48 protein-coding genes and 1 pseudogene (2 of these 49 running past the window's edge) are annotated in these 57,671 nt (G+C 65.1%); 18 read left to right on the top strand and 31 right to left on the bottom strand.

All coding sequences use genetic code 11. The annotated features are described in order from the left end of the window. The 6 genes from cbiQ to OSH12_RS06175 form a co-directional block, all read right to left on the bottom strand. Positions 1 to 723 carry the 5' portion of a cobalt ECF transporter T component CbiQ gene (cbiQ, locus tag OSH12_RS06200; protein WP_266342655.1) on the bottom strand. The gene continues 48 nt to the left of window position 1, outside the view, so only the first 723 of its 771 coding nucleotides appear in the window; the start codon lies at positions 721 to 723; its stop codon lies off the left edge, out of view. After that, complete coding sequence (locus OSH12_RS06195) at positions 720 to 1,343, bottom strand: hypothetical protein (RefSeq protein WP_266342654.1); 624 nt, start codon at positions 1,341 to 1,343, stop codon at positions 720 to 722. The genes cbiQ and OSH12_RS06195 overlap by 4 nt, the downstream gene beginning before the upstream one ends. Continuing rightward, positions 1,330 to 1,968, bottom strand: a complete 639-nt coding sequence (gene cbiM / locus OSH12_RS06190; protein ID WP_266342653.1) for a cobalt transporter CbiM — start codon at positions 1,966 to 1,968, stop codon at positions 1,330 to 1,332. The genes OSH12_RS06195 and cbiM overlap by 14 nt, the downstream gene beginning before the upstream one ends. Positions 1,969 to 2,141: 173 nt before the next feature. Further along, on the bottom strand, positions 2,142 to 2,915 hold the full coding sequence (locus tag OSH12_RS06185; RefSeq protein WP_266342652.1) for a DUF4198 domain-containing protein: 774 nt from the start codon (positions 2,913 to 2,915) through the stop codon (positions 2,142 to 2,144). A gap of 85 nt (positions 2,916 to 3,000) precedes the next feature. Further along, positions 3,001 to 6,315: an autotransporter outer membrane beta-barrel domain-containing protein gene (locus OSH12_RS06180; protein WP_266342651.1), complete on the bottom strand. Its 3,315-nt coding sequence runs from the start codon at positions 6,313 to 6,315 to the stop codon at positions 3,001 to 3,003. Positions 6,316 to 6,491: 176 nt separating this feature from the next. Further along, positions 6,492 to 6,737, bottom strand: a complete 246-nt coding sequence (locus OSH12_RS06175; protein ID WP_266342650.1) for a hypothetical protein — start codon at positions 6,735 to 6,737, stop codon at positions 6,492 to 6,494. Positions 6,738 to 7,007: 270 nt separating this feature from the next. Here OSH12_RS06175 and OSH12_RS06170 point away from each other — a divergent pair, with 270 nt between their 5' ends. Continuing rightward, positions 7,008 to 7,382, top strand: coding sequence for a response regulator (locus OSH12_RS06170; protein WP_380223161.1), 375 nt, complete (start codon positions 7,008 to 7,010; stop codon positions 7,380 to 7,382). 34 nt (positions 7,383 to 7,416) lie between these two features. On the opposite strand, the gene OSH12_RS06165 is transcribed toward OSH12_RS06170, so the two are convergent. Both OSH12_RS06165 and OSH12_RS06160 read right to left on the bottom strand, forming a co-directional pair. After that, entirely contained in the window at positions 7,417 to 8,862 is a 1,446-nt protein-coding gene (locus OSH12_RS06165; RefSeq protein WP_266342649.1) for a PAS domain S-box protein, read from the bottom strand. 210 nt (positions 8,863 to 9,072) lie between these two features. Then, positions 9,073 to 9,483: a PRC-barrel domain-containing protein gene (locus OSH12_RS06160; RefSeq protein ID WP_266342648.1), complete on the bottom strand. Its 411-nt coding sequence runs from the start codon at positions 9,481 to 9,483 to the stop codon at positions 9,073 to 9,075. Between the two features lie 287 nt (positions 9,484 to 9,770). Between OSH12_RS06160 and OSH12_RS06155 the strand changes: the two genes are divergently transcribed. From OSH12_RS06155 to OSH12_RS06135, 5 genes are all read left to right on the top strand, one after another. Continuing rightward, positions 9,771 to 10,676 carry a hypothetical protein gene (locus OSH12_RS06155; RefSeq protein ID WP_266342647.1) on the top strand — a complete coding sequence of 302 codons (906 nt, stop codon included), beginning with the start codon at positions 9,771 to 9,773 and terminating at the stop codon, positions 10,674 to 10,676. A gap of 283 nt (positions 10,677 to 10,959) precedes the next feature. Next, complete coding sequence (locus OSH12_RS06150) at positions 10,960 to 11,898, top strand: 4-hydroxy-tetrahydrodipicolinate synthase family protein (protein ID WP_266342646.1); 939 nt, start codon at positions 10,960 to 10,962, stop codon at positions 11,896 to 11,898. Positions 11,899 to 12,091: 193 nt separating this feature from the next. Beyond that, positions 12,092 to 13,198, top strand: a complete 1,107-nt coding sequence (locus tag OSH12_RS06145; protein ID WP_266342645.1) for an NAD(P)/FAD-dependent oxidoreductase — start codon at positions 12,092 to 12,094, stop codon at positions 13,196 to 13,198. Further along, on the top strand, positions 13,179 to 13,457 hold the full coding sequence (locus OSH12_RS06140; protein ID WP_266342644.1) for a (2Fe-2S)-binding protein: 279 nt from the start codon (positions 13,179 to 13,181) through the stop codon (positions 13,455 to 13,457). The genes OSH12_RS06145 and OSH12_RS06140 overlap by 20 nt, the downstream gene beginning before the upstream one ends. Next, on the top strand, positions 13,436 to 14,839 hold the full coding sequence (locus tag OSH12_RS06135) for an FAD/NAD(P)-dependent oxidoreductase (protein ID WP_266342643.1): 1,404 nt from the start codon (positions 13,436 to 13,438) through the stop codon (positions 14,837 to 14,839). Before OSH12_RS06140 ends, OSH12_RS06135 begins: the two co-directional genes overlap by 22 nt. 298 nt (positions 14,840 to 15,137) lie before the next feature. Here the strand turns inward: OSH12_RS06135 and OSH12_RS06130 are convergent, their stop codons facing one another. The 10 genes from OSH12_RS06130 to OSH12_RS06085 form a co-directional block, all read right to left on the bottom strand. Continuing rightward, on the bottom strand, positions 15,138 to 17,468 hold the full coding sequence (locus OSH12_RS06130; protein WP_266342642.1) for a molybdopterin-dependent oxidoreductase: 2,331 nt from the start codon (positions 17,466 to 17,468) through the stop codon (positions 15,138 to 15,140). A gap of 61 nt (positions 17,469 to 17,529) precedes the next feature. After that, a complete protein-coding gene (locus OSH12_RS06125) occupies positions 17,530 to 18,501 on the bottom strand; it encodes an ABC transporter ATP-binding protein (RefSeq protein ID WP_266342641.1) in 972 nt (323 codons plus the stop codon). After that, complete coding sequence (locus OSH12_RS06120; RefSeq protein WP_266342640.1) at positions 18,498 to 19,511, bottom strand: ABC transporter ATP-binding protein; 1,014 nt, start codon at positions 19,509 to 19,511, stop codon at positions 18,498 to 18,500. Before OSH12_RS06120 ends, OSH12_RS06125 begins: the two co-directional genes overlap by 4 nt. Then, positions 19,512 to 20,336, bottom strand: coding sequence for an ABC transporter permease (locus OSH12_RS06115; RefSeq protein WP_380223155.1), 825 nt, complete (start codon positions 20,334 to 20,336; stop codon positions 19,512 to 19,514). It lies immediately after the preceding gene. Between the two features lie 17 nt (positions 20,337 to 20,353). Beyond that, entirely contained in the window at positions 20,354 to 21,337 is a 984-nt protein-coding gene (locus tag OSH12_RS06110; protein WP_266342639.1) for an ABC transporter permease, read from the bottom strand. Positions 21,338 to 21,416: 79 nt separating this feature from the next. Continuing rightward, positions 21,417 to 23,009 (bottom strand): ABC transporter substrate-binding protein, encoded by a 1,593-nt coding sequence (locus tag OSH12_RS06105; RefSeq protein ID WP_266342638.1) that lies wholly within the window; start codon positions 23,007 to 23,009, stop codon positions 21,417 to 21,419. 498 nt (positions 23,010 to 23,507) lie between these two features. Beyond that, positions 23,508 to 24,173, bottom strand: coding sequence for a TetR/AcrR family transcriptional regulator (locus OSH12_RS06100; RefSeq protein WP_266342637.1), 666 nt, complete (start codon positions 24,171 to 24,173; stop codon positions 23,508 to 23,510). 411 nt (positions 24,174 to 24,584) lie between these two features. Next, the gene (locus OSH12_RS06095) at positions 24,585 to 26,357 is read right to left on the bottom strand and encodes a SulP family inorganic anion transporter (protein ID WP_266342636.1); all 1,773 of its coding nucleotides are present in this window, start codon (positions 26,355 to 26,357) and stop codon (positions 24,585 to 24,587) included. A 37-nt stretch (positions 26,358 to 26,394) separates the two neighbouring features. Beyond that, complete coding sequence (locus OSH12_RS06090; protein ID WP_266342635.1) at positions 26,395 to 27,276, bottom strand: MBL fold metallo-hydrolase; 882 nt, start codon at positions 27,274 to 27,276, stop codon at positions 26,395 to 26,397. Between the two features lie 51 nt (positions 27,277 to 27,327). Next, positions 27,328 to 28,806 carry an aminotransferase class V-fold PLP-dependent enzyme gene (locus OSH12_RS06085; RefSeq protein ID WP_266342634.1) on the bottom strand — a complete coding sequence of 493 codons (1,479 nt, stop codon included), beginning with the start codon at positions 28,804 to 28,806 and terminating at the stop codon, positions 27,328 to 27,330. A 143-nt stretch (positions 28,807 to 28,949) separates the two neighbouring features. Between OSH12_RS06085 and OSH12_RS06080 the strand changes: the two genes are divergently transcribed. The 3 genes from OSH12_RS06080 to OSH12_RS06070 all read left to right on the top strand — a co-directional run bounded on the left by OSH12_RS06080 (position 28,950) and on the right by OSH12_RS06070 (position 31,922). Further along, positions 28,950 to 29,426, top strand: coding sequence for an Lrp/AsnC family transcriptional regulator (locus OSH12_RS06080; RefSeq protein WP_266342633.1), 477 nt, complete (start codon positions 28,950 to 28,952; stop codon positions 29,424 to 29,426). Between the two features lie 99 nt (positions 29,427 to 29,525). Beyond that, the gene (locus tag OSH12_RS06075; RefSeq protein WP_266342632.1) at positions 29,526 to 31,235 is read left to right on the top strand and encodes a GMC family oxidoreductase; all 1,710 of its coding nucleotides are present in this window, start codon (positions 29,526 to 29,528) and stop codon (positions 31,233 to 31,235) included. A 72-nt stretch (positions 31,236 to 31,307) separates the two neighbouring features. Continuing rightward, positions 31,308 to 31,922, top strand: a complete 615-nt coding sequence (locus OSH12_RS06070) for a helix-turn-helix domain-containing protein (RefSeq protein ID WP_266342631.1) — start codon at positions 31,308 to 31,310, stop codon at positions 31,920 to 31,922. Between the two features lie 157 nt (positions 31,923 to 32,079). Here OSH12_RS06070 and OSH12_RS06065 read toward each other — a convergent pair whose 3' ends face one another. Further along, on the bottom strand, positions 32,080 to 33,516 hold the full coding sequence (locus OSH12_RS06065; protein WP_266342630.1) for an NAD-dependent succinate-semialdehyde dehydrogenase: 1,437 nt from the start codon (positions 33,514 to 33,516) through the stop codon (positions 32,080 to 32,082). Positions 33,517 to 33,640: 124 nt separating this feature from the next. Between OSH12_RS06065 and OSH12_RS06060 the strand changes: the two genes are divergently transcribed. The 3 genes and pseudogenes from OSH12_RS06060 to OSH12_RS06050 form a co-directional block, all read left to right on the top strand. After that, a complete protein-coding gene (locus tag OSH12_RS06060; protein ID WP_266342629.1) occupies positions 33,641 to 34,378 on the top strand; it encodes an aspartate/glutamate racemase family protein in 738 nt (245 codons plus the stop codon). 4 nt (positions 34,379 to 34,382) lie between these two features. Beyond that, a complete protein-coding gene (locus OSH12_RS06055; RefSeq protein ID WP_266342628.1) occupies positions 34,383 to 34,877 on the top strand; it encodes an Lrp/AsnC family transcriptional regulator in 495 nt (164 codons plus the stop codon). A gap of 143 nt (positions 34,878 to 35,020) precedes the next feature. Beyond that, positions 35,021 to 36,088: pseudogene (locus tag OSH12_RS06050) on the top strand (saccharopine dehydrogenase C-terminal domain-containing protein); the annotation flags it as partial. 385 nt (positions 36,089 to 36,473) lie between these two features. Here the strand turns inward: OSH12_RS06050 and OSH12_RS06045 are convergent. The 10 genes from OSH12_RS06045 to OSH12_RS06000 form a co-directional block, all read right to left on the bottom strand. Next, a complete protein-coding gene (locus tag OSH12_RS06045) occupies positions 36,474 to 37,199 on the bottom strand; it encodes an iron-sulfur cluster assembly protein (protein WP_266342626.1) in 726 nt (241 codons plus the stop codon). Beyond that, positions 37,186 to 38,223: an amidohydrolase family protein gene (locus tag OSH12_RS06040; RefSeq protein WP_266342625.1), complete on the bottom strand. Its 1,038-nt coding sequence runs from the start codon at positions 38,221 to 38,223 to the stop codon at positions 37,186 to 37,188. The genes OSH12_RS06045 and OSH12_RS06040 overlap by 14 nt, the downstream gene beginning before the upstream one ends. Before the next feature lie 199 nt (positions 38,224 to 38,422). Next, positions 38,423 to 39,436, bottom strand: a complete 1,014-nt coding sequence (locus tag OSH12_RS06035) for an ABC transporter permease (RefSeq protein WP_266342624.1) — start codon at positions 39,434 to 39,436, stop codon at positions 38,423 to 38,425. Positions 39,437 to 39,496: 60 nt separating this feature from the next. After that, positions 39,497 to 41,023 (bottom strand): sugar ABC transporter ATP-binding protein, encoded by a 1,527-nt coding sequence (locus tag OSH12_RS06030; RefSeq protein WP_266342623.1) that lies wholly within the window; start codon positions 41,021 to 41,023, stop codon positions 39,497 to 39,499. Positions 41,024 to 41,117: 94 nt separating this feature from the next. Then, the gene (locus OSH12_RS06025) at positions 41,118 to 42,206 is read right to left on the bottom strand and encodes a substrate-binding domain-containing protein (RefSeq protein ID WP_266342622.1); all 1,089 of its coding nucleotides are present in this window, start codon (positions 42,204 to 42,206) and stop codon (positions 41,118 to 41,120) included. A 262-nt stretch (positions 42,207 to 42,468) separates the two neighbouring features. Beyond that, positions 42,469 to 43,194: a ribose 5-phosphate isomerase A gene (gene rpiA, locus OSH12_RS06020; protein ID WP_266342621.1), complete on the bottom strand. Its 726-nt coding sequence runs from the start codon at positions 43,192 to 43,194 to the stop codon at positions 42,469 to 42,471. A gap of 37 nt (positions 43,195 to 43,231) precedes the next feature. Then, on the bottom strand, positions 43,232 to 44,074 hold the full coding sequence (locus OSH12_RS06015; RefSeq protein WP_266342620.1) for a MurR/RpiR family transcriptional regulator: 843 nt from the start codon (positions 44,072 to 44,074) through the stop codon (positions 43,232 to 43,234). Between the two features lie 10 nt (positions 44,075 to 44,084). After that, the gene (locus OSH12_RS06010) at positions 44,085 to 44,804 is read right to left on the bottom strand and encodes an HAD-IA family hydrolase (RefSeq protein ID WP_266342619.1); all 720 of its coding nucleotides are present in this window, start codon (positions 44,802 to 44,804) and stop codon (positions 44,085 to 44,087) included. Continuing rightward, entirely contained in the window at positions 44,797 to 46,320 is a 1,524-nt protein-coding gene (gene xylB / locus OSH12_RS06005; protein WP_266342618.1) for a xylulokinase, read from the bottom strand. Before xylB ends, OSH12_RS06010 begins: the two co-directional genes overlap by 8 nt. 3 nt (positions 46,321 to 46,323) lie before the next feature. Next, positions 46,324 to 47,775, bottom strand: a complete 1,452-nt coding sequence (locus tag OSH12_RS06000) for an aldehyde dehydrogenase family protein (protein ID WP_266342617.1) — start codon at positions 47,773 to 47,775, stop codon at positions 46,324 to 46,326. A 680-nt stretch (positions 47,776 to 48,455) separates the two neighbouring features. On the opposite strand from OSH12_RS06000, the gene OSH12_RS05995 reads away from it, so the two are divergent. The 6 genes from OSH12_RS05995 to OSH12_RS05970 all read left to right on the top strand — a co-directional run bounded on the left by OSH12_RS05995 (position 48,456) and on the right by OSH12_RS05970 (position 55,165). After that, the gene (locus tag OSH12_RS05995) at positions 48,456 to 49,556 is read left to right on the top strand and encodes a sugar ABC transporter substrate-binding protein (RefSeq protein WP_266342616.1); all 1,101 of its coding nucleotides are present in this window, start codon (positions 48,456 to 48,458) and stop codon (positions 49,554 to 49,556) included. Between the two features lie 149 nt (positions 49,557 to 49,705). Continuing rightward, positions 49,706 to 50,707: an ABC transporter permease gene (locus tag OSH12_RS05990; RefSeq protein WP_266342615.1), complete on the top strand. Its 1,002-nt coding sequence runs from the start codon at positions 49,706 to 49,708 to the stop codon at positions 50,705 to 50,707. Positions 50,708 to 50,709: 2 nt separating this feature from the next. Continuing rightward, positions 50,710 to 52,266, top strand: coding sequence for a sugar ABC transporter ATP-binding protein (locus OSH12_RS05985; RefSeq protein WP_266343333.1), 1,557 nt, complete (start codon positions 50,710 to 50,712; stop codon positions 52,264 to 52,266). Positions 52,267 to 52,272: 6 nt separating this feature from the next. After that, positions 52,273 to 53,232, top strand: a complete 960-nt coding sequence (locus tag OSH12_RS05980) for an ABC transporter permease (RefSeq protein WP_266342614.1) — start codon at positions 52,273 to 52,275, stop codon at positions 53,230 to 53,232. A 37-nt stretch (positions 53,233 to 53,269) separates the two neighbouring features. Further along, positions 53,270 to 54,061, top strand: coding sequence for an SDR family NAD(P)-dependent oxidoreductase (locus tag OSH12_RS05975; protein ID WP_266342613.1), 792 nt, complete (start codon positions 53,270 to 53,272; stop codon positions 54,059 to 54,061). Between the two features lie 78 nt (positions 54,062 to 54,139). Continuing rightward, a complete protein-coding gene (locus OSH12_RS05970; protein ID WP_323180606.1) occupies positions 54,140 to 55,165 on the top strand; it encodes a LacI family DNA-binding transcriptional regulator in 1,026 nt (341 codons plus the stop codon). Positions 55,166 to 55,361: 196 nt separating this feature from the next. On the opposite strand, the gene OSH12_RS05965 is transcribed toward OSH12_RS05970, so the two are convergent. Then, positions 55,362 to 56,984: a GMC family oxidoreductase gene (locus tag OSH12_RS05965; RefSeq protein WP_266342611.1), complete on the bottom strand. Its 1,623-nt coding sequence runs from the start codon at positions 56,982 to 56,984 to the stop codon at positions 55,362 to 55,364. 179 nt (positions 56,985 to 57,163) lie between these two features. After that, positions 57,164 to 57,671, bottom strand: the 3' portion of a protein-coding gene (locus OSH12_RS05960) for an HAD-IA family hydrolase (RefSeq protein WP_266342610.1). 167 nt of this gene lie beyond the right edge of the window; only the last 508 of its 675 coding nucleotides appear in the window; the start codon falls outside the window, past its right edge; its stop codon occupies positions 57,164 to 57,166.

Genomic DNA, 57,671 nt, shown 5'->3' with positions numbered 1-57,671 from the left:
CAGCAGGAGAAGATAGTCGGGACGTTCGAGACGGCGTTGCGAAAAGGCAGGAAAGCTGCCGGAAAAGCCGCGCGCCCGCATCGCCCAGGCGACGCGTTCCGCCCGCTCGGCGCTGCGCAGCACCAGCATACCCAGCAGATGGCCGAGGCTGCGCCAGCTATGCCGGTTGCTGCCCGCCCGGAACCCTCGCGCCCGCATTGCCCGGCGGAGGCGCGCGTACTCTTCGTGAAAGACGGCGATGTAGCGGACGGTCAACTGGAACAGATGGGCGATGCGCGGCGGAACGCCGATGCCGTTCATCGCGCCGGCAAGCCGCATCGTCCCCATGGTCGAGAGCAGTGCCGCCGCCATCAGCACACCGGCATTGACGCGAACGATGATGACGATGGCGCGGTTCACGCCCTCCTCCGACACGGACAGGCCGAACAGGCGGAACAATTCCGTGCCGGGCATGGTCAGCGGCAGGGTCAATAGCAGGAACAGCAGAAACCCTTCCACTGCCGTCAGCCGCCGCAAGGTCGGGCCAAGCGGCAAGCGGGCGAAGACCGCGACGACCATGGCGGCCATCAGCGCCGCCGCCAGAGCCGGAGCGGAATGGAGCGTGGCCAGCAGGACGAGAAAGCTGATCGCGGCGACGAGGCGGACGCGCGGATCAATGGCGGCGAGCGGCCCGGTATCGCGATTTTCCGCGAAGATGGCAGCGGCACTCGCCTTCCCGCTCATGGGGCACCACCCTTTGGTGCACCAGCCTTTGGCGCACCGTCCTTTGGCGAACGACGCGATTTCAGGAAGGCCAGAAGCCCGAACACACCGACGATATAGCCGATGCCGCCGACGATATCCTGAACCCGCAGCGAGGATTCGAGCGCGTCGATCTGGGCCGCCAGCGGCGCGATTTTTCGCGCGACGGCAATTTCGATGTCCGCCATCGGCACGGTCGGCGAGGCGTTCGCTGCGACAGGAACCACGGCGTTGGTGGCAGGCTTGGCTGACGTCGGCGCTGGATCCAGTTCGCCTCCGGCCACGGTAAAACGCGCGACATGGCCATCTTCGGCATCGACCGTCACGACGATGTCGCCGCTATTCGAGACGGGCAGCGCGAACTTGCCGTCCGGGTCGGTCTTGCCGGATTGCAGCAGCGTGTTGGCCGCATCGCGAAGCGTGACATCGACGCCGGCCGCCGGGCCGCTGCCGACGAAATAGGCCTGGCCCTCGATGCTGTTTCCGATCGCCGAGGCAAAGACCTTGAGGCGATGCGCCGAAGCGGTGCCGACGGTTGCCAACAGGACGGCCAGAATCAGGGCGGCAAAGCCGAGAAGCCTTGAGATGTCAGGACGCGGCAAGTTTGCCTCCCCGTCGCATGGCGGGCGCCAAGAAAATGTCGGGGCTGACGCGGGCCAGAAAAGCACAGGCAAAACCGGTCAGGATCGCCTCGCCGACCAGAAGCGGACCATAGGAAAGCAGCACGATCCGGGCCGAAAGCGTGTAGCTGGCATCGCTCAGGGTCAGCGACAGCGCCACCATCACCGCTGTGCTGGCAACCGAAAGTGCTGCGACGGTCGCCCCGACCATCGCGGCGCGACGCGGATTGGCGTTGGCGAGGAGCGGCGCGAACAGCATGGCCCAGAGCACGCCGGGCAACGCGATGTTCATAGTGTTGACGCCCAGCGTCGTAACTCCGCCAAAGCCGAAAAAGACCGCCTGCAGAACGAGGCCGACAAACACCGCCGGCACGGCGGACCAGCCGATGATCAGGCCCATCAGCCCGGAAAGCAGCAGGTGCACGCTCGTCGGGCCAACGGCGACGCTGATCAGGCTGGCGACGAAGAACAGCGCCGCCAGAACGGCGACACGCGGCAGCCTGTCTTCATCGAGCTTCTTCAGGGCATAGGCCAGCGCAGCGGCAGTCACGACTCCGCCGCCGACGAGGACGGGGACCGACAACACGCCATCCGGAATATGGGCCATACCGTTCTCGCGGCTCGCTTGCTTCACCTCTCCCTGAGGGAGAGGTCGACGGCCGAAGGCCGGCGGGTGAGGGTTTACGGCCTCACCGGATCGTTCCCTAAACCCTCACCCGGAGCTTCGCTCCGACCTCTCCCGTGAGGCGAGAGGTGAAGCCAGATTCCCCGGTAGGGACGCTATTTCATGTCCCGGGCCTGGACCCAGATCAGCCCGCCAAGCTCGACCGGCTTCGGCTGGCCTTCCGGATCGGGCAGTTGGTAATCGGCATCGACGAGAGCGGCAAAACCCCACCAGCCGGCGCGTGGCATCGCGTAGTGGAACACGCCCTGCCCGTCCGCCTTGACGACTTGCGTGACGAAGGCGTCGGCCGGCGGCGTGACGGAACCGTCATTGACCCACTCGACCTCGATTTCGGCAAACGGCACCGGTGCGCCTTCGCGGCGCACGACGCCGCTGAACAGATTGCCGGTCCAAAGTCCGTTCGGGCGCGAAAGCGGCTCGATCTCGACGGTAAGTCCGACCGGCCGGTCCCAATCCGAGCCCCAGCCGAACGCGTCGACGACGACCTTGGAATAATGGATGATCGACTTGCCCTCGGCCGGTTCCCAATAGGGTTTTGGCTCGACAAAGAAGGTGTAGGCGCCGGGCTTGGCCGGCTTGTAGCTCGCCTTCCAGGCCATCTTGCCGTCGCGCGGCGCTTCAACCAGCGTGGCAAGCAGGTCGCTCTCACCTTCATCGGTGACGACGCCGAAGCGCGTCGGCTTCGCCATATCCATGGTCGGGCCACGATCCATCGGATGGGTGAAGACGAGATCGAGGGCGATCTCCTTGTCCTCCGACCCGAAATTATCGGTCGAAGGCAGGATCTCCTGGAAATGGGCGTAGGCCGCCGTGCCGGGACAGAGGATCGCTAGCGCGAGCACCACTACACGTATCGGTTTCAAGTCCATCCCCCACCCGCGAAATTGCATGTATGAGAAATGCAGCGAAACATCATACGCGTCAAGGATGCGACGCGTTTGTGGCTGGTGCACGTCAGTAGGAAATGTGGACCCCGAGTTGAACGGCGTGGCTGTCGGCTCCGGCGGCGAAGCGGCCGGCATAATTGACGAAGCCGCTGGCGCCGTAGGTCATGCCGAAATCAAAGCCGGCATCGATCGCCGCCGCATCGCGGCTCAAGCCGATACCGGCGATCTGGAAGCCGTCGCCGCCGGCGAAAGCCATGTCGATCGTCGGCGCATCATCGGCAAAGGAGTGCGACCAGGCAACGGCCACGCGCGGTTTGATCCAGCCGCCATTGGCGAGCGCGACGCGATGGCTGGCGCGCAGCCCCACCGACGTGACACAGCCGGAAAGGGAGGAGCCGGAGGACGAAAGGTTCGCGGCCCCTGCCCCATCTTCCTGGAAGCCGTCGAGATCGGTGCGAATGCAGGCGAGGCCCGCCATCGGCTCGATTTCGCTGGCGCCGAAGCGCACGACATAGCCAAGCTCGCCGAAGGCCTGCGCGCTCCAGCCGTCATAACGGCTCTTCGCCATGCCCGAGAGCGGCGCGACATCGATCGTGCGCTCGACATCCAGCTGATGCAGCGCCACGGCGACGCCGCCGCGCACCCGCAGGGCGTCGACATTCCACTGGCCATAGCCGGCGAGGATGAAGGATTGCAGGTCGGCGGTGCTGTCGCGTTCATCGAGCGCGATCTCGCCCTTGTCCATGCCGACCGCGAGGCCGACCCGGACGTCTTCTATCGTGCGGTCGATGCCGGCCATCAGGCCGGCCGAATTTCGCGAGCCTCCGGCGGCGTTGCCGTCGCCATCGAAATCGGCCTGCGAGCCATAACCGGTCAGCCAGGGCGTATAGCCCTCGACCCAGCCGGAATTGCGCATGCGGTTAAGCAGCGTCGAACGCGTCTGCTCGTTCTGGGCGAAGGCCGTGCCGAGCGCGGTCGCGTGGATCTCGCCGGAAAGATTGTCGAACGCCTCACGCGCCGTCGCCACATCGAGCGGCAGGATCGCGTCATGGACGGCGTTGCCGGGCGCCAGCTTCTCGATCGCCGCCGCCGTCGCGATCTGGTTCGGCGTGGCGCCTACCGAGGCGAATGTCGTGTCGTTGCGATCGAGCGTCACGGCGACCATCTGGTCGGTCTGCGTCAGCGTCGGATCCAGGAAGGCGTAGTCGGAGAAGGTGTTGCCGAAGGTGCCGGTGATCGTGCCGGTGGCGGAGAGGATCGTGTAGGACGTGCCGACATTGAGCGGCACGGCCGAGATCGCCAGCCGCAGCGTGCTGCCGTCGATGGAGACATCGCCGTTGACGGCGACCTGGCTCATGCCGGTACCGGTAACAGTGGTGCGCAGCGTCGCCGTCGCTTCGAGCGCCAGATCGCCGGCGACCGTGATGGTACCGGCCGGATTTGCTGCATTGCCGCCGGAGAGAATGCCGGCGACCGTTGTCGCCCCAACCGTGCCGATGCCGGAAAGCGTGCCGTTCGCCTCGACGGTGACCGAAGAGGCGGCGATGCTGCCGTCAACCTGCAGCGTGCCGCCGGTGATGGTCGTGGTGCCCTCGTAGCTGTTGTCGGCGGTGAGCGCCAACGTGCCGCCGCCGAATTTGTTGAGGCCGCCCTCGCCTGAAATCGTGCCGGAGAACACCGTCGAAGTGTTGTCGCCACCGACCGAAAGCCCGCTGGTCGTGGCATTGAGCGTCACGACACCGGAGCCGGCAAGCGAGCCGATCGTCGCCTTGAATCCGGCCAGATCCAGCGTCGCGCCGGCGGCGATGGTGAAGGCCGATTTTTGCGCCAGAGCATCTTCGGCCGCTGCCTGCAATGTGCCGGACTGCACCTCGGTGCGGCCGGTATAGAGGCTGATACCGCCGAGGCTGAGCGTGCCGTTGCCGACCTTGACCAGCGAACCGCCCGTTCCGCCGCCGATGCCGCCATCGCTGATGGTTCCGTCGACGGTCGTCGAGAGGTTGCCGCTGCCGACGCTGAGCACCTTGCCGCCGAGGCGGAAGGTTCCTGCGCCCTCGATAGTGCCGACGCTGATGCCGCTCGTGACCTGCGAGAAGTCCACCGTCGCGCCTTCATCGGCGATCAGATAGGCCGTTCCGCCAGTGGCATTGCCGGCGAATGTCGTCAGCCCGCCACCGCCGGTCGTGATCTTGGCCTCTCCGGCCGAGCTCGACCCGGAGAAATCGATGCGGCCGGCGCTGACGATGGTCGATTGCGCCGCCGTGCTGGTGCCGGAGAAAGCGATGGCGGAATCGAGATTGTTGATGATTTTCGAGGTGCCGGCAGAGCTTGCCCCCGAGAAGGCGACGGAACCGCTATTGCCGATTTCGGATGCCCCGGCCGTGCTGGTTCCCGAAAAGTCGATCGAGCCCCCGGCATTATTGGCCAGCTTCGAGGCGCCGGCCGAACTCGAGCCGGAGAAAGCGACCGAGCCGCTATTGCCGATCCGCGCATCGGCGGCCGTGCTCGTTTCGGTAAACCGGATCGTGCCGCCGGCATTGTTGACGACAAAGCCGGAGGCGGCCGAACTGCTGCCCTTGAACGTCACCTGGCCGCTGTTCGACAGCAGCGCCACGGTATCCAGCGACGCCTGCGCGGAGAAGACGATCGCGCCTGTCGCGTTGTTGGTCAGCGTCGCAGCGCCCGCGCGGCTGTTGCCGGCGAAATTGACGATACCGCTATTGTTGAGCGCGGCATTCGCCAGCGTGCTGGCATCGAGAAAATCGACCACGCCGGTGGTGTTGTTGGTGATCTCGGCGCTAGCGGCGCTGGAAGCGTCCGTGAACTCCATCTTGCCGTTGACGGTCAGCTTCGACGTCCCGGCCGTGCTGTCATCGGCAAAAGTCAGCGTCCCGCTGGCATTGGTGACGAAAGTGGCGCCGCCGGCCGTCGATGCGCCGCTGAAGACGGCCGTGCCGTTGTTGGTGACGCCGGCGGTTCCGGCGCTGGCAGTGCCACTGAAGCCGAGCGTGCCGCCACCATTGTTGACGATGGTCGAATTGCCAGCCTGACTCGCGCCCGTAAACGTCAGGCTGCCGGTGCCGTTATTGGTCAGAATGGCGTCCGCGGCGGTGCTGTCGTCGTTGAACTGGGTGCTGCCGCCCGAATTGGTGATGATGTTGGCTTGATCGGCCGTGCTGTTATCGTTGAACTGCACTTCATCGCCGTCATTCGCGGTGATCTGTTCCGAGCCGGCGGATTCATAGCCGTTGAATTCGCGGAACGACGCCGCCTGTGCCGGCATGGGAAGGCTCAGGCCGAGCCAGAGCGGGGCGCAACCGAGCGCAAGCCGGAGACGGAGCGAACGTCCTTGAACCTGCCGGGCCAAGGCAGAATGTTCCATGCCGACCCCACTGGAAATGGAATCTTGCCGCCACCGCATATCGCCGCCCTGCCCCTCGATGCCGCCGGGCCCGATGGGTTCCGGTTCGGCATGGTCCAGGAGACAGGTGACGCGATGCGCCTTAAGCTATGGTTAACAAGTGGTTGTTTTTCCTCAGCCAAGACGGCCTGGCGGCGCTATCGGGTCAACCGGCGCGCATTGGCGCGAACCTTCTTGCGATAGTTTTTGACGACACTGTCGAACGAGGCGCCCCCGGCCAGCCGCAACGAGGATTGCGAGGCCGCGTCCATCTTCTCGCTCATCATCAACGCCGCCTCGCGTTGCGCGTCCTGGCCGCCTGAGGCGAGCTTCATCATCCGAAGAAAGACGACCTGCTGCGATTCAAGCGCCAGCATGTTGAGATTGTACCAGGTGCCGAACATTGTCGTCTCCGTCTGGCTTTGGCGGGCAATTCCGCAGCAGCAAGGACGCCAACGCGGGAGCGAGCTATTTGGTGCCCGTCTTCGTGAAAAAGCGTCTTATTAACCATGTTATGAGATTCGTTCGACAGCACGCTGCGGCGGGGAACGATATGACGGCGGTTCCGTTAGTTGGTTCATGGCAACATGGAAACTTGCATACCTGACGTTTTAGGGTTGCGATTTCGACCGGCTCGGAAGAGACGAGGCACTACCAAAACTGGGTAGATTATTGTGATAAATCGCGACAATGGACCGCCAGTCATTCTCGTCGTCGAGGATGAAGGTCTCGTCCGCATGGCAGCCGCAGACGAGTTGGCCGAAGCCGGTTTCAGGGTTCTGGAAGCGGCCAACGCCGACCAGGCGATCCGGATGCTGGAGACGCATCCCGAGATCACCATCCTGTTCACCGACATCGACATGCCGGGCTCCATGGACGGGATCCGCCTTGCCCATGCGGTGCGCGAGCGCTGGCCTCCGGTGAAGCTCGTGCTGGTCTCAGGTCATCAATCGCCGTCATCGGACAGCCTGCCGGTGGACAGTGCTTTCTTCAGCAAGCCCTACGACATGAACAGCCTGTCGAAGACACTCTGGGATCTGAGCCACTGAAGCGGATCAATGCGTCGGAGCTAGGCCCGGAGCATCAGCTCAGCTTGTCGATCTGCATTTCGAGATGGATGACGACCCCATCCAGGTTCCACGCATAATCGAGCGTGCCGGCGAACTGGCCGATGACGACACGGTTGGCGAGCGTGCTGCCAAATCCGTGTCGTTGCGGGCGCTCGGCGATCGGCGGTCCGCCGATTTCGCGCCAGTCCACCACCAGCATGCCCTCCCGCACAGACCAGACAACCTCGACCCGCCCCTCGGCCACCGCCAGCGCGCCGTATTTCGCCGCGTTGGTGGCGAATTCGTGGAAGACGAGCGCGAGGCTGGCGATCGCTGAACCGGTCACGAAAAGCTCCGGGCCCGCCAGGACCAGGCGAAGACCGGTCTCGCCCTCCCCATCGCGATACGGCAGCATGATCGCCTCGATCAGCGTCCGCAGGCTCTGCGCGCCGCTGACCGGCTCGATGTCGTCGATCAATCCCGGCCGGGTCAGTTCATGAGCCCGGGTCAGCGCAGCGAGCCGCTGCCGCACGGCCTGCGCGAGTTCTGCCGGCGTTTCCGCCGAGCGTGCGCTCATCGACACGATCGAGCCCGCAATGGCGAACAGGTTCTTGATGCGGTGGCTCATCTCGCGGACGATCAGTCGCTGCTGCTGCTCGGCATTGCGGCGCTCGGAAATGTCGCGGGCGATCTTGGACGCGCCAACTATTTTGCCGTCGCGATCCCGTACCGGCGAAATCGTCAGCGAAATCTCGACGAGGCTGCCATCCTTGCGGCGGCGGACGGTCTCGAAATGATCGACCCGCTCGCCATTGCGGATGCGCCGGAGGATGGCCGGTTCCTCGTCCTGCCGGTCGGGCGGGATCAGGAGCGCGATCGGCTTGCCGACCATTTCCTCGGGGGAATAGCCGAACAGGCTCTGTGCCCCGGCATTCCAGCTGACGACGACGCCATTCAAATCCTTGCTGATGATGGCGTCATGCGAGGATTCGACGATGGCCGAGAGGACGGCGGCCGACAGGTCCGAGCGTTTCCGCTCGGTGATGTCGACCAGCATGTTGACGGCGCCGATGATGTTGCCCTGTCCGTCGCGCAGCGGCGTCGGATAGGATGAGAACGGCACGCGCGTGCCATCCGGCCGTTCGGCGATCGCCTCGGCGGCGCGGATCGGGCGGCCTTCCTTTAGCGCAATCGCGGTCGGGCATTGATCATGCGGCAGCGGCGAGCCATCCGGCCGATAGAGGCGCCAGGCGCCGCACCATTGCTCGGCGTTCAGCACCGGCCTGCGGCCCCAGAGCGCGGCGGCGGCCTCGTTGTAGGAGGTGATCCAGCCCTGGGCATCGACGGTGTAGATCGCGGCCGGCAGCGCGTCGACGAAATCGCGGATCTGGCCGAGGCTCTGCGCCATGCGCGCGAGATCGGTCAGTTCCGGCTCGTTGAGCGACGTATCCTTGATCACGGCGTCGAATGCAGAGCCCAATCCGCCCTCCAGGCGCCCGACATGGGCATCATGCCATTAGGTCGTAGAACCGAGCGGCAAATCAAGCGCCATCCCTTCCATCGTTGATCATCGTGAACGGGCAGTTATTTCTGCCGCAATTGAAACACGAGAAAAGTCCCGCACCACGCGAGAAAGCCACGCCGGGTTCGGCGCGACTTCCTCGCTGATAGCTATGGACCGAAGCCGGCACTATTCGGCGTATTTGAATTCTGGCGCGGCGGTCAGGCTTTCCTTGGTCGCGGCGCGCAGGATCGTCTTGCCCTTCTGGGTCGTGTCGAGATCGAGATAGGGCACAGCGACGAGCTTGGAGCCGATGCCGAGGAAGCCGCCGACCGAGAGAACCGCGTAAGGCACCTGCTGGTCGGCCGTCAGGATCAGATCATCGACCGAGCCGATCGCGTCGCCATTCTCGTTCTCGACCGTCGAGCCGATGATCTTCGAGGCGCGCCATCCGGTGGCGATTGTTGCCGGGTCCAGCGTTGCAACGCCGACGGTCTCCTGCGGCGCGGGCTTCGCGTCCTGCGCCATGGCAGGTAGCGTCAGCGCGGCCGGAACGGTCAGGGCGCCGAAAATAGCCAAGGCTGCGAGCGTCTTCGTCATGTGGATCCATCCTTTTTGGTGGGGGTGACGGTTCAACCCGGTCGAAGCCCGATGGTTCCCGCGCAACGAGCTTATCCACCGCCCCTTTCGAGTTCTGCCGGCATAGGCCACCAACAATCGCGCCATCACAACTCTAAGACCACGGGAACCAAACAGTCGCCAGTCCGTTGAACCGCCGACAATTCAACAAGGAGGCTGTTATGGGTCGCGGAATCTTGCTCTGGCTGCTCGGTGTTCCAATCCCGGTTATCATTCTTCTCGCCATCTTCTTCCGATAGGAGGATCTAATGGCCTTACTCGAAGTAGAAACGGCGACCGCCACGCCGGAATCGTCGCAGTCCGCCGTGGCCTGGAGCGCGATCTTCGCCGGCGCGGCGGCGGCGATCGCGGTGACGCTCGTCATGGCCCTTCTCGGCTCCGGCCTCGGCCTCGCCGCCATATCGCCTTGGTCGGGCGAAGGCGCCTCGGCCACCACCGTCGCCATCTCCACCGTCATCTGGCTCGTGATAACGCAGTGGGTGGCATCCGGTTTCGGTGGCTACATCACCGGTCGCCTCAGGACCAAATGGGTCGGCATCCACACCGATGAAGTCTTCTTCCGCGACACGGCGCATGGCTTCATCGCCTGGTGCGTCTCGACCGTGATCGTCGTCGGCCTGCTTTCCTCGGCGATCGGCTCTGTCGTTTCGCAGGGTGTGCAGGCCACGGCAACGCTGGCTTCCGGCGCGGCCCAGGGTGCCGCACAGGGCGCCACGTCCTCCGCCACGAGCAGCGCGGCGGATCCGAGCGGCTATTTCATCGATCTGATGTTCCGCCCGACGGCTCAGGCCGGCTCCACCCCGCCGCCACAGGGCGATGCCGCTGCCGTGCGCGGCGAGGTAACCCGCATCCTGCTCCAGGACGCGGCAGCGGGTGAATTCCCGCCCGGCGACAAGGCCTATCTGGCCCAGTTGGTCGCCAACCGCACCGGCATGCCGCAGGCCGATGCCGAAAAGCGCGTCAACGACGTCCTGGCCCAGATCCAGTCCGTAAAGGACAAGGCCAAGGAAGCGGCCGACACCGCTCGCAAGGCCGGGTTGACGACAGCGCTGCTTACCGTCGTCGCCATGCTGGTCGGCGCGTTCATCGCAGCGGTTGCCGCCGCCTATGCCGGCAGTCGCCGCGACGAGGATACGGTCGCCATCCGACGCTAAGCCTTAGCGATACCATCAAGGAAAGCCGCCGCTCCCCCGAGCGGCGGCTTTTTTGTTGCCCGATAGCCCATGGGGGGTCGCAGGGAACAATTGTCTCCGGCCGGCCCTATCGCGAGCAAATCCAACGCCGAACCGGCCCAATTCCCGGTGCAATCCGCGTTGACGAACAGTCATTTCAAATGCATGTTTGAATCCGAAGACCGAGTTGCTTGAACCGGGTTCCTTGGATGGGTGGCGCGCCTCCGTGGCGAGACGGCCGCAAATGGCTTTCGGAGATGACTGAATGAGCAAGATGCGTATCGAAGGGTCGTTCGTCGCCCTGATCACTCCGTTCAACGAAGACGGAACGGTCGACTTCAAGGCGTTCGAGGATCTGCTGAAGTTCCAGGAAGACAACGGCACCGCCGCCGTGCTCATCCTCGGCTCGACCGGCGAGATCTCGATGCTCAGCCTGGAAGAGCGCCGCGACATCATCTCGAAGACGGCGAAGATGAAGACCGGCGGCATGAAGCTGTTCTACGGCTGCACCGGCGGCGACACCAAAACCTCGATCGACCTCGTGCGCTTCGCCAAGGGCGAAGGCGCCGACGGCGCGATCCTCGCGGCGCCTGCCTATATCTGCGCCTCGGAAGCCGACATCGAGCAGTATTTCCTCGATATCGCCGAGTCGACCGAACTGCCGATGGGCATCTACAACAACCCGCCGCGCGTAAAAACCGATCTCGGCCACGAGGCGCTGCTGCGCCTGTTCAAGCACCCGAACTTCGTGGTGCACAAGGAATCGACCGGCCGCGTCGGTCAGGTGGCGCAGGTCATCGCCGGCAATCCCGACGTCGCCATCATGTGCTGCGACTCGCCCAATCTGGGCCTGGTCGTGCCGACCATGGCGCTCGGCGGCCACGGCACCGCCAACATGACGGGCAATCTCGCGCCGGCCGAAATGGCTGCGCTGTCGAAGCCGTGGACGGCCGATACGGACGGCTTCGCTTTCCGCGAGAGCTACATGCGCCTGCTGCCGCTGCTGCACTACACCTATTCGGCCATCAACCCGGTCGCGGTGAAGTCGCTGATGAAAGCCGTCGGGCTGCCTGCCGGCGACCTGCGTCGTCCGCTCACCGGCCTCAAGGGGCCGGCGCTCGACAAGGGCGTCGAGATCATGCGCACGCTCGGCCTGCTCGACCAGTACGGCCTCAACGCCGCGACCCGGATCGCTGCCGAGTAACGTCCTCCCAAGGCAGGAAGGCGGCCGACCTCCCGCGGCCGTCTTCCCCGCTGCGCCTTTGCCATAACGGACTGAAGGCCAACTCGTGGCGCAGCCGACAACACCGACATTGTTCTAGCGACGGAGCGCGGGCCGTGATCACGGTTTCCGGTACGAGCCTTGGCCAGATGCCCCGCTTTCGGGGGATCAAGGCTTGAAGCGCGCCATCGTCATCGGCGGCGGCATTGTCGGGCTTTCGCTCGCGGTCGGCATGGCGCGCACCGGGCTTTCCGTCGTGATCCTCGACGGCTCCGACCAAGAGCCGCGCGCCTCCTATGGCAATGCCGGCCTCGTCTGGGTGCAGGGCAAGGGCGCCAACCACCCGCCCTATGCGCAATGGAGCCGACGCTCGGCAAGCCTCTGGCCGCAATTCGCCGAAAGCCTGCTGGCCGCGACCGGCATCGATCCGGAATATGACCGCCGCGGCGGCTTCAGCCTCTGCCTGTCGGAAGAGGAGCTTGAAGCGCGAGCCAGCATGGTCGCCAAGCTCTCAGGCCAGCCGGGCATTCCCGACGACGTCGCCATGGTCGATGTCGACTTCATCCGCGAACGGCTGCCGAAGGTCGGGCCGGATGTGATCGGCGCCAGCTGGTGCCCGGCCGACGGCCATGCCAACCCGCTGTTTCTGAACCAGGCGCTGGCGGTTCAGGCGCGATCGCTCGGCGTCGAAATCCTCCGCAACGACAAGGCGCTGTCGATCGGCATGGCCGGATCGCAATTGACCGTCTTCTGCGCGGAAAACCGTTATCCGGCCGAGCGCGTCGTCATCGCCGCCGGCCTCGCGACGCAGCCGCTCGCCGCGACCGCCGGCATGCGCGTTCCGCTGAAGCCGGTGCGCGGCCAGATCGTCGTCACCGAGCGGCTGCCGCCCTCGATCGCCCATGCGACGCCGACCACCCGTCAGGCCCGCGCCGGCAGCGTCATGTTCGGCAACAGCCACGAGGATCACGTCGTGACGCCCGGCACCACGCTGCCGATCCTGGCCAGCCACGCGCAGCGCGCCATCCGCGAGTTTCCCTTCCTGGCCTCGGCGAGGGTACTGCGCAGCTGGGGCGCGATCCGCGTCATGCCGGCCGACGGCATGCCGATCTATGCCCGCTCCGAGACCTGCCCCGGCGCCTTCGCCGTCGCCTGCCATTCCGGCATCACGCTGGCAGCCGCCCATGCCGGGATCGTCGGCCCGGCCATTGCCCGCGATGCGCTACCCGGCGAGCTCGCCACCCTCTCCTCAAGGCGCTTCGATGCTGCGCTCGCTTCTTGATCCCGCCGAGGCGCGCCTGACCGTCATGGTCGATGGGCGGCCCTTCGACGCCCATCCCGGCGAGACGGTCGCCGCCTGCCTGATGCGCCACGATCTCGTGCCGACGCGGCAGACGCCGACCGGGCGGCCGCGCGCGCCCTATTGCCTGATGGGCGCCTGCTTCGAATGCACCGTCGAACTAGACGGACGGACCAACGTGCAGGCGTGCCTGACCCCGGTGCGCGACGGAATGGTGATATGCCGGAATTTGCGAGCGTAGACCCGGCGACGGATGTCGCGATCATCGGCGCGGGTCCCGCCGGCATGGCGGCCGCGATCGAGGCGCGCCGGCATGGCCTGGCCGTCACGGTCCTCGACGACCAGCCGACGATCGGCGGCCAGATTCTGCGCGGCATCACGGGCGCTCGACGCGTCCACTACGAGATCTGGGGCGCGCCGCTGGCGAGCGCCTTCCAGCAGTCCGGCGCGCGGCATGTCCGGGGCGCCAGCGTCTGGGCACGCGATGGCGAGACGCTGGTCTATGGCGTCGAGGGCCAGACCTGCCGGTTGCAGGCAAAGGCCGTCATTCTCGCCACCGGATCGATGGAGCGCCCGGTCGTGCTGCCCGGCCACACCCTGCCCGGCGTCGTCACCGTCGGCGCGCTGCAATCGCTGCTGAAGGGCAGCGCCGCCGTGCCGTCCGGGCGCTATGTGCTGGCCGGCAGCGGCCCGCTGTTGGTGCTGACGGCGCTGCAACTCACCAAGGCCGGCGCGCCGCCGCTGGCGATCATCGACACCACGCCGCGCGGGCGCTGGCGCGCCAGCCTGACGAAGGCGCCGGGGCTGATCGGCGAGCCCGCGCTGGCGATAAGCGGCATGAAGCTGCTCGCCCGCATCCGCATGGCGAAAATCCCGATCTTCCGCCACGCCACGGATCTTCGCGTGCTCGGAACCGACCGCGCCGAGGGACTGGCGTTCCGCGCGGAAGGCCGCGAGCACCGGCTTGAAGCCGGCATGGTGGCGCTGCATGACGGCGTCGTGCCGAACGACCAGCTCGCGGTCTCGTTCGGCTGCGCCAGCCGCTGGAACGCCGACGCGCAGGCCTATGCGATGGTGACGACCGCCGAGGTCCGGGCCTCGGTTGGCGGCATCTGGATCGCCGGCGATGCGGCGGCTATTTCCGGCGGCTATCTGGCGACGCTGACGGGCCGGCTCGCCGCGCTCGACGTGGCGCGCGAACTGGCGATGCTGACGGCAGAGGCGCATGCCGAAGCTGCAGCCCCTGTGCTTGCCGAGAGATCGAGACGGCTGGCCGCGCGCCGCTTCGTCGACGCGCTCTATGCACCGACGCTGTCGGCGGCGAAGGCGGATGGCTCGGCGTTGCTCTGTCGCTGCGAGGAAGTGCCGGTTTCGCGCGTCCGCGCCGCGATCGCGCAGGGCGCGACGGGCACGCGGCAGGTCAAGGCGGCGACGCGCTGCGGCATGGGTCCCTGCCAGGGGCGGCAATGCACGCTGTCACTGGTGAGCGTGCTGGCCGAGGAACTGGGCGCCGCCGTCACCGATTTTTCCCGACCGAGCCTGCGCACACCCGGCCGGCCGATCACGGTCGCCGAACTCGCCGCCAGCCACAGCGGCCAGGGCCATACAGGCTCGGACGCTTGATCTGACTCTGCGTCTTTGAACGTCGCCGCATGCTTCCCTCATCATCCTGAGGTGCCCGGCAAAGCCGGGCCTCGAAGGAGGGTCCAGGGATCCCCCGTGTTGAAAGACGCGGGCGCGGGTCAGTGGAGATGCGGCGGCGTCGGTAAGCATCCGTGCTCCGCTGAACCCTCCTTCGAGGCTTCGCTCTCGCGAAGCACCTCAGGATGATGGTGGAGTGGGCTGATTCAGTAAGGCTGAGGCAGCGGGCGCCAACGCCCCCTCGCCCGCTTGCGGGAGAGGGTTGGGGTGAGGGTCTGACCTACGCCGCCGCTTCGATCGGCGGCTGGGTGAGAACCGAGATCGGCGCGGCGTCGGTTTCGTGGCGCACGACCTCGACGAGGCAGGTCTGGGCGCTCGGGCCCTGGCCGAGGCGCGAGGTGCCGATGTCCTTGGTCAAGGCGTTCGGATTGCCGTGGTTCTCGATCATCCCGCCCTTGCCGTCCGAGATCGGATCGAAGGTGGCGCCGGTCGGCAGGCAGACGACGCCCGGCATGATCTTCTCGGAAATCCGAAGGCCGGCCAGCGAGACGCCGCGATCATTGAAGACGCGGACGATGTCGCCCTCGGCGAGACCGCGCGCGGCCGCATCGGCCGGATTCATGATCAGGCCGGCGCGCTCGCGAACCTTGTTGTTGCGGCTATGGCGGCTGGCGTCCATCTGGCCGTGCAGCTTGTCTTCCGGCTGGTTGGAGATCATGTGCAGCGGATAGCGCGTCGCCAGCTCCGACCCGAGCCATTCGGACGGGGCGCGCCAGACCGGCAGGCCCGGGCATTCCTCGTAGCCGAAAGCCGCCACTGCCTCGGAAAAGATCTCGACCTTGCCGGACGGCGTCTTCAGCGGATGAGCGACCGGATCCTGCCTGAAATCCTTGTAGAGCGTGAAGCCGGTGGCCGGATCGGGGATGCGGACATGGCCGGCTTCCCAGAAGGTGTCGAAATCCGGCGGATTGAAGTTGCGCTTCGACATCGCCTCGCTGAAGCGATCATAGATGATGCGCAGCCACTCGAACTCGCTGCGGTTCTCGTGGAAAGCCTCGCCCGCGCCCATGCGATCGGCCAGCGCGCCAAAAATCTCGAAATCGCCCCTCGCCTCGCCGACCGGCTCGATCGCCTTGTGCATGGCGAAGAGGTACGGATCGCGCGAGGAACCGCCGATGTCGTTGCGCTCGAGCGGCGTCGTCGCCGGCAGCACGATGTCGGCATGGCGGGCCGTCGCCGTCCACCAGGGCTCGTGCACGACAATGGTATCCGGCCGCTGGAAAGCCTCGCGCAGGCGGAACAGGTCCTGGTGGTGGTGGAACGGATTGCCGCCGGCCCAGTAGACCAGCTTGGTATCCGGATAGGGGAACACCTTGCCGTCGAACTCGCAGGGCTCGCCTGGCCGCAGCAGCAGGTCGGTGATGCGCGCGACGGGGATCTTCAGCTCGCCCGGAACCTTCGGCACGGCGAGGCCGGAGATCGGCAGTTCATAGAGCGGGCTGCCCATGCCGTTCATGGAACCGTAGCCGAAGGCGACGCCGCCACCCGGCAGGCCGATCTGGCCCAGCATCGCGGCAAGCGCGACCAGGCCCCAATAGGGCTGCTCGCCATGCTCGGCGCGCTGCAGCGACCAGGCCGCCGTCAGCATGACGCGGCGGTCGAACAGGCTCTCGGCGAACTCGGTGATCGCCTCGGCGGAGAGGCCGGTGATCGCGGACGCCCAGGCCGGATCCTTGACGACGCCGTCATCGGCGCCCTGCAGATAGGCGAGGAAACGATCGAAGCCGACGCAGTAGCGATTGACGAAATCCATGTCCGTCTTGCCGCGCGCGTGGACCAGCCATGCGGTCGCGAGGATCAGCGCCATGTCGGTGCCGGGGCGGATCTGGATCCATTCGGCCTCGATCACATGGGCGGTATCGGTCTTGAGCGGCGAGACATTGACGAAGCTGACGCCGCTCGCGGCTGCCTGCTTCATGAATTCGCCATAGGGATGCAGCCCGGCGCCGCCCGACTGGATCTGCCAGTTCTTGCCGGCAATGCCGCCGATCGCCACGAAGCGCTCGCAATGCTCGAGAATGGCCGGCCAGTCGGTGACGGGACCGGCCACGGCCGCCATGTCGCCGAGCACATGCGGCAGCAGCCGCATCGCCGCGCCATAGCTGTAATTGGTGACCTGGCCGGTGCAGCCGCCGATCGCGGCCATGAAGCGATGGATCAACGTGCGGGCATGGTGCAGGCGGCCGGCGCTCGACCAGCCATAGGAACCGCCGAAGATCGAGGCGTTACCATGCTGGGTGCGCACGCGCTCCAGTTCGCGCGTCACATGGCCGAGCGCTTCATCCCACGACACCTCGACGAAGGTGTCGTCGCCACGGCCAAACCCCGGATGCGGCAGGCCGCGCCCGACCGTTTCCAGCCAGCCGCGCCGGATCGACGGCTTCAGGATGCGGTTCTCAGCATAGACCATCTCGGGCCACGCCTCGATCAGCGGGCTCGGCTGCGGGTCCTCGGCGAAGGGCGAGACGCCGACCAGCCTGCCGTCCTCGACATGGGCCGTGAAGGCGCCCCAATGGGCCAGGGACTGGAATTGGCGGCTGGTCGTGGTCATGGTTTCACCCTCGCAATTCGGTCGTCAGGCCCGGTCGTCCCGCTGGACCCGGAATCCGCAGTCAGGCATGGGCCGGAGTCGCGGTGGACGCCCATTCGCCGGCGCGATGACAGGCAACGCGATGACCGTCGCCGAAGTCCTCGAGCGCCGGAACATCGCGGGCGCAGACCTCGATGGCAAGGGGGCATCTTGTCCGGAACCTACATCCGCTCGGCGGATTAAGCGGATTCGGCAGTTCGCTGGAAAGCGTCACCATCGGCCCGGTCGCCGCGACCCGCTCGGCATCGCCCGCCGTCTGCATCAGCGCCCGGGTATAAGGGTGCAACGGCAGCGACCAGACGCCTTCGGCAGGGCCGATCTCCACGATGACGCCGAGATACATGACCGCGATCCGGTGCGAGACATAGCGCACCACTTCGAGGTCGTGCGAGATGAACAGGAAGGTCAGTTCCTGCTCCTTCTGCAGATCGAGCAGCAGGTTCAGCACCTGCGCCTGGACCGAGACGTCGAGCGCCGAGACGGGCTCGTCGCAGATGACGATCTTCGGCTCCAGCGCCATGGCGCGGGCAATGCCGACGCGCTGGCGCTGGCCGCCCGAAAGCTGGTGCGGCAGGCGGTCATGCATGGCGGCCGAGATGCCGACCCGCTCGAGCAGCGCCTTGGCCGTGGCAACGCGTTCGGCGCGGTTGCCGAGGCGGTGCACCGACAGCGGCTCCTCGACCAGCTCGCGCACGCTCATGCGCGGATTGAGCGAGCCATAGGGGTCCTGGAACACCATCTGGATGTCGCGCGCCTGCGCGCCGCGACGGCGCGGATCGGTGGCGCGGCCATCGATGCGGATGGCGCCGGATTTGGGCGTATTGAGGCCGACGATGGCGCGGGCGAGGCTCGACTTGCCGCAGCCGGATTCGCCGACCAGCCCCAGCGTCTCGCCGGCGGCGAGTTCCAGGCTGACACCGGCGACCGCATGCACGACGCCGCGCTTGGTACGGTGCTCGACCACCATCTCATCGATCTGCAGGCGCGGGCTCATGCGTACTGCTCCTGCTGCAGCGGATGGAAGCAGGCAAGCGACCGGGGGGTGCCCGCCTCCCGCACCAGCGGCGGCACAACCTGCCGGCAATCGGCCTCAGCGCGGACGCAGCGCGGCTCGAAGGCGCAGCCGGGCGGCCGGGCGGCGGGAACCGGCACGGTGCCGGCGATCTCGCGCAGCCGATGGCCGTCGGTGACGAAGCTGCCATGCGGGCGGGCCTGGATCAGGCCCTCCGTGTAGGGATGGCGCGGCCGCTCGAACACGTCCGCCACGCTGCCGCTCTCGACCACGCGGCCGGAATACATCACCGCCACCCGGTGCGCGACCGAGCGGACGACATGCAAATCATGCGTGATGAACAGCATGCCGAGGCCGAGATCGCGCTGCAGTTCCTTCAGGAGGTCGAGGATCTGGCCGGAAATGGTGACGTCGAGCGCCGTGGTCGGCTCGTCGGCGAGGATCAGCTTCGGCCGACCGGCCAGCGCCATGGCGATCATGACGCGCTGGCGCATGCCGCCGGAAAGCCGGTGCGGATATTCGCCGAGCCGGGCGCTGGCTGCCGGGATGCGCACCATGTCGAGCAGTTCCAGCGCGCGCGCCCGTGCGTCCGTCCTGGAGATCGTCTCGTGCAGGCGGATCGCCTCGACCAGCTGGCGTTCTACCGTCAGCACCGGATTGAGCGCAGAAAGCGGATCCTGGAAGATCATCGCCATCACCGAGCCGCGCACCTTGCGGATGTCGAGCTCGGAGGGAGAAGTCAGGTCTTGGCCCGCCAGCGTGATGCGCTTCGCCTCGACGCCGAGCGTCTTCGGCAGCAGCCGCATCAGGGCCAGAGCGGTGAGCGACTTGCCGGCGCCGGATTCGCCGACGATGGCCAGCGTTTCGCCGGCAGCGACGGAAAAGCTGACATCGTCGACGGCGCGCACGTCGCCGCGCTTGTCCTTGATGAGGATGGAGAGCCCCTCGACATCGAGGAGCGCCCCCTTCGGAGCGGAAGCGCTGGGCGTCATCTATCGCTTCCTGAAATGCGGGTTGAGGGCATCGTTGATCGCGTCGCCGAGCAGGTTCAGCGCCAGCACGGTCATGACGACGAACAGGCCCGGCAGGACGCAGATGAACCAGGTGCTGCGGATCGACGGCCGGCCGACATTGATCAGCGTGCCCCAACTCATGACATTGGGATCGCCGAGACCGAGGAAGGAAAGGCCCGCCTCGGTGATGATGGCGGTGGCGACCAGCACGGCGGCGACGACGATCACCGGCGACAGGCTGTTGGGCAGCACCTGGGTCAGGATGATGCGCGGCGTCGACATGCCGATGATCTTGCAAGACTGGACATATTCCGTCTCGCGTACGCGCAGCACCTCGGCGCGCGTCAGCCGCGCCACCGGCGGCCAGGAAACGACGGCGATGGCGATGACGATGTTCGTCACCGAGGGTGACAGGATCGACACCAGCACGATGGCAAACAGGAAGCCCGGAATGGTCTGGAAGGCATCGGTGATGCGCATCAGCACGGCGTCGACGCCGCGACCGAAATAGCCGGCGATCGAGCCGACCGTGATGCCGACGGCGAGCGCGCAGACGGTGGCGACGAGACCGACGATCAGCGATACGCGCGAACCGTAGAAGATCGCCGCGAGGATATCGCGGCCGAGCGAATCCGTGCCGAACAGCAGCCCCGGCCGCTGGCCCGGCCACATATAGGGACGCGCCACCAGCGCCCACGGCCCCTTCGGGAAGAAGTAGCCGGCCGAAAGCGCCATGCCGACGATCATCAGCAACAGGAGCAGGCCGACGAAACCGGCGGGGGAAAGCAGGACGCGGCGAAGCATGGTGATCCCCTTGCGTTTCAGCGACTGACTTCGACGCGCGGATCGAGCAGCGTGTAGATCAGGTCGATGATCAGATTGACGAGGATGATGACGAAGGAGCAGACCAGCAGCACGCCGAGGATCAGCGGATAATCACGCTCGAATACCGAGTCATAGGCGAGCCGACCGACGCCGGGCAGGCTGAAGATCGTCTCGGTCAGCACCGCGCCGCCGAACAGTTCGGCGATCTGCAACCCCACCATGGTGACGACGGGCAGCAGCGCGTTGCGCAGCGCATGGCCGATGATGACATGGCTGGTGCCGAGGCCCTTGGCATAGGCGGTGCGGATATAATCCTGGTTCAGAACCTGCAGCATCGAGGCGCGGGCCAGCCGCGCATAGATGGCGATGTAGAACAGCGACAGCGACAGCACCGGCAGGATCAGATGCTGGGCCACGTCGCCGACCAGCTGCAGCGTCGTCATGTCGACGCCGGGCGTGATCAGGCCGCCGACCGGCAGCAGCTTGAGCTTGACGGAAAAGATGATGACGAGGCCGAGGCCGGTCATGAAGACGGGCGTGGCGTAGAAGACCAGCACCACCATCGAGATGATGACATCGATCGGGCGGTGGACATGGCGGGCGGCGAAGACGCCGGCCAGCGTACCGATGAACACTGCGACGGCGACCGAGCAGACCACCAGCAGGATGGTCGCCGGCAGGCGCTGCAACACCAGCGACAGCACCGTATTCGAATTGCGGAAGGAATAGCCGAGATCGCCCTGCAGCACTCCGGTCACGTAATTGAAGAGTTGGACCAGCATCGGCTGGTCGAGGCCGTAGCGGGTGCGGAGCGTCGCCATCAGCTCGGCATCCATGTCGCCGCGCTGGCCACCGAGAACGTCGACCATGTCGCCGGGGACGAGGTGCAGCAGCATGAAGCTGCCGATCACGACGATGGTGATCACCACCAGGGACTGGAGCAGCCGCCACCCGAGATAGTTCAACAGATGCCGGTTCAAGGGGGACGCGTCTCCTGATGGCGGTGCGGATCGGGAACCCTCGGCCGGCCGCGCGGGGCGACCGGCCGAGGCCGGATTGTTACTCGGCCGGCGTCAGATAGACGTTGGCGAAGTTGCTATAGGTGCCGTTCGCGTCGATCGTGTGGTTCTTGAGACGCTTGCTGGCGATCGTCACGCTTTCGACGGCGACCAGCGGGAACACCGGCAGGTCTTCCATCGCGAGCTTCTGGAACTCGTGATACTCGGCCTTGCGCTTGGCGACATCCATTTCGGAAGCGGCCGTTTCGAGCAGCTTATCCATTTCGGGGCTCACATAGTGCGAGCCGTTGGAGAAGCCCACGCCCGGCTTGAAGCTCTGCGACCAGAAGGTGCGCTGCGTGCCGATCGTCGGATCCGAACCACCCGTCAGCAGATTGATGGTGAACTGGAAGTCGCGATCCGTGTAGACGCGCTTGACGAAGCCGGCGAAATCCTGCGCCCGGACGGTCAGGTCGATGCCAACCGCACGGAAGGCTTCGCGCATATAGGCCGCGATGCTGGCCTGATGCTCGCCATAGGGCAGCGGATCGACGGTCAGCTTCAGGCGCACGCCGTTGGCGTCCGGCTTGTAGCCAGCCTCGTCGAGCAGCGCCTTGGCCTTTTCCGGATCGAAGGCGTATTGCGGCACGCCGCTCGCGTCGAACATCTCGGTCAGCTGCTGGTGCAGCGGCGTCTCGGCCGACTTGCCATAGCCGAAGAAGATGTTCTCGACGATCCAGTCGCGGTCGATCGCATGGGCGATCGCCTGACGGACGCGCTTGTCCTTCATGATGGGATCATCGAGGTTGAACTCGATCATCTCCATCTCGTTCTGGAACTCGTAGCCCTTGGTGGTGATGTCGAATTCGCCGGTCGCGCCGAGGCGCTCCAGATCGGCCATCGGCACCAGGTTCTGCGGCGCGATCTGGGCTTCGCCGGATTCGATCGCCGAGGCGCGGGTGGCCGGATCGGGGATGAAGCGGAAGATCAGCTTGTCGAGATAGGGCTTGCCGGTGTCCCAGTAGTCGGGATTGCGCTCGAGCACGAGATTGTCGCCCGGCGAGAACGACACGAACTTGAACGGACCAGTGCCGATCGGCTTCAGATTGGCCGGGTTGGTGGCGATGTCCGTGCCCTTGTAGATATGGGCGGGAAGGATTTGCGCCTGCTGGGCGGCAAGGCTCTTCAGCATGCCGGGCGACGGCTTCGAGAGAACGAAGATCGCGGTGTAGGGATCGGGCGTCTCGACGGCGGTGACGTTGCCGAAGATCGTGCGGCCGCGGCCGTGCAGGACCTTCCAGACTTCCATGGTGGTGAAGGCGACGTCCTCGGAGGTGAACTCCTTGCCGTCATGCCACTTCACGCCCTTGCGCAGGTTGATCGTGACGCGCAGGCCGTCATCGCTGACCGAAAAGCTCTCGGCCAGCAGCGGCTTCGGGTTGAGGTCGTAGTCATAGGTGAACAGGCTGTCGGAGATCTTCGACGAAACCACCTGTTCCGCGCCCGCCGTCGTGATCGCCGAGGTCAGGATCTGCGGTGCGGGCGACATGATGAAAGTCGCATTGCCACCGCGCACAGGCTCTTCGGCCTGGGCGAAGGACGTCAGCGCGCAGAGCGCCGCGCCGAGACCGAGTAGCAACTTAGCTGGACGCATGAATGAACTCCCCTTGATGACTGCATGACCGAAGCGTGACGACCGCCGTCCCGCCATTGCCGGCATCCGCATCCGCGGAAGCTTTTGCCGGCTGGCACCTCGCAAATCGCGCGGGGCCTCTTCTTGGCAAAATAGCAACTGCGTTCGCCCTCCCCGAGGCAAACGCCGCCTAAGTCAGACCCAGAAGCAAAAAATATGTTTCATACCTTCATTTCAAACGAATGTTTTGTTTCTGGTCAAGCGCTTTTAGCGGGCAGGAGCCCGCGCTGGCTCCACGGCCGGCGAACAACCTGAAGGGATGGAGTTCCACAGCGATGGCGGCGCGAAAGGGCGCGGAAGCCCTCGCCTTCACGCCATCCTCTGGCGCGAAGTTAGGGACGGCCGGCTAGGAACGCGATGGAGGGGTTTCACGGCGTTGCCAGCCGTCGAGGCGCACCCTGCCCATTCCGAAGGCGCGGGATGGGTCAGCGATCACGGTCGCGGAAGGTGAAAGCGGCCTCAGGCGCCGGCGAAGGACGGGCTGGCGGGCGCGCGAAAGCCGGCGGCGATGAAGTGGACCAGCTGCCGGATCAGTGTCTCGTTGTCGAGGCGCGCCTGCTTGATCGGCAGGTCCGGCAGGTCGCGCGCGGCGGGATCCAGGTCGCCGAGGATCTGCATGATGGCGCCACGGGCGAAATCATAGCGCAGGCCGATTTCCGAGCGGGACAGCTCCGGTAACGTGTTGCCCAGCGCCTGGACGAACAGGCGGTGGATGCTGTCGAACTGGTTGGCGAGGATGGTGTTGGTCAGGGGCTGCGGCAGCGCACGGACCTGCAGCAGAAGCCGCACGGGCGAGCGACCGCCATAATCATCCAGGCTCTGCTCGACCATAGGCCGGACCAGCGCCTCGACCAGGCTCTCCAGCGGGATCGCCGCCTCGCCATTCTCGGCGACCAGCTTCTCCAGCGAGCGCAGGCGATTCTCGTTGATCGGGCGGAGGCAGGTCTCCAGCACGGTGCGCGTCAGTTCCTCCTTCGAGCGGAAGTAGTAATTGACCGCCGCGACATTGGCCCCGGCTTCGACCGTGATCTCGCGCAGCGTCGCCGAAGCGATGCCGCGATCGGCGAAAACTCGCAACGCGGCCTTGATCAGCCTCTCGCGCGTGTCGGCTTCCTTACCGGCCACAGCTATGCTTTCCGATACGACCAAGGCACCCGTTCTCCCATCCCGCTTCGATCCCGCGCCAACCTCGAAAGGTCCGACAGCGACATCCAAGCCACCAGCGTACAGGGTAACTTTGGCCCCGTCCCAATGACCATGCCGCCAAAGTAACGCCGGAATGCTTGCAGGCGCTCTCCAAAGACTTTGTCACCATGATTTTGCGATCGTCGCGCCCCTCACCGAACGGCGCGATGGCCTTCCCTGCGCCCGTCGAGCAATCAGGGCGCGCCCTCGCTCTATCATAATCGATAATTTTAAACATCCATTTGAATGGTAGCTCAATCGAAAATGCGGCCCAGCCCGACGACGGCCTGCGACCTCAAAACGAGCGGTTTGTTGGCGGAGCCCCGACCGGGACGGAATTCTTCATCCCCGTCAGTCGGTGGGCGACAGGCCCGGCTCGGCCGGAGCGGCGGACGATCGTGTCAGCGCCCGGACCGCCTCCATCTGGCTCAAAAACACCTTGCCGGACAGATCGGTCAGGAGGTTCGAATGGCGCAGCCGGTCCATCACCGGCCCCTTCACCTCGGAGAGGTGAAAGCGGACACCCGCGTCCGCCAGGCGGCGATTGATCTCGAACAGGCTGTCGAGCGCGCTGGAATCGATGGTGTTGACGGCCGGACACATCAAAATCAGGTGGCGCATCTTCGGCCGCTCGGCCACCAGCTTCAGAATATTGTCTTCGAGAAAGCCGCAATTGCCGAAATAGAGGCTTTCGTCGACGCGCAAGCCGAGCACCGCCTCGTCGGTGATGACGGCATGACGTTCGACATTGCGGAAGTGCTCGGTTCCCGGCATCTGGCCGACAATGGCCATGTGCGGCCGGCTGGTGCGGTGGAGATGCAGGATCAGCGACACCGCGACACCGGTGACCACGCCGATCTCGACGCCCCAGATCCACGTCACCAGGATCGTCGCGCAGATCGCCACGAAATCCGGCCGCGAATAGGAATAGACGCGCCGGATCGCCGCGATATCGACCAGCGACAGCACGGCCACGATGATCGTGGCCGCCAGCGTCGCCTGCGGCAGGTGCGCGAGATAGGGCGTCAGGAACAGCGTGACGAGACCGATTCCGATGGCGGTATAGAGCCCGGCCGCCGGCGTCTCGGCGCCAGCGTCGAAATTGACCACCGAGCGGGCGAAGCCGCCGGTCACCGGATAGCCGGAAGAGAAGCCGGAAGCGAGATTGGCGACGCCGAGGCCGATCAGTTCCTGATTGGGCGAGATCCGCTGCCGCCGCTTCGAGGCGAGCGTCTGGGCAATCGAAATCGACTCGACGAAGCCGACGACGCTGAGCAGCAAGGCGGGTCCGGCCAGCCGCGTCATGGTCTCGATCGAGAGATCCGGCAGCGAGAAAACCGGAAGCCCCTGCGGGATGGCGCCGACCAGTTGCACGCCCTTGGCCTGCAGGTCGAAGACGACGGCCGCCGCCGTCGTCACGACGATCGCCGCGATCGGCCCGAGCCGCACGATCAACTCTGCCGCCGCGCGACCGAGGCCGAGTTGGAGCAACACTCCCTTCAGCCGCGAGCGCACGAAGATCAGGAAGGCAGCGACGCCGACGCCGATAACGACGGCATAGGGATTGACGAGAGGACTCGCGCCGACCAGGCCGGCCACCATGCCGGGCAAGGTACTGCCGCCCGCCGGGACACCAAGAATGTGCTTGAACTGGCTGACAGCGATCAGCACGCCCGACGCGGTAATGAAGCCGGAGATAACCGGCCGGCTGAGCAGCCCGGCGAGGAAGCCGAGCCGGAATACGCCCATCAGCACCAGGATGACGCCCGAGAGGAAGGCGAGCGCCACCGCCATGGCGAGATATTCGGGCGATCCGGGTGCCGCGACCTGGCTGATCGCCGCCGCCGTCATCAGCGAGATGACCGCGACCGGCCCGACCGCCAGCGCCCGGCTGGTGCCGAACAGCATGTAGGCGACCAGCGGCAGCATCGACGCATAGAGCCCGATCTGCGGCGGCAGCCCGGCCAGCATCGCATAGGCGAGCGATTGCGGCACCAGCATCACCGTGACAATCAGCGCGGCGATCAGGTCGTTGGTCAGCGTCGATCGGTTGTAGCGGCGGCCCCAGTCGAGGATGGGGAAGGTTCGATGCAGCAGTCTTGCGATCACGCTTTCGGCCCGCATTGGAGGAAGGCTCGGGACGTCGACAATTCGGAGGCGATCAGTCCCAATTCGGCTCGCCGAGCGCGCCGATCGGAATCTTGAGATAGCGGCGGCCATTGGCTTCCGGCTCGGGCAGCCGACCGCCATTCGTATTCACCTGCAGCGCATGCAGGATGAGTTTGGGCATCGGCAGCGTCGCATCGCGCCGGCGGCGCACGTCCACGAATTCGGCTTCGGTCGCGCAGACGGAGATGTGCGTGTTGTGAGCGCGCTGCTCGGCTACCGTGCTCTGCCATTTCGGCTCGCGGCCGCCCGGCTGGTAGTCATGGCCGGTAAACAGGCGCGTCTCGTCCGGCAGGGACAGGATGGCCTGGATCGAATGCCAGAGATCGCTGGCCGACCCGCCGGGAAAATCGGCGCGCGCCGTGCCGCTATCGGGCATGAACAGCGTGTCATGCACGAAGGCCGCGTCGCCGACGACATAGGTGATCGAAGCGAGCGTGTGACCGGGCGAAAACATCACCCGCGCCTCGAGATCGCCGATGCGAAAACGGTCGCCATCGGCAAACAGCCGATCCCAGGCAGACCTGTCGGCCGCCTGTTCGGGCCGGTTATAGATCGAGTTCCAGATCTTCTGGACCGCCACCACCTTTTCGCCGATCGCTGTCGGCGCACCGGTCTTCCCGCGCAGGTAGTCTGCGGCCGAAAGGTGATCGGCATGCGGATGGGTGTCGAGGATCCACTCGACGCTCAACCCCTGGGCAGCGACGAACTCAAGCAGGCGATCGGCATGGATTGGCGCGATGGAACCCGATTTCTCGTCATAGTCGAGAACGGGATCGATGATCGCGCAGCGCCGCGTGGCGGGATCGGCGACGACATACTGGATGGAAAATGTCCGGGGATCGAAGAACCCGGTAACCTGCGCGTTGCCTGACATGTCTCTAGACCCCGCCTTCCCAACCCATGAATAGCAAGTTTCCACCAACCATCACGCAGCAGAAGACGTCGGCCGAAACTTGGCCGTTGCGACATCAACCTGATAGGCCGAGGCCGCTGCCGGGTCCCGCGCGAGCGCATCGACCGAACGGATCAGGAAATCTGCCTTTGTGTCGTCCATCAGGAAACTGAAATTCAACCGGATCCAGCCGGGCTTCTCTATTTCCTGACCAGCGCCGAGGCTGGCGCGGATGGCGTTGGAGGCTTCCTCATCGATTCCGAGCAGGCGATGCGCATACGGCCCGGCGCAGGCGCAGCCACCGCGCGCCTGGATGCCGAAGCAATCGCTCAGCATCCGGGTGAAGAGCTGGTGATGGACGAAGCCGCCCTCGCCGTTCAGGACACGCATGGAAAAGATCGGCAGCCGGTTACCCCTGTCGACGCCAAGAAGCTTCAGCCGCGGGTTTTGCGACCATGAAGCCAGCGCCCGAGCGTTCAGGTCGGCATGACGGTGGTCGATAAAATCCTGCCCAACGGCATCCTTGACGAGGAAGGCGAGCACGGCGCGGATATCGCCGACGACATTCGGCGTCCCGGCCTCTTCGCGCGCGGAAAGGTCCTTCACATAATCATGCCCCCAGGGCGAGACGAACGACACCGTGCCGCCGCCGGGCCAGCTCGGCCGCGTCTGCGCGACGGCGGACTTCCGCACCACGAGAATGCCGGACGCGCCGGGGCCGCCGACAAACTTGTGTGGCGACAGCACGATCGCGTCCTTCTTCAGGCCGGCCGCCGGCGCCATGTTCATCGGCATGTAGGGACCGCCGCCGGCATAATCCCAGACGGCGAGCGCGCCATGCCGCTTCAGCAGCGCCGTCACCGCATCCGTATCCGTCGTGATGCCGGTGACGTTGGAGGCGGCGGAGAACGCGCCGATACGCAGGCCGCGCTCGCTGGTGCGCGCCAGCACGTCCTCTAGCTCGGCGAGGTCAGGACCGCCTTCGGCCGCCTCGGCGATCTCGAGTACTTCGGCGCCGCTCTCGCGCCATGGCAGAATGTTGGAATGGTGCTCATAGGGGCCGACGAGAACCAGCGGGTTTTCGCCACGCTGCGCGGCATCGGCGACGCCGAGCAGCGACACCAGCCGGTTGATGCCGGCGGTAGCGCCCGAGCCGGTGAAGATGACAGCGCAATCGTCATCGGCGCCGACCAGCCGACCAATAGTGGCGCGCGCTTCGCGGCGCATCCGCGTCATGGCGCCACCGCAATAGGACGCCTCGGTGTGGCTGTTGGCATAGAAGGGCAGAACCTCTTCCATGACAAAGGTCTCGACCTGGCGCAACGCCCGACCCGAGGCGACATAATCGGCATACAGCAAGGGCTTTGGCCCAAACGGTCCGTCGATCGGCTTGCCCTCGCCGATCAGGCCCTCGCGCAATTCGCGCACGATGCCGAGGCTGGAAAGCCCGGCGCGAAAGCGCTGCAGCGGCGTGGCGTTGACGGTCTCGATCGTGTCGCGGGGGATATCCATGGCCGTGCGCCTTCTGAAAGGAAGAAGCCCGTCGCAAGCCAAAGTCGAAACGGGTCATTCAAACCATCATTTCAACTTCCAAACGCGGAAAATACACCGACTTCATTGACATGCATCACCAAATTCGATCATTTGATCGGATCATGAAGCCAAAATTCGATCATATGGACTTGCGGATTCTGCGCGCCCTGCAGAATGATTCATCGCTGTCCCAGCGCGAGCTGGCGGAGACGGTGCACCTGTCGCAGAACGCCTGCTGGCGGCGGCTGCAGGCGATCCAGCAAAGTGGCGTCATCCAGGGATATTCGGTTCGCCTCAACCGCGCCGCCGTCGACCTCGATGTCGTCGTCTTCGTCATGATCCGCACCCGCCATCATTCCAAGGCGTGGCTGGAAACCTTCCGCCAGCATGTGCAGTCGATGCCGGAAGTGATCGACTTCTACCGGATCGGCGGCGATTACGACTACATGCTGAAGATCGTCACGCATGACCTGGCAAGCTATGACCGCTTCTACCAGCGCCTGATCGAGAAGGTCGAACTGGATACGGTGACCTCCTATTTCGCCATGGAAGCAATCGAGGAACAGCGCCCCTTCCCGATCCGCGATATCGGCGGATAACCGGGCTTCGGACGAAACCGCCACCCCGCATTGACGATCCCCTATAGTGGAATTATGACTTAAACAGTTGATTTCCTAGCCTGGATTTATGGGGTCGCCATGTTTTTCGATCATATCATCGTTGGCGGCGGCTCCGCCGGTTGCGTGCTGGCCAACCGCCTTTCGGCCGATCCGAAGCGCCGCGTACTGCTGATCGAGGCCGGACCGGACACGCCGCCCGAGGCGGTTCCCAACGCGATTTATGCCGATGGATTCCTGCCGGACTATTTCCAGCCCCATCGCTACTGGACCGAGCTGAAGGCCTATACCGGCCCGATCGGCAACAAGTCGCCCAAGGAGATCAAGGCCGAGATGCCGGAGCGCCGCTACGAGCAGGCGCGGGTCATGGGCGGCGGCTCCTCGGTGAACGGCCAGGTGTTCATCCGCGGCCTCGCTTCCGATTATGACGAGTGGGAGGCGATGGGCGCCGCCGGCTGGTCGTGGGACGATTGCCTGCCCTACATCAAGAAGATCGAGCGCGACCTCGATTTCCAGACCCCGCTCAGCGGCACCGACGGCCGCATTCCGATCCGCCGCACCTTCCCGGAATACTGGAGCCCGTTCGCGCACGCCTTCCGCGACGCCGTCGGCAAGATCGGCATTCCCTATATCGACGACAGCCACCAGCAGGTCGGCGACGCCTGCTTCCCGTTCAGCCGCAACAACGCCTACAACCACCGCGTCTCCTCGGCCGCTGGCTATCTCGACGAAGCGACCCGCCGTCGCCCGAACCTGAAGATCATGGCCGAGACGGTGATGCAGAGCCTCACCTTCGCGGGCAAGCGCGTCACCGGCGTCACGGTGAAGCGCGGCGACAAGACCGAGACGATCGAGGGCGGCGAAGTCATCATCTCGACCGGCGCGCTGCATTCGCCGGCAGTGCTGATGCGCGCGGGCATCGGCCGGGCCGAGCATCTGGCCGAGCACGGCATCGCTGTCCTTGCCGACCGGCGCGGCGTTGGCGAAAACCTGCTCGACCACCCGCTGATCGGCTTCGGCGTGCACCTGACGCCGGAAGGCCAGCTGTCGCGGGCCACCAAGAACGGCTTCCTGATGCATATGCGCTGGAGTTCGGGCCATCCGCGGACGCCGCGCGTCGACATGAAGCTGACCGTTTCCGGCCGCTTCTCCGCGACAAGGCTCGGCGAGCGCCTCGGCACCGTCAATTTCGGCCCCAACAAGGCCTATTCGAAGGGCATCATCCGCCTCAACGACGCCTCGCCCAATTCCGAGCCCTTCGTCGCCTTCAACTACCTTTCCGACAGCCGCGACCTCGAGCGCTTCATCAGCACGTCACGCCAGGTTGCCGGGCTCCTGTCGGCCTCGCCCGTCTCCAACTATGTCAATGCGTACTGGCCCGGCATCTACGCTGCGTCGCTGCGCAACCTGTCGGCGCCGACGACGATGAACAAGATCATCACCAATGTCGCGGCCGGACTGCTCGATCTCGGTGGTCCTGCGCGCCAGCTGGTGCTGGGCGCCGCCGTCGACAAGCGCTTCCCGCTCGACAAGACGATGGCCGACGAGAAGCTGATGGAAGAGTGGATCCGCGCCGGCGTGCAGGGCGACTGGCACCCCTGCGGCACCAACAAGATGGGCCGCGCTGACGACCCCATGGCCGTGGTCGACGCGCATGGCTCTGTCTATGGCGTCGAGGGGCTGCGCGTGGTGGACGCGTCGATCATGCCGTCGATCCCGGCCGCCAACATCAACGCCTCAACAATGATGATCGGCGAAAAGATCGCCGCCGATATCCTCGCGGGTCGCTAGAAGACAAATTTTGCATGGCGCGCCGACGAAACGATGAGAAGTTCAAGGCGCACCATTTCCGCACGGGGACCCATGATTCAGACCAGCAAGGCAATCCAGAGAGACGTCTCCGGCACCGAGCCATCCCGCATTCTGGCGGCGCGCATCCGCGAGCTTCGCGACGAGCGCGGCTGGACGCTGGAGACGACCAGCGAGCACACCGGCCTGTCGCGATCCGCCCTGTCGAAGATCGAGCGGCGCGAAATGTCGCCGACCTTCAACGCGTTGCACAAGCTCGCCTCCGGCTTCGGCGTCAGCATGGTCCAGCTGATGGAGGGCTCCAGCCAGGAGAAATCCGACGACATCCTGTTCACGGCGAGCAATGAGGGCGCGGTCTTCTCGACCTCCCTCTATTTCCTGCGCTTCCTGAAAGCCGGGCTCCATCCGAACTCGCCGCTCGTCGTCGTCGAATTCTCCGTCGAAGCGGATGACATCAAGATGCTCGAGCAATGGGACCGCCACGACGACGAGAACTTCGTCTACGCGCTGGAGGGTCCGATGCTGTTCCACAGCGAGAATCTTGAAACTCCAATGGAACTCGCGACTGGTGACAGCGTCTGTTTCGACGCGCGCGTCGGCCACGCCTTCACGTCGCCGACCGGCAAGCGGGTGCGGGCCCTCTCCGTCGCGATACGCACGGGAGCGTGAGGCGACTTGTAGCGAATGCTACTACGCGCGCCGACAAGCGGACGGAAACCGACGCACGTCGAAGGGCGCGCTCGGTAGGGCTTGCGCTTCGTTGCAGATCATCAGCGTCACGATCCCGCCGCCGATGATGGCGACATCGGCGGCCAGGGACGACGGTTCACCCGGCGATATGCACGAACTTCTTGGCCAGATAAGGCTCGAGCCCCTCTGCGCCGCCCTCATGGCCAAAGCCGCTTTCCTTGATGCCGCCGAAAGGCGTCTCGGGGAAGGCGACCTGGAAGGTGTTGACGCCGACGAGGCCAGCCTGGATGCCGTCGATCATGCGGCGCTGGCGGCGCGCGCTTTCCGTGAAGACGAAGGAAGAAAGCCCGACATTGCTGTCATTGGCGCGGGCAAGCGCCTCTTCCTCGCTGTCGAAGGGCGCGACCAGCGCCAAAGGCCCGAAGGGCTCGACATGATAAGCCTCCGCCGCCGGATCGAGATCGTGCAGGATCGTCGGCTGGAAGAAATTGCCGACATTGCCGATCCGCTCACCGCCGATGACGCCGCCGCCACGCTTGCGGGCATCGGCGACAAAGCCTTCCATCGCCGTCACGCGCCGGTCGTTGGCGAGCGGGCCCATCTGGGTGCCATCGACCCGGCCGTCGCCGACCACGACGCGGCCGGCACGCTCGGCGAAGCCGGCCAGGAAGCGGTCATAGATGCCGCGCTGGACATAGAAGCGGGTTGCGCCATTGCAGACCTGGCCGGCATTGCGGAACTTGCCCGCCGCCGCCAGCGTCGCGACCTGATCAACGTCGACATCGTCCAGGATGATGACGGGCGCATGGCCGCCGAGTTCCATCGTGGCGCGCTTGCCATGACGGCCGGCAAGGGCTGCCAGCGACTGGCCAACCGAGACCGAGCCGGTGAACGACACCTTGCGGATTTCCGGCGCCTTGATCAGCGCATCCGAGATCTGCGCCGGTTCGCCATAGAGCACGTTCAGGACGCCGGCCGGCAGCCCCGCTTCGCGCAGGCACTCGACCGCGATCATCGTCGCACCCGGGGTTTCCTCGGCGGGCTTCAGCACCACGGTGCAGCCGGCGGCGAGCGCCGGCGCGACCTTGCGCAGGCCGTTGATCAGCGGGAAATTCCACGGCGCGAAGGCTGCGACCGGACCGACCGGCTCGATTTCGACGAGCTGGCGATGGCCGGGGAAGCGCGACGGGATGATCCGGCCATAGGCGCGGCGCGCCTCGTCGGCGAACCATTCCAGCGTCTCTGCGGAAGCATCGATCTCGCCGCGCGCCTCGGCCAGCGGCTTGCCCTGCTCGGTGGTGATCGTCCAGGCCAGTTCTTCGCGGCGCTCGCGCAGCTTGGCAGCGGCGGCGCGAAGGATCGCCTGCCGTTGATGGCTCGAAGTCCGGCGCCAATCCTGATAGGCCAGCGCTGCCGCTTCGGCAGCGGCGCGGATATCCGCCTCGGTGGCGATCGGCAGCTCGGCGATCACCTGTCCTGTCGCCGGATCAATGACCGGGCGCGTCTGGCGCTGCTCGGCCGTGATGCGCGTTTCGCCAATGACGAGGCAGAGCTCAGGATAGTTGTACGCCATGAAACCCCCTGGGAATTAAGCCGGTCGCGGATTACACGGACGGGCAATTCCCCTATAGTGGATTTCACCGAGTGAGGCGAGCGACTTTTTCCGAGAATCCGGATCCGCAGAGGAGAGTATAGACGTGGGAATTTATCGTGTTCGTCCGGATGCGCAGAGCTACGGCCATGAAATCGGCATTCTTCTGATCGCCTGCTCCAATCCTTTTCCGCCCGGCGATGTTGGCAATGCCTGGAGCTACAACTATCCGGTGCTCTACGAGACGATCTATGACGTCACCATCGACAGCCTGATCAATGAAGGCGACCGCTCGATGGCGCCGTCGGTCGTCGCCGCTGCGAAGAAGCTTCAGGGCATGGGCGTCAAGGCGATCACCAGCGATTGCGGCTACATGCTGTATTTCCAGGAAGAGGTCGCCGCTGCGCTCGACATTCCGGTGATGCTCTCCAGCCTGCTGCAATTGCCCTTCATCGCCGCGACTCTGGCACCCAGCGCCTCGATCGGCGTGATCTGCGCCAACAAGGACCGGCTGACGCCCGAACTTCTGTCCTACGCCTATCCGCACCCGACCCGGGCGCTGCATGTCGCGGGCCTGCAGGACGCGCCGGCGTTCCGCTATGCCATTCTCGACGAGGAGGGCGAGCTCGACAGCGACGCCGTCGAGAAGGAAGTGGTTGAGCGCGCCATGAAGCTGGTCGAGGAACATCCCGAAATCGGCGCGATCCTGCTGGAATGCTCCAACCTTCCCCTTTACGCTGCGGCGGTACAGCGGGCGACGGGCCGGCATGTGTTCGACTTCCTGACGATGATCGATTTCGTGCAGGGAGCGGGACGGCGCCGGACCTATCAGGGAGGCTACTGAACCGATGAACAGTCCCGGATCCGGAAAGGACCCCGCTTCCAGCGGCCGCGTCCGGGACAAGCAGGCTTCGCTCGACAGCATCGATCGCAAGTTGATTGCGCTGCTGCAGGAAAACGCGCGCACCTCGGTGACCGAACTGGCCGCCAAGCTGAAGCTCGGCCGGACGACGGTGCATGATCGGATCGCCAAGCTGGAAGCGAACGGCGTCATTCTCGGCTATTCGACCATCCTGTCGCGCAATCTAGGCACACCCGCGAGCCGGGCGATCGTCATGCTGAGCCTGGTGCAGCGCATGCAGGCCGCCGTCATGGAGCGGTTGCGGCTGCTGCCGGAAGTTTTGACCTGCCACACGGTGAGCGGCGATTTCGACCTGGCGCTGATGGTCGAGGCGCCGCAGATGGACGATCTCGATGCCGTTCTCGACGAGATCATCCATCTCCCCGGCGTCGAACGTTGTCGCAGCTCGATCATCATGACAACCAACTTCCACAAGGGTTGACGGCACGCCCGGCCGTCTCCGTCATTTCGTCGGCACACCCCGTCCTTCCGTCGGCGAAAGGCCTCGGAAAGCGCAGTTTCCTCCGTAGCAACCGCAACGCGCGAGCGGGACAATCTCCCCCAGAGACCAGGGGAGCGGCCGCCATGAAGAAGATCACCGTCGTCGGGGCCGGAAAGATCGGCAGCACCATCGCGTCTATGCTGGCGGAAACGGGCGACTACCGGGTCAACCTCGTCGATCGCAGCGAAGCAAGCCTCAACGCCCTGCCGTCACAGGCGCGCATCACCCACCATGTCGTCGATGTCGCCGCCGAGGGCGCGCTCGCTTCGAGCCTGGCCGGTTCCTTCGCCGTCATCAGCGCCCTGCCCTTCCACCTCACGACGGCCGTCGCCACCGCCGCGACTGCAGCCGGCGTCCACTATCTCGACCTGACCGAGGACGTCGCCAGCACGCGTTTAGTGAAGAGCATGGCAGACACCGCCAGGGCGGCGCTGATCCCGCAATGCGGCCTCGCCCCCGGCTTCATCTCGATCGTGGCCGCCGACATCGCCAGCCGCTTCGACAGCCTGGACAGCATCCGCATGCGCGTCGGCGCGCTGCCGCAGTTTCCCTCCAACGGGCTCAATTACAGCCTGACCTGGAGCACGGACGGCGTCATCAACGAATATTGCGAGCCCTGCGAGGCAATTGCCAATGGCCGGCTCGTCTCGGTTCCGCCGCTCGAAGAGCGCGAGGAATTCTCGCTCGACGGCGTGCTCTATGAGGCGTTCAACACCTCGGGAGGGCTCGGCACGCTCTGCGAGACGCTGGCAGGCCGGGTGCGACGGTTGAACTACAAGACCGTGCGCTATCCCGGCCATGCCGCGATCATGAAGGTGCTGCTGGAAGATCTGCGCCTCGGCGCCCGACGCGAATTGCTGAAGGACATCCTGGAGCAGGCGCTGCCGACGACGCGTCAGGACGTCGTCGTCATCTTCGTCAGCGTCAGCGGCATGAAGCAGGGCCGGCTGGTGGAGGAGATCTACGCCAAGAAGATCTACAGCCGCGCCGAAGGCCCGATGGCGTGCAGCGCCATCCAGTTGACGACGGCCTCGGCCGCCTGCGCCGTGCTCGACCTGCTCGTCGAGGGCCAATTGCCGGCGAGCGGGCTGGTGAAACAGGAAGAAATCCCGATGGCGGCGTTTCTCGCCAATCGGTTCGGCAGCGTCTATCGGCCGGACGGATCCGGCACAACCAACGGCCAGGGGAGGCAAGAAAAGACGGCAGAGCCGCATCTTGCCGACGGTGCCCGCCGCCACGCCAAGGCGGCGGGCCTCCTGCCCGCGTGAAGGCCCACTGATCTTCTTCACCTCTCCCTCAGGGAGAGGTGAAGGCAACGCGGCTCGACTGAAGAAATCGACTCCCTTGCATAGGCCGTCGGACGCCTGCCGCATGAGGGAACTTTTGCTGCGCCCGAGGGTTGCCCTATCAGATGCAGCGCGCGTCAACCGGACGTGGCGGCACGGGGAACAGGGCGATTTTTCCGGTTTCTTGCCCTGACCAACGCAACGGTAGTCGAGCCCCTATCCCGCCCGCGCCGCATCACTCTTCTGACCGTCAGGCCAGATTGGCCGCCGCCAGAATGCGGCAATGTTCGGCATTGGCGGCCATGGTCACGGCCGTGCCGCGCACGGTGCGCATGTGCGCGGCCCAGAGCCCCGGCTCGATAGCTTCGCCGCGCGCGGTGATGAAGGCAACCTGCCCCGGCAGGTTCCTCCGAAGCGCCAGATAGCGCGCCACCGGCTCGGCCAGATACGTTTCCTCTCGCGCCATCCGCTCCAGTTCGGCAACCGTCCATAGCGCCGGCGACGGCAGATTGCCGCCCTTCGGCAAGACGTCCAGCACCGCGTGCTGGCGCGCCAGAAAAGCCTTCTCCATGAAGGTATGGCGCAGGCCGTCCAGTTCGCCTTCGGCCTTTTGCGGGAATGCCTCCATGAAGGAGAGATCCAGCGCGACGGCCTCATTGATGCGCCGCGCCGCGAAATGCTCGCGCAGGGTGATCTCGGCCGAACGGACCCAGGGCAGCGCCATGACGGCGGCTTTGATGTCGACCGCCATCAGGAAAGCGAAGTTGGCGGCGCACCACTGCGTCGGCAACTGAAAGGTCACCGATACCGATCCGCCATCGATCTCAATCGATTTGATGAAGCCCATCGCCGTGACCGTTTCGTCGAGTTCCGGGTCGCGGATCGCCTCCAGCGCGAGACGAACCTCGGCGATCCGCGCGCAGGTCAAGGCGTCGTCGACGACCATCGGCGACAGGGCGACTTCATTCGGCCGCATGGCGGGATGCCTCGGAGGCGGACAGATCGACCGGCGGCAGGTTCATCAGCGCATCGACATCCAACCCGTACAGCTTGGCCGCGTTGAGGCCCAAAATCTTGCGCTTGGCTTCGAGATCCAGCGCGTGGCCGGCCTCGGTCGTGTCCGCTTCGTCAAGCTCGAACGCCATGAAGGCATCGATGATCCAGTCCGGACTGGTGATGGCGTAGTCCGAGCCGAAGATCAGCCGGTCCGGCCCGACGCCCCAGAGCAGTTCGATCAGCATCGTCTTGAAATGACGCGGCCGGGCGCGGATGAACGAGGTGACCAGCGCCAGCCCGCCATAGACGTTCGGCTCCTGTCCCGCCACGGCGCAGAAATCGTCGATGCGCGGCATGCCGCAATGATCGACGACGAATTTGAGGTCCGGGAACGAGGTGGCGACATGGTCGACATCGCGCACGTCGAAGGCGTCATAATCGAGCGGATGCGTCGTCGGCCCCTTGTGGACATGGACGATGCTGATACCGAGCTCGCGACACTTCTCCAGATAGGGTTTTACGAAATCGTCGGAGAGACGGTAGCCGCGCGAGATGCCGTTCCACTCGCCGGTATAGAGCTTGACGCCCTTGAAGCCGAAGCGGTCGTGATCCTTCTCCAGCCGCGCCAGCCCGCGCGAACCCTCGCGCGGATCGATCCGGCCGTTCAGCACGACGCGCTCCGGGAATAGCGCCTTCAGCTCGCTGCACTGCTCGGTGGTGTTGAAGCCGTCATTGTAGAAATCCCGGAGATCGACGGGAAGCATGATCGCGGCGTCGCAATAGCCGTCGACGAACAGGTCGCGCGCGGCTTTCTCGGCGCCGTAATAGCGAAACTGCTCCTGCGTCCAGCGCTTGTCTGCCGGGGTGAAGCCGACATGGCCGCCCCAGAACGTATCGATGAAGGTGCGGCCGTAATCATTGCGCCAGTTCGAGGGACGACCATCCCAGAGATGGGTATGACCATCGACGATGAGAATGCGCTCACCTTCCGGTGTAACAAACATGGATCCCTCCCAGGCATGCTCTTGGTAGAGACTAAGCCACGAACCATCGCTGCGCACTAGCTCGCATTGCGACGAAACGCTGCCCTTCGCGCCTTATGGTCTATCCGGGGCCCGGCAAAGTCAGGAAGCAGCGCACTCATGCTGCGCCGCTTCCTTTAGTCTTGTGCGATGCAATAATTCCAGTTTCGAAATCTTTGCCTCAGCTGAAGTAGCGAACGCGGATCGCGTCGATGGCAACCGCGATGAAGATCATGAAGCCGCCAATGATGCCGACATAGAAGGAAGGCACCGAGATGATGGCGAGGCCGACCTGGATCACGGTCAGAAGCAGCACGCCGCCCAGCACGCCGACGACATTGCCGCGGCCGCCGAAGACGCTGACGCCGCCGATGATCGGCGCGGCGATGGCATAGAGCAGATAGCTCGAGCCCTGGTTGGAGGTGATCGCCATCTGCCAGGACGCCAGCAGGAAACCGGCGCAACCGGCGAGGAAGCCGGCCAGCGTATAGGTCAGGATCTTGACCCGGTCGACGCGGATGCCGGCCGAATTGGACGCGACCGGATTGCCGCCCACCGCATAGACGCGGCGACCGAACACCGTGTTGGAAAGCAGGATGCCGACGCCGACCAGCGCGATGACGAAGATGAACGGCATGATCGGCCAGCCGCCGATGGTCGCCTGGCCGATCCAGACATAGCCATCGGAGAGATTGGTGATGGTGCGGCCCTGCGTCAGCGCCAGCAGCGCACCCTGCAGGATGATCATCATCGACAAGGTCTGGATCAGCGACACCATCCGGAGCTTGGTGATGCAGAGACCGTTGAAGAAGCCGATGAAGGTGGCGACGCCGACGCCAACCAGCATTCCCGGGAACCACGGCAGGCCCCAGTCGGAATAGGCCATCGCGCCGATTGCCGACGAGAAACCGAGATTGGCCGGCAGCGACAGGTCGATCTCGGCGACGAGCAGCGGCAGTGCCACCGCGAGGCCCAGCATGCCGAGCACCGTGGCCTGGACCATGATGTTCTGCATGTTGTTGACGGTGAAGAAGAACTGGTTGAACAGGCCGAAGATCACGACCAGCGCGATCAGCCAGATCCAGACGACATTGTGCAGCACCCAGCCGAGAGCGGAACGCCCGCCCTCCTTCGCGGTCGGGGCGGCGCCGGCGGGGCTTGCGGTCTTGGCGGCAACGGTCATCGTGCGGCTCATCTCTTCCTCATTGTCAGCATGGCATCCAAAGCGGCCGGCGCAAGGTCCCGATATCGGACCCTAGCTCGGCTCAAGGCCCCGGAGCCGGTCATTGGTTATCTCGGAGCCCGTCAGTTCACGGGCGATGGCGCCGTTTTCGAAAATGCAGACCCGGTCGACGGCGCGGGTGATCTCGTCGGTATCGGTCGAGACGATGATCACGGCGACGCCGGTCCGGCTCAGTTCGTCAACGATGCGCAACACGTCCTGCTTGACGCCGACGTCGATGCCGCGCGTCGGCTCGTCGAGGATCAGCACGCGCGGGCCCGTGGCGAGCACGCGGCCAAGGCAGACCTTCTGCTGGTTGCCGCCCGACAGCGTATCGACGGCAACCGCCGCCGAAGGCGCCTTGATGCCCATGGCGGCAAAATAGCGGTCGGACAGCTTCAGTTCGGCGTCCTTGCTGAGGAAGCCGGAACGCGCCACCGAGGCCAACGACGAGAGCGAGATGTTGGCGCCGATCGACATCTGGCCGATCGCGCCATCGCGGCGGCGATCGTCGGAGAGAAAGGCAATGCCGGATTCGAAGGCATCGCGCGGATGGGTCGGCAGTTTGTGCGTCTCGGTCTCGTCTGCGAAGCGGATCGTGCCCGATTGCACCGGCGTCAGGCCGAAGATGCAGCGCGCCAGTTCCTTGGCCCCGGCACCGGGCAGGCCGGTGAAGCCGACGACCTCGCCGGGACGAATATCGAGCGCCGGCACGCGGACGCTGGGACCGACGACATCGCGAAGCTGCACGGCCGGCGCATCCTCGGCAAACTCCCGCCGCTCGCGCTGAAACAGCACCAGGCCACGGCCCAGCACCAGTTCGGAAAGCTGCGCCGAGGTCAGGCTGCCGACATCCTCCGACCCGCCGGCCAGAATGCCGTCGCGCAGGACCGAGACGGCGTCGCAGATGTCGAGGATCTCGTCATTGTAGTGCGAGATGAAGATGAAGGTGACGCCGTCCGCCTTGAGGCGGCGCATGAAATCGAACAGCTGCTGGCGGTCCTCGACGGTCAAGGCCGCCGTCGGCTCGTCGAGGATGATGACCTTGCCGCCGCTGAACATGGCGCGGAGGATGTTGAGCTTGCGCCGCGCCACGGCGTCGAGCTTGCCGGCAGGCCTGTCGAGATCGATTCCGGTGCCGGCCAGCATCCTGGCCGCGTCCTTGCGCAGCTTGCGCCAGTTCACGAAGCCGAAGCGGCGCGGCCAGATGCCGAGCATCAGGTTTTCGGCCGCCGAGAGATGGTCGATGATCATCGGCTCCTGGGTGACCAGGAACACGCCCGCCTCTTCCATCGAGGGCACGTCGGCATGGCCGAGCGCGACGCCGTCGAGATAGATCGTGCCGGTCGTCGGCTGGCGCTGGCCCGACATGATGCCGACCAGCGTGCTCTTGCCGGCGCCGTTTTCACCCAGCAGGCCATGGATCGAGCCGCGGCGGATGGCGAGGCTGACATCGCGCAGCGCCACGGCGCCGCCATAGACCTTGCCGAGGTTTTCCACCCGCAGGACATAGTCGTCCGCGGCCTGCGATCCGGCTGTCATCGGCACGGTCACGCGCATCTCCTGTCAAAAACGCAATGGCCGCGCATCAAGCGCGGCTGAACAGAAGGCGACGCCGCGCCGGAGGATTTCCCCGGCGCGGCGCCTATACCGACTATGTGTAGGGGATCTTCCACTCGGTCTCGGCGATCGCGCCCCAATGGCGCGGATCGGCGGAATTCGACTTGTCGATGATGAAGGGCGGAATGATCAGCGTCGGGCCGGTTTTGCCGGCAACGATCTCGCCCTTCTCCCAGAAGTACTTCTTGTTCTCGTACGGGCCGATCGGAACCGGCTGCTTCTTCATCGAATAGGTGCCGAGCATCTCGACCGCGATCTGGCCATAGGCGATCGGGTCCTGCGACACGCAGGCATCCATGAAGCCGTCCTGGATCCACTTCAGCGCCACCGGCTCGCCATCGATGTTGACGAAGATGACGTGGCCTTCCTCGCCGACCTTCTTCCAGCGACCCTTCTGCTGCAGCGCCGTGACGATGCCGCGCGAGGGCGAGTCGGACGGAGCATGGACGGCGTCGAGATCCGGGAATTCCGACAGCGTCGAGAGCGTCACGGCCAGCATCTGGTCGAGCGCGCCTTCCGTCGGACGGGCGAGATACTTGATCTCCGGATGCTTGGCGAACTCGGCGTCCATGCCTTCCTTGCGCAGGCGCCAGGCGACGCTCTGCAGCGCGCCAAAGCAGTTCAGCACGGTGCCCTTCGCGCTGCCATGCTTCTCGACAAGGCGCTTGATGATCTCCTGGGCCGCCATCTGGCCGCCGAGGAAATTGTCGAACGACACGGTGATCGCGACGTCGCCGCCATCGGCGGGCGTGTCGATGATGCCGACCGGAATGCCCTTCTGGTTATAGCGGCGGATCGCCGAGACGATCGCCTGGCTGTCGATCGGATCGCTGATGATCGCGGAGGGGTCGGAGAGCATAAGGCTCTGCCACTGCTCCAACTGGCGGGTGTTGTCGAAATTGGCGTTGGTCGCCTGGAATTCCCACTTGTTCGCCTGGACCGCGCGCTTCACGGCCTCTTCCTGGATGACGAAGAAATAGTAGTCGAGGCTCTTGTTGCTGTAGGGAACGAAGACGCGGTCAGCCGCGAAAGCATGGCCGCTCCCGCCCACCATCGCTCCGACACCGAGGGCCGCGCCAGCCTTGAGCAGGCCGCGACGACTAAGATTACTGGCGTTTGTCATTGGATCCTCCCATGTCCCATCGGCTCCCTAATCCCTGCCGACCGGAATAAATCTAGTTTCACTACATCAATCGAAACTGTCAATGGCAGGACGGGCGATACGCACCTGCCAGTCGAAACAAACTTGGCCACAAACAATTGATTTTGCAGCCGAATTTATCAAAAATCCAGACAAGGCGAGGCCTCCGTCACCCCGCAGCTACGGGGCAACTCGCTTTGCCGGGCATCCAACCATCCGAACGCGGAATGTTCGTTTTACTACATCACCGCATGGCAACATAAGCGGTGCCGTCGAAGCAGCCGACAACCATGCCCTGCGATTCCCTCGTGAACAGCCCGTTCTCGACGACACCCGGGATCTGGTTCAGCTCGATCTCCAGCCGCTCCGGCTCGGGAATGACGGCGCAGCGGCAATCGAGGATGAAATTTCCGCTGTCGGTGACAACCGGCTGGCCGTCGCGCATGCGCCGAACGATCACAGCGTCGGCGATGCCATGCTCGGCCAGCAGGCGCGAAACCATGCGCTCGGTCTGCTTCCAGGCGAACTGCACGACCTCGACCGGCAGCGGGAATCCGCCAAGCTGATCGACGATCTTGGTCTCGTCGCAGATGGTGATCATCTGCTTCGAGGCATGCGCGACGATCTTCTCCCACAGCAGACAGGCGCCGCCGCCCTTGATCATGCGGAACTGGCGGTCGATCTCGTCGGGACCGTCGACGGTCAGGTCGAGTTCACCGATCTCGTTCGGGTCGGTGATCTTGATGCCGACCTCGCGGGCGACGTCGTTGGTGGCGCGCGAGGTGGTGGTGCAGGTCACCTTGAGCCCGGCCGCGACATGCTTGCCGAGTTCGCGGACGAAGAAATGCGAGGTCGTGCCGGAACCGAGGCCGAGCTTCATGCCGTCGCGCACGAACTCCTCGATCACCTTGCGGCCGGCAACCTTCTTCGCCTCATCCTGAACCTTCTTAGCTTCATCCTGTGCGGTCATGTCTTGTCCTTCGAATGCGAGACGGATCGGGCAGCGGTCAGATCTTGTCGGTCTGCCAGGAATCGAGCGCCGGAAGCTGGTCGGGGAACTCGCTGCCGCTGGTGACGGCGATCGAGGTGACCAGCATGTTGATCACCAGATGGTGGTTCAGCCGCGAGGCGAGCGGCGTCAGCAGTTCGGTGCGGTCGTAAGGTGTCACCGCGATCAGCACGTCGGAGACATGCGCCAACGGACTGTCCGCCGCCGTGATCGAGACGACGCGCGCGCCGCCTGTGCGCGCGGCGATGGCCAGCTCAATCATCTGCTTGGTGTGGCCGGACTGCGAAAAGATCAGTGCGACTTCGTTGGGCCGCGAAGCCTCCGCATGCAGCCATTGCTTGGTACGGCCCATGACGGCGGCGCAGCGCATGCCGAGGCGCTGGAACTTGTGCTCTGCGTCGACCGCCGTCACCTCGGAGATGCCGGTGGCGTAGATACCGACCCAGCTTGCCGCCTGCAGCAGCTTGGCACCCTCCTCGATCTGGGAAGGCAGCAGATCTTCCAGCGCGCGCTGGATGGCGTTCAGCGAATTGCGCGCGGTCTTGCGGACGATGTTTTCGATCGAGTCGCCCGGCACGATCTGCTCATAGGCGAACGGCGCCGAGGGAACGAGGCTCTGCGCCAGATTGAGCTTGAAATCCTGGTAGCCTTCGAAGCCGAAGCGGCGGCAGAAGCGCATGACGGTCGGGTCGCTGACATCGCACTCCTGCGACAGCCGCGCCATGCTCATATGGATGACTTTGCCTGGATGGGTCTTGACGAAAGTGCCCAGCCGCTGCTCGGCCGGGCCCATCCGGTCATGTTCCTGGAGAATGCGCTGCAGCAGGCTGTTGGCCGACATCGTGCTTCCCTCAGCTTGCCTGTTGGACCGGCCGATAGGCCAGGAGATCGAGCAACCGCGTCAGCCGCTGTTCGGGCTTTGTGGGCACCAGCTTGCCGCCGCCCCAGGGCACGACGAAGAACGGCGCATCGGCGGCAATCGCCGTCGCCTGGTCCACCGTCGTGTCGCCGACATAGGCCCATTCGCCATCGGCAAGCTGCATGAGCTTCGCCACCGCCAGAAGATGGCCGGGATCCGGCTTGCAGGCCGGAACCGCATCGGCGCCGAGCACGGCGTCGAACAGCGGCGCGATGCCGAGCAGGTCGAGCACGCGAAGCGTCAGCGCATGCGGCTTGTTGGTGCAAATGCCGAGGCGGAATCCGGCCTGCTTCAGGGCGGTCAAATCCTCGCGCACATGGCTGTAGAATTTGGTCAGCCGGGCCGGCGCCTCGCCATAATGGGCGAGATAGGCGGCATGCGCAGCGGCGATCGTCTCGTCATCACTCGGCAGGCCAAGCTCGACCAGCATGTCGAGCAAAAGGCGGCGCGGGCCATTGCCGATGAAGCGCTCGACGAATTCCGTCTCCTGCTCCGGCCAGCCGCGCGAACGCAGATAGGCATTCACCGCCGCCGCGATATCCGGCGCACTGTCGATCAGCGTGCCGTCGAGGTCAAAAATCAGCGCCCCAAAGGCGGCCGGCTTCTTGGTCATGTCGATCTCTCTGTCGCCCATTCCGGCTTCGTCACGCATCGAGCCCGGCTTCCGAAATGGCGGAAAAACTCTGCGACAAGGCCGGATAGAGGCCTTCGAAGATGGCAAACGCCCGGCGCAACGTATCGCCGTTCGCGCGATCGGGCTGCTGCCGCGTCAGCGGCCTGCAGACCTGCGCCGCCGATCGTGCATCCGGCCAGATGCCGACGCCAACGCCCGCCACCAGCGCCGCGCCGAACGCGCCGCCCTCGGCCGCGCCCTCGGTCGTCACCACCTCGCAATCGAACAGGTCGGCCTGCATCTGGCGCCAGAGCGCCGAACGAGCGCCGCCGCCCGACGCCTTGATGACGCTGTGCTGCATGCCGATCTGCTGCATCAGGCCGTGAATGTCGCGCAGCGCATAGGTGACGCCCTCCATGACGCTTCGCGAGAGATCGCCGCCATCGTGCCGGGCGGTCAGGCCGACGAATGCGCCGCGCGCAATCGGATCGGGATGCGGACAGCGCTCGCCATAAAGATAGGGCAGGAAGAACAGGCCCTTCGCGCCGGCCGGGCTCGCTGCCGCCCTGGCCACGATCTCGTCAAAGGAGAGCTTTTCCGACCCCTGCCCCAGCGATCCCATCGTATCGCGGAACCACGACATCGCGCCGCCGGCATTGAGCGAAACGCCCATGCAGTGCCAGATGTCCGGCGCGACGTTGCAGAACACCTGCAGCCGGCCGTCGGGATTGTCCTCCGGCGCTTCCAAGGCGCTCGCGACAATGCCAGCCGTGCCGATCGTCGTCTGCAACTCGCCCGGCATCATCACGCCGGAACCGAGCGTCTGGATCACGCTGTCGCCACCACCGCCAACGACGGGGATACCTTCGGGCAGGCCGAACAGCGCCGCGCCCGAGCGGTTCACCCGCCCGGTGACGATTTGCGATTCATGGCAGGCCGGAAGCAGCGCCGGATCGATGTCGAGCCGCTCGAGCAGTTCGCCGGACCAAGCCCGTTTACGCACGTCGAACAGGCCGGTGCCGGAGGCGTCCGAAACCTCGGTCGCGATCTCGCCGGTCAGCACGAGGCGCAGATAGTCCTTCGGGTTCACGACATGGCGGAGATTCGCATAAAGCTCCGGCTCGTGATTGCGCATCCAGACGATCTTGCCGCCGGTATAGCCGACCAGCATGCGGTTGTTGGTGAGCCTCAGCAGTGCCTCGAGTCCGCCAACCCGCTCCGTGATCTCGGCGCATTCAGCGCCGTTGCGCTGGTCGTTCCAGAGCAGTGCCGGGCGCAGCACGCGATGCGCCTCGTCGAGCGGCGTCAGGCCGTGCATCTGGCCGGACAGGCCGATGCCCGCGATCTCGACGTCGCCTCTCTCGGCGAGGACGCTCGCGACCGACTGCCGCGCGCCTTCGATCCAGCGCGCCGGATCCTGCTCGGTCCAGCCCGGCCGCGGCTGCGACAGGCCGTAGGTAGCGGTAGAACTGGCCAGCACCGAGCCCTCGGCGTCGATCAGAAGCGCCTTGCAGCCGGACGTGCCGATATCGATCCCCAGAAGCGCTGTCGTCATCGCCTAGCGCCCCTTGGGATCATCATGGCGGATGCGGACATGCTTGAAGTTGAAGTATTCGAGCATCCCCTCGCGGCCATGCTCATAGCCGACACCGCTCTGCTTGCGGCCGCCATAGGGCGCATTCATCACGCCGGCATCGACGTTGTTGACGGCGACATTGCCATAGTCGAGCCGGGTCGACAGATAGCGCACCTCGTCCATATCCTTGGCATAGACATAGGAGGCAAGCCCGTAGGGCGTATCGTTGGCATGGGCGATCGCCTCGTCGAGACCGTCATAGGGCGCGATTCCGAGCAGCGGCCCGAACGTCTCTTCGCTCATCACCTTCATGGCATGCGTGCAATCGGCGACCACGGTCGGGCGGAAGAAATGGCCATGGGCGAACTCTTCGCCTTCCGGCGCCGCGCCGCCGGTCACCAGCCGCGCGCCCTTGGCAAGCGCATCGGCGAGATGCTCCTTCGTCTTGGCGAGCGGATCGGCCGAGGCCATGGCGCCGAGATCGGCGTCCGGCCGGTCGATGCCGTTGCCGATGGTCAGCTTCTCGGCCGCGACCTTCACCTTGGCGAGGAACGCCTCGTAGATCGGGCGGGCGACATAGACGCGGTTAATCGCGATGCAGATCTGGCCCATGTTGCGGAACGAACGCCGGACAGCGCCCTTCACCGCCGCGTCGAGATCGGCCGTTTCCGTCACGATCATCGGGCAGTTGCCGCCAAGCTCCAGCGACATGCGCTTGACCGTGGTGGCCGATTGCTGGATCCGCAGGCCGACAGCACTCGAGCCGGTGAAGGCGATCTTGTCGACGCCGGGATGCTCGACCAGCGCCTGGCCGACCACCGAGCCAGGGCCGGTCACGACATTGACGACGCCGGCCGGGATCTTTGCTTCCTCGACCTTTTCGGCGATCGCCAGCGCGGTGAACGGCGTCAGATCGGCCGGCTTGATGACGATGGTGCAGCCGGCGGCGAGCGACGCGCACAGCTTCCAGCCGACCAGCTCGGCCGGGTAATTCCACGGCGTGATCGCGCCGACGACGCCGATCGGCTCGCGCAGGACCAGGCTGTGATGGTCGGTGGTGTCGCCCGGCACGATCTCGCCATGCACGCGCACGGCTTCCTCGGCGTAGAAATGGCAGGCTTCGGCGAGCTTGAGGATTTCGCCGCGCGCTTCGTTCAGTGGCTTGCCCTGCTCCATCGTCATGATCCGCGCCATGCGATCGGCATCGGCGGCGATCGCATCGCCCAACCGATGCAGCGCCGCCGAGCGCGCCTTGGCCGGCAAATCGGCCCAGCCGCGGAACGCCTGTCGCGCGGCGGCGACGGCCTGGTTGATCTCGTCGGCGGTCGAAGCGGCGATCTCGCCGATCACCTCGTCCGTCGCCGGGTTTTTCACCGCGATGCGGGCGCCGGCACCAGCGGTCCAGCGACCGCCGATGAATAATTTGCCACTCAATTCCGAGATCATTTCATCCGTCCCTGCGGCCCGACGCCCGTGAGCACCCGGCTAAATCGAAGCACAACCTTGTCGCGAGACAGCCCCTCCTGGGCCGAGCTTTCGGGCAGAATATAGCATAACTACATCGACGCAAGGCCACTCCCGAAGCGTTTCATCAACCCGGGGACAAGGCAGGGCGAAAATTGACTAAACCACTTGAGAGACTGACTAATATCAAATAACTACTTTGCCTGGGCGGCGAGAGACAGGCTTGGCAAGAGGACCACCTTTGGTCCATCCCACGCCACATTTCGCAACAATTGATAGTTTTACTACAAGACGGGTACCGACAACGGATACACGTCATGTAGGGCCGAACCGCACGGTGGCGGGCCGAGCGAAACCGTCCAAGGACTGGACCGGGGTACTTACCCGGCAAGCACGAAACCGGGTTTCACCGGAAGCGCCGGAACACTCGATTGACAGCCCCGAAGTCGCGTGCATAGCTATGCAAGGCCGAGTTTCATAAGCGGTCGTTGCGGAAGGTCCGAGTGACATACCGCCAACCATCAGGCCGGACGACAGGCGCGCCAACGCCCTTCGCCGGCGGCGGAAGATCAGGGGAACGGATAACCGGAGACGACAAAAAACAGCGAGGCTCCTACGGCCTGGGCGCCTCCATCAGGGAGGAGTGATCAATGGTCAACAAACTCATCTCCGGCGCGTTGGGTAAGCCGATCAAGCGGCGTGACATCCTCAAGGGTGCGGGCCTCATCGGCATGGCGGGCGTTTTCCCGGCCATCATCACCCGACCGGCCTTCGCCGCCGACAAGCCGACGGTCGTCAACTCGATCCGCTCGCTGTCGAACCCCTATCACGCGACATGGAACAAGGGCGGCGCTGCCTTTGCCAAGTCCGTCGGGGCCGATTACGTCACCCTCGTCACCGAGGGCAACAGCGAGAAGGGCATCGCGGACATCAAGGCGATCCTCGCCAAGACCGGCGGCAATGCCGTCATCAACGTCGATCCGAACGACAGCCCGGACGCCCGCCCGATCATCGACGCGGCCAAGGCCGCCGGCGCCTATGTCGTCACCCAGTGGAACAAGCCGGCCGACCTGCATCCCTGGGATTACGATCCCAATTACGTAGCCCACATCTCCTTCAGCGGCGTGCCCTACGGCAAGGCCATGGCCGAGACGCTGATCAAGAAAATGGGCGGCAAGGGCGGCATCGTCGCGCTCGGCGGCATCGAGTCGAACGTGCCCGCCATCGAGCGCAAGAAGGGCCTGATGGAGGCGCTCGCCGCCAATCCAGACGTCAAGCTGCTCGACTACCAGGTGGCCAACTGGTCGGCGACCGAGGCGCTCGAGAAGACCAACGCCTGGCTCACCCAGTTCGGTGACCAGATCACCGGCATCTGGGCCGCGAATGACGACATGGCGCTCGCCGCCGTGGAAGCGCTGCGCGCCGATGGCCGCGCCGGCAAGGTGCCGGTCACCGGCATTGACGGCATCCAGCTCGCTGTCGAGGCGATCCAGAAGGGTGAACTGGCCGGAACTGTCGCCTGGGATCCTTATTGGCAGGGCGGCATGGGCCTCGCCATCGGCTACGCCGCCAAGACGGGCGTTTTCGATCCGGCCAAGGAGCCGAAGGAGCATCGCGAGTTCTACGGCAAGGGCGTGATCATCACCGACGAGAACGCCAATACCTATTATGCCGAGAATATCGCGGCAGAACCCAAGATGGACTGGAACGATATCTGGGGCCGCGTCACGGGCCAGATCCAGTACGACTGACCTCCTCCCGGGGGCGGGCGCGCCCTTTTGCGCGCCCCATCGCCGGCTCCTGCGTATTGGAGCCGGCGGTCCTGGACGCGGCCGCGTGACGGGATGAAATCCCCGAACCGGCGCGCACCCTGATCGAATCCCAGAAGGCGATCCGGCGAATGACCCTTGATGCCTCCATTTCTCCCAGCCAATCGGCAAAACCGACCGCTCGACGCCGCTGGCGCATCGCGGCCTGGGCGCCGCTGATCGTTCTGGTGCTGCTCTGCGGCTTGATCACACTGATCAATCCCAACTTCATGACCTTCGGCAACATGGTGCGCATCAGCCAGGCGGCGATGATTCCGCTGGTGCTGGGGCTAGGCGCAACCTTCATCATTCTGATGGGCTCGATCGATCTTTCGGTCGAGGGCGGCTTGACCCTCTCCGCGGTCATCCTGTCGATGCTGGTGCTGAACGGCGCCAATTCCAATGCCTTTGGCATGTTCGGCATCCTGATTGTTCTTCTCGTTGGCGCCGGCGTCGGCTTCGCCAATGGCGTCATCCATGTCCGGCTGAAAATCCCCTCCTTCATGGTGACGCTCGGCATGTGGTTCGTCGGCGTCGGCGCCGCCAATGCGCTGCTCGGCGGCATGGCGATCCGCATCAACGACCCGATGATCCGCAGCCTCGCCATCGAGCGCTTCCTCGGCTTTCCCCTCGGCGTATGGCTGGCCCTGTTCTGCCTGCTGATCGCGCTGATCATCCAGAACTACACCCGCCTCGGCCGCTACATCTATGCGCTCGGCGGCGGCGAGGATCTGGCCGCTCTCTCGGGCATCCCGGTCGGGCGCGTCCGCATCCTGGCCTTCACGCTGGCCGGCGTCTTCTATGCTGTCGGCGGCGTTCTGGCGGCGGCCCAACTCGGCCTCGGCAACGCCCAGATTGGCACCGGCCGGCTGTTCACCACCGTCACCGCCGTCGTCGTTGGCGGCACGGCGCTTTCTGGTGGCCAGGGCAGCGTGCTGCAGACCCTAGTCGGCGTTCTCATCGTCGTCGTGCTGTCGAACGGCATGGTGCTGATGGGCGTGCCGCCCAGCGTGCAGATCGGTGTGCAGGGCCTGATGATCATCGCGGCGGTCGCGCTTTCGATCGATCGCAAACGGATGCGGATCGTCAAATGAACATGGACAGCGCCTCCCCCGCATCCGCGCCGAGTTCCACCACGGCCGCCCCGCCCGCGCTCGCGCTCGTCCATGTCGACAAGCGCTTCCCCGGCGTCCATGCGCTGAAGGACGTCTCGATCGAGATCCGCCCCGGCGAAGTCGTCGGCCTGGTCGGCGAGAACGGCGCCGGCAAATCGACGCTGATGAAAATTCTGAGCGGCGTCTACCAGCCGGACTCAGGCGACATCCGGCTCGACGGCAACAAGACCCGCTTCGTCAGCGCCTCAGACGCCATGAGCCAGGGCATCGGCATGGTGTTCCAGGAGCAATCGTTGCTGACCAACCTGACCGTCGGCGAAAACATCTATCTCGGCAACGAGAAGCAATTCACCCGCTTCGGCATCGTCGACTGGCGGTCGCTTTACGCCGCCGCCTCGCGGCAGCTGGCCAAGGTGCAGATTGACGCCGACCCAAAGATGCGCGCCGAAGATCTGGGCTTCGCCGCAAGGCAGATGGTCGAGCTCGCCAAGGCGCTGACGCTCGAGGAGAACGCGCCCGGCCACCTTGTTATCCTGCTCGACGAGCCGACCTCGGTGCTGGAGCGGGCCGAGATTGACATCCTGTTCGCCCGCGTCCGCGCGCTGCGCGCTCGCGCCTCTTTCATCTTCGTCTCGCACCGACTCGACGAAGTGCTGGAGCTCTCCGACCGTATCTATGTGATGAAGGACGGCGCGGTCGTCGCCGACCTGGTCGCGGCCGATGCCAATGTCACCCAGTTGCACCATCTGATGGTCGGTCGCAGCCTGCAGGCGGAATATTATCGCGAGCCTCTGCAGAAGCCGTTTCGCGACGAGGTGGTGTTGGAGCTCGACAATCTCAGCCATGAGGGCGCCTATCGCGAGATCTCCTTCCAGCTGCACGCCGGTGAAATCCTCGGCATTGCCGGCGTCATCGGCTCCGGCCGCGAGGAACTGACGCGAACGCTGGCAGGCTTCGCGCCGCATGACGGCGGCAAGCTGATCGCTTCCGGCAAGGAGGTGAAGCTGCGTACCCCGGCCGAGGCGGTCGATATCGGCGTCGGCTACATACCGCGCGAACGCCGCGTCGAGGGTCTGGTGCTGTTTCTGCCCGTCGCCGCCAACATCACGCTCGGCGATCTCGGCACGCTGACCAAGCACGGCCTGATCGACACGCGCGAGGAAAAGCGACTGGCGCAGGAATGGGTGCAGAAGCTGAAGATCCGGACGCCCGGCATCCAGACGCTCTGCCTCAACCTCTCCGGCGGCAACCAGCAGAAGGTCGTGCTGGCGAAATGGCTGAATGCCAAGGCGAGGATCCTGATCCTCGATCATCCGACACGGGGTCTCGATGTCGGCGCCAAGGAAGAAGTCTACGAGTTGATCCGCGCGGTCACCGCCGAAGGTGTCGCCGTCATCCTGACCTCGGACACGCTGGAGGAGACGATCGGGCTCAGCCACACGGTGCTGGTGATGCGCGATGGCGTCATCACCCACCGCGTCGGCGCCGAACCCGGCCAGAAACCCCGGCAAGTCGATCTCATCGGACACATGGTGTAGCGAGCGATGAACAGCATAATCGACACAATCCGCACCGATGGGCTGAGGCAATGGTTGCCGCTCGCAACGCTGATCCTTCTGGTGATCCTGGTCGGCGCATTTCAGCCCGCCTTCCTCGAAGTGAACACGCTGCTGCAACTCGCGAGCGACACAGCGGTTCTGTTCATCCTGGCGACCGGCGTCACCTTCGTCATCATGCTGGGCGGCATCGACCTGTCGATCCAGTCGATGGCCTCGCTTTCCAGCGTCGTGGTGGCGCTGACTCTCTCCAGCCTCGGCTATGGCGCCTTCGTCTTCGCCTTCGCGCTCGGCGCTCTGGCCGGCCTGCTTTCCGGCATCGCCCATGTCCGGCTGCGCATCCCCTCCTTCATTGCCACGCTCGCCATGGGCGGCGTGCTCTCCAGTGCCGCCCTCGTCATATCGAGGGAGCGCTCGATCACGCTTGGCGAAAGCGAGCGCGGCTATCTCGGCTGGATCACCGGCACTCTGTTTGGCATCCCGAACGTCGTCATCATCGCGCTGATCGTGCTGGCCATCGCGCATGTCCTGCAAAGTCGCACCCGCTTCGGCCGCTACAGCGCGGCGATCGGCGCCGGCGAACCGGCCGCCTATGCCTCGGGCGTCAAAGTCGACAGGCAGAAGATCATCGCCTTCGTGCTGTCGGCGAGCTTCGCGGCGCTCGCCGGCATCATCCTTGTGGGCCGGCTCGCCAGCGGATCCCCGACGCTGGCGAGCGAGTTGTTGTTGCCCTCAATCGCCGCTGTCGTTGTCGGCGGCACGGCGATTACCGGCGGCGTCGGCAGCATCTGGCGCACCCTGGTCGGCGCTCTGATCATCTCGGTTGTACGGATCGGCATGACCTTTCTGGGCGTCAATATCTTCGCCCAGAACATCGTCTTCGGCGTCGTCCTCGTCGCCGCCGTCGCCATCACCATCGACCGATCGAAGATACCGATCGTCAAATAATGAGCTTTCAAAGCGCCAAGAGGCCAGGAGCACAAGAATGGATCTCGGACTTCGCGACAAGGTTGCCGTCATAACCGGCGGCAGCATTGGCATCGGCTTGGCGGTCGCCAAGGGTTTTGCCGCCGAGGGCGCGCATGTCGTGATCGCCGCGCGGGATACCGACCGGCTCGCGGCGGCGCGCGACGAAATCCTCGCCGCGCAAGCTGTTCAGGTGCTCGCCGTGGACTGTGACGTCGCGACGGCGCTCGGCTGCGACCGGCTGCTGGCGGCAACCGAGGAGGCCTTCGGCGGCGCCGACATCCTCGTGAACAATGCCGGCACCGGCAGCAACGAAACCATCATGGATGCGCCGGATGACAAGTGGCAGTTCTACTGGGACCTGCATGTCATGGCGGCTATCCGGCTGGCGCGCGGGCTGGTTCCTTCGATGACTCGACGCGGCGGTGGCGTCATCCTCAACAACGCCTCGATCTGTGCCGCGCAGCCGCTCTGGTACGAGCCGATCTACAATGTCACCAAGGCCGCGCTTATCATGGCTTCGAAGACGATGGCGACCGAATTCATCCCGCACAACATCCGCGTCAACGCCATCAATCCGGGCTTCGTGCTGACGCCGGACTGGATCAAGACGGCGACGCAGTTGACGGCCGACACGGGCGGCGACTGGAAGGGCTATATCGACAATCTGGCGCGTGAAAACGCGCCGATCGGCCGCTTCGCCTCGCCGGAGGAAATCGCGGACTTCTTCGTGTTCCTCTGCTCCGAAAGGGCCAGCTATTCCGTTGGCTCGACCTATTTCGTCGACGGCGGCATGTTGAAGACGATCTGAAGTTTTCGGCCCGGAAGCTAAGGTTTCCGTTGAACTTCGCACAGGCGGGCGCTACGCAGGCGCCCGTCGCTCCCATCCATGGTCGCCAACATGAAGTCGTCGAGAAGGTACCCGTCATCGACGGATGTGGCGCGCCTCGCGGGCGTCTCGCAGTCGGCCGTGTCTCGCGCTTTCAACAAGGGCAAGAGCGTTTCGGAAGAAACCAGCCGCAAGGTGTTTGCAGCGGCCGAGGAACTGGGTTACAGCCCCAATTTCCTGCCCCGCATGCTGCTGAAGCATCGTTCCGACCTCGTCGCCATTGTCATCGGCGACAGCTCCAACCCGTTTTATGCGGTCGCGGTCGATGCCTTCTCGAAGGCGTTGCAGGAAACCGGGCACCAGGTGCTTCTGGCCAGCGTCGATGGCGGCAATGCGCTGGACGGAATCCTGCCGCGCCTTGCCAGTTACCGCGTCGACGCCATCGTTAGCGCGCTGCCGGTGGTCACCACGGCAGCGGCCGAGGCATTCGCCCGCCTGCGAATTCCGATCGTCTCGTTCAACACGCCGGCGCACAACCAGTGGGTGGCGTCTGTCTGCTCCGACAATGCCGGTGGCGCGGCCCTGGTCGCCGATCTCTTTGTCGAGCGCGGCGCAAGATCCTTCGGCTTCATCGGCGGCACGCCCAGCGACTATGCCAGCGGCGAGCGCCTGCGCGGTTTTCGCGAGCGTCTCGACGCGCATGGCTTCGACCGTATCGAGATCGCGATGGGCGACTACCTCTACGAGGACGCTTTCAAGGCCGCCGCCGCGATGGCGGAACGGCGCGAGGTTCCCGACGCGCTATTCTGCGCCAACGACCTGATGGCCTTCGGCGCGCTCGATGCGTTGCGCCGGGCCGGCCTGCGGGTGCCGGAGGACGTACTGGTCGCCGGCTATGACGACGTCCCTGCCGCCGCCTGGGGCTCATTCGACCTGACGACGGTGGTGCATGGCCATCAGGCCATGGTCGCCGCAGCGATCGAGATCCTGCACGCGCGAATGGCCGAAACGCATGCGGATCCCACCGATGGCGGCACGATCACCGTGCCGGTCCGGCTGGTCGAGCGGGCGACGACGCGGCGGTGAATTTTTCCAATGGGGATGCAGCATTCCCCGTTGTGCCCACTCGCCGTCATCCCGGGCGAAGACCCGGGATCCATGCAGCCGCGCTATCGGGAGTCTCGCACGTTCGGCAACCCGGTTGAATGGATCCCGGGTCGGAGGCCGGGATGACGGCGAGCTTGGGACTAGTCTGGAGTGAGGGCCGCGGATCGCGGCCTCCCTATGCCCCGACCGCCTCGCCCCTCGCAATCTCGCGCGCACCCCGGTTGCCCCGGATCAGGTCCGACGCCTTCTCGCCGATCATCACCGTCGGGGCATTGGTATTGGACGAAACCAGGCGCGGCATGATCGAACTGTCGCAGACGCGCAGGGCCTCGATGCCATGCACGCGCAGTTCCGGATCGACAACGGCATCCTCGCCAAGCCCCATGCGACAGGTGCCGACCGGGTGATAGGCGGTACGCGCCGCCGAGCGGGCAAATTCCTGGTATTCGGCGAGCGTCCGCACGCCCTTGCCCGGAATATATTCGGACGCGATGAAGGGCCGAAACGCCTCCTGCGCCATGATCTCCTGGCTGATCTTCACGCCGTCGATGGCGCGCGCCAGATCATAGGGATCGGAGAACGCGTTGGTGTCGATGCGCGGCGCGTCGTTCGGATCGGCCGAACGCAGCGTCACCGAGCCGCGCGAGCGCGGGCGGGTGTGGTAGGAATTGAGCGTGCAGCCATTGCCGCCGGGCACCGATCCGACGCCCTTTTCGACGCCCGCGCCGGGCAGGAAATGGAATTGCAGGTCCGGCGTCTTCTCCGCCCGGTCGCCCCACCAGAACGCGCCGCCCTCGACGATATTCGACGCCACCGGCCCCTTGCCGAGCGCCAGATATTCCAGCCCCGCCATCACCTTCCAGTGCGGCTTCTTGTATTTGTCGAAGCTGTGCGGTCCGTTCAGTTGATAGACGATGTCGATATTGGTGTGGTCCTGCAGGTTCTGGCCGACGCCCGGCAGGTCGTTGACAACCCCGATGCCATGTTCCCGCAGGTGCGCGGCCGGGCCGATGCCGGAGAGCATCAAGAGCTTGGGCGAACCGATGGCGCCCGAAGCGATGATCACCTCGCGGTCGGCCCGCAGGATCTCGCTACGACCATCGGTGGCGATCTCGACGCCGACGGCTCGGCCGGATTCGACGACGATGCGGCGGGTCAGCACGCCGGTGCGAACGGTGAGATTGGGCCGGCCGAGCGCCGGTTTCAGATAGCCGACCGCCGTACTGCAGCGTTTTCCCTTGCGGGTCGTGGTCTGGTAAAAGCCAGTGCCTTCCTGATGCGCGCCGTTGAAGTCCGGATTGAACGGCAGGCCGGCTTCCTGCGCCGCCTGCACGAAGACGCGGGTCAGCGGATGCGGGCTGCCGCTGCTGACGCCAAGTGGGCCGCCATGGCCGTGATAGGCGCCGGCGAAGGTGTCGTTGTCCTCGGAACGCTTGAACAGTGGCAGGACCTCGCGGAACGACCAGCCGGTGCAGCCCTCTTCCTCGGCCCAGGCGTCATAATCCTCCGGACAGCCACGGGTGAAAACCTGCGCATTGATCGAGCTGCCGCCGCCGAGCACGCGGCCCTGCGGATAGGGAATGGTGCGGCCGTTGACGGCCTTCCCCGGTTCCGTCTCGTAGCCCCAGGAAAGCGGGCCGGCGGAAATCTTGAAGAAGCCGACCGGCATGTGGATGTAGCGATCGGTATCGCGCGGGCCGGCCTCGAGCAGCAGGACCGACACGTCGGGATCCTCGCTTAGCCTGGCGGCCATGACGCAACCGGCGGAGCCGCCGCCAACGATGATGTAGTCCGGCATTCCATTCCTCCCGAGCGTATGCGTCGACAGGAATTCCAGGTCCGCGCGAGCTTACATCGCGCGACCTAAGTCCATGCTCGACCCACACAAATCCCGGCACGTCGACAGTCTCCCCCCGTCGTCGCGCCGCATTTTCGAATCCTAGCGCATGGCTCCGCAAAACGCTCTGCAAAAGCGCTCTAGGCGGCGACACGCGACAGGGTCAACCGTCCGTCCGAGCTGGTCGAGGCCCGCACGCCCTCGTAGTGGTCGATGGCGGGATGCGACGAGTCCAGCGGCGCGGTATGCGTCGCCTGAATGACGAGGACGCTGGCGCCCGCGCGCTCGCCCGCTTCGATACCAGCAGGCGCATCTTCAAACACCAGGCATTCGGCCGGATCGACGCCCAATCTCTTGGCCGCCATCAGATAGCCATCCGGCGCCGGCTTGCCGATGGTGACATCATCGGCAGTCACGAAGACCGCCGGCGGCGTCAGTCCGGCAGCCCCCAACCGCGCCAATGCAAGCGCGCGCGGAGCGGAGGTGACGAGCGCCCAGCGATCGGCCGGCAGCGAGGCGAGAAACGATGCCGCCCCGCCGATCTCACGGACACCCTCGACGTCCTCGATTTCGGCCTGCGAAATCACTTCGGCCTCAACCTCGGCATCGACGCCCGGCAAACCCAGCTGGCGAACCGTATCGACGGCG

Source organism: Kaistia terrae (assembly GCF_026344005.1).
GTDB lineage: Bacteria > Pseudomonadota > Alphaproteobacteria > Rhizobiales > Kaistiaceae > Kaistia > Kaistia terrae.
This window is presented reverse-complemented; position numbering and strand designations above follow the sequence as displayed.

Coding starts and splice junctions, on each gene's coding strand:
- cbiM (WP_266342653.1), bottom strand. CDS start 1,968: ATGGCCCATATTCCGGATGGCGTGTTGTCGGTCCCCGTCCTCGTCGGC.
- OSH12_RS06185 (WP_266342652.1), bottom strand. CDS start 2,915: ATGGACTTGAAACCGATACGTGTAGTGGTGCTCGCGCTAGCGATCCTC.
- OSH12_RS06180 (WP_266342651.1), bottom strand. CDS start 6,315: ATGGAACATTCTGCCTTGGCCCGGCAGGTTCAAGGACGTTCGCTCCGT.
- OSH12_RS06175 (WP_266342650.1), bottom strand. CDS start 6,737: ATGTTCGGCACCTGGTACAATCTCAACATGCTGGCGCTTGAATCGCAG.
- OSH12_RS06160 (WP_266342648.1), bottom strand. CDS start 9,483: ATGACGAAGACGCTCGCAGCCTTGGCTATTTTCGGCGCCCTGACCGTT.
- OSH12_RS06155 (WP_266342647.1), top strand. CDS start 9,771: ATGGCCTTACTCGAAGTAGAAACGGCGACCGCCACGCCGGAATCGTCG.
- OSH12_RS06150 (WP_266342646.1), top strand. CDS start 10,960: ATGAGCAAGATGCGTATCGAAGGGTCGTTCGTCGCCCTGATCACTCCG.
- OSH12_RS06140 (WP_266342644.1), top strand. CDS start 13,179: ATGCTGCGCTCGCTTCTTGATCCCGCCGAGGCGCGCCTGACCGTCATG.
- OSH12_RS06135 (WP_266342643.1), top strand. CDS start 13,436: ATGCCGGAATTTGCGAGCGTAGACCCGGCGACGGATGTCGCGATCATC.
- OSH12_RS06130 (WP_266342642.1), bottom strand. CDS start 17,468: ATGACCACGACCAGCCGCCAATTCCAGTCCCTGGCCCATTGGGGCGCC.
- OSH12_RS06125 (WP_266342641.1), bottom strand. CDS start 18,501: ATGAGCCCGCGCCTGCAGATCGATGAGATGGTGGTCGAGCACCGTACC.
- OSH12_RS06120 (WP_266342640.1), bottom strand. CDS start 19,511: ATGACGCCCAGCGCTTCCGCTCCGAAGGGGGCGCTCCTCGATGTCGAG.
- OSH12_RS06115 (WP_380223155.1), bottom strand. CDS start 20,336: ATGCTTCGCCGCGTCCTGCTTTCCCCCGCCGGTTTCGTCGGCCTGCTC.
- OSH12_RS06105 (WP_266342638.1), bottom strand. CDS start 23,009: ATGCGTCCAGCTAAGTTGCTACTCGGTCTCGGCGCGGCGCTCTGCGCG.
- OSH12_RS06095 (WP_266342636.1), bottom strand. CDS start 26,357: ATGCGGGCCGAAAGCGTGATCGCAAGACTGCTGCATCGAACCTTCCCC.
- OSH12_RS06090 (WP_266342635.1), bottom strand. CDS start 27,276: ATGTCAGGCAACGCGCAGGTTACCGGGTTCTTCGATCCCCGGACATTT.
- OSH12_RS06085 (WP_266342634.1), bottom strand. CDS start 28,806: ATGGATATCCCCCGCGACACGATCGAGACCGTCAACGCCACGCCGCTG.
- OSH12_RS06080 (WP_266342633.1), top strand. CDS start 28,950: ATGAAGCCAAAATTCGATCATATGGACTTGCGGATTCTGCGCGCCCTG.
- OSH12_RS06075 (WP_266342632.1), top strand. CDS start 29,526: ATGTTTTTCGATCATATCATCGTTGGCGGCGGCTCCGCCGGTTGCGTG.
- OSH12_RS06070 (WP_266342631.1), top strand. CDS start 31,308: ATGATTCAGACCAGCAAGGCAATCCAGAGAGACGTCTCCGGCACCGAG.
- OSH12_RS06065 (WP_266342630.1), bottom strand. CDS start 33,516: ATGGCGTACAACTATCCTGAGCTCTGCCTCGTCATTGGCGAAACGCGC.
- OSH12_RS06055 (WP_266342628.1), top strand. CDS start 34,383: ATGAACAGTCCCGGATCCGGAAAGGACCCCGCTTCCAGCGGCCGCGTC.
- OSH12_RS06045 (WP_266342626.1), bottom strand. CDS start 37,199: ATGCGGCCGAATGAAGTCGCCCTGTCGCCGATGGTCGTCGACGACGCC.
- OSH12_RS06040 (WP_266342625.1), bottom strand. CDS start 38,223: ATGTTTGTTACACCGGAAGGTGAGCGCATTCTCATCGTCGATGGTCAT.
- OSH12_RS06035 (WP_266342624.1), bottom strand. CDS start 39,436: ATGAGCCGCACGATGACCGTTGCCGCCAAGACCGCAAGCCCCGCCGGC.
- OSH12_RS06030 (WP_266342623.1), bottom strand. CDS start 41,023: ATGCGCGTGACCGTGCCGATGACAGCCGGATCGCAGGCCGCGGACGAC.
- OSH12_RS06025 (WP_266342622.1), bottom strand. CDS start 42,206: ATGACAAACGCCAGTAATCTTAGTCGTCGCGGCCTGCTCAAGGCTGGC.
- rpiA (WP_266342621.1), bottom strand. CDS start 43,194: ATGACCGCACAGGATGAAGCTAAGAAGGTTCAGGATGAGGCGAAGAAG.
- OSH12_RS06015 (WP_266342620.1), bottom strand. CDS start 44,074: ATGTCGGCCAACAGCCTGCTGCAGCGCATTCTCCAGGAACATGACCGG.
- OSH12_RS06010 (WP_266342619.1), bottom strand. CDS start 44,804: ATGCGTGACGAAGCCGGAATGGGCGACAGAGAGATCGACATGACCAAG.
- xylB (WP_266342618.1), bottom strand. CDS start 46,320: ATGACGACAGCGCTTCTGGGGATCGATATCGGCACGTCCGGCTGCAAG.
- OSH12_RS05995 (WP_266342616.1), top strand. CDS start 48,456: ATGGTCAACAAACTCATCTCCGGCGCGTTGGGTAAGCCGATCAAGCGG.
- OSH12_RS05990 (WP_266342615.1), top strand. CDS start 49,706: ATGACCCTTGATGCCTCCATTTCTCCCAGCCAATCGGCAAAACCGACC.
- OSH12_RS05985 (WP_266343333.1), top strand. CDS start 50,710: ATGGACAGCGCCTCCCCCGCATCCGCGCCGAGTTCCACCACGGCCGCC.
- OSH12_RS05980 (WP_266342614.1), top strand. CDS start 52,273: ATGAACAGCATAATCGACACAATCCGCACCGATGGGCTGAGGCAATGG.
- OSH12_RS05975 (WP_266342613.1), top strand. CDS start 53,270: ATGGATCTCGGACTTCGCGACAAGGTTGCCGTCATAACCGGCGGCAGC.
- OSH12_RS05970 (WP_323180606.1), top strand. CDS start 54,140: ATGGTCGCCAACATGAAGTCGTCGAGAAGGTACCCGTCATCGACGGAT.
- OSH12_RS05965 (WP_266342611.1), bottom strand. CDS start 56,984: ATGCCGGACTACATCATCGTTGGCGGCGGCTCCGCCGGTTGCGTCATG.